Annotated in this window: 52 protein-coding genes and 1 other annotated feature (2 of these 53 cut by a window edge); of the genes, 7 read left to right on the top strand and 45 right to left on the bottom strand. The window is 27.1% G+C overall.

All coding sequences use genetic code 11. The features are described from left to right. The 4 genes from I4U66_RS03510 to deoC all read right to left on the bottom strand — a co-directional run. A protein-coding gene (locus I4U66_RS03510; RefSeq protein WP_092924100.1) for a fructose-1,6-bisphosphatase crosses the window boundary here: on the bottom strand, nucleotides 1–1,052 show its 5' portion. It extends 910 nt beyond the left edge of the window; only the first 1,052 of its 1,962 coding nucleotides appear in the window; its start codon is at nucleotides 1,050–1,052; its stop codon lies off the left edge, out of view. Nucleotides 1,053–1,154: 102 nt separating this feature from the next. After that, on the bottom strand, nucleotides 1,155–1,490 hold the full coding sequence (locus I4U66_RS03505; protein ID WP_195237189.1) for a hypothetical protein: 336 nt from the start codon (nucleotides 1,488–1,490) through the stop codon (nucleotides 1,155–1,157). A gap of 365 nt (nucleotides 1,491–1,855) precedes the next feature. Continuing rightward, nucleotides 1,856–5,398: a pyruvate:ferredoxin (flavodoxin) oxidoreductase gene (gene nifJ / locus I4U66_RS03500; RefSeq protein ID WP_092924094.1), complete on the bottom strand. Its 3,543-nt coding sequence runs from the start codon at nucleotides 5,396–5,398 to the stop codon at nucleotides 1,856–1,858. 306 nt (nucleotides 5,399–5,704) lie between these two features. Continuing rightward, on the bottom strand, nucleotides 5,705–6,376 hold the full coding sequence (gene deoC, locus I4U66_RS03495) for a deoxyribose-phosphate aldolase (protein WP_195237188.1): 672 nt from the start codon (nucleotides 6,374–6,376) through the stop codon (nucleotides 5,705–5,707). A gap of 515 nt (nucleotides 6,377–6,891) precedes the next feature. On the opposite strand from deoC, the gene I4U66_RS03490 reads away from it, so the two are divergent. Continuing rightward, the gene (locus I4U66_RS03490; RefSeq protein ID WP_330405527.1) at nucleotides 6,892–7,257 is read left to right on the top strand and encodes a winged helix-turn-helix transcriptional regulator; all 366 of its coding nucleotides are present in this window, start codon (nucleotides 6,892–6,894) and stop codon (nucleotides 7,255–7,257) included. A gap of 90 nt (nucleotides 7,258–7,347) precedes the next feature. On the opposite strand, the gene pduL is transcribed toward I4U66_RS03490, so the two are convergent. The 7 genes from pduL to I4U66_RS03455 all read right to left on the bottom strand — a co-directional run bounded on the left by pduL (nucleotide 7,348) and on the right by I4U66_RS03455 (nucleotide 14,821). Further along, a complete protein-coding gene (pduL, locus tag I4U66_RS03485) occupies nucleotides 7,348–7,917 on the bottom strand; it encodes a phosphate propanoyltransferase (RefSeq protein ID WP_092924088.1) in 570 nt (189 codons plus the stop codon). 239 nt (nucleotides 7,918–8,156) lie between these two features. Then, the gene (gene aroA / locus I4U66_RS03480) at nucleotides 8,157–9,416 is read right to left on the bottom strand and encodes a 3-phosphoshikimate 1-carboxyvinyltransferase (protein WP_195928495.1); all 1,260 of its coding nucleotides are present in this window, start codon (nucleotides 9,414–9,416) and stop codon (nucleotides 8,157–8,159) included. Then, nucleotides 9,409–10,539 (bottom strand): 3-dehydroquinate synthase, encoded by a 1,131-nt coding sequence (gene aroB / locus I4U66_RS03475; RefSeq protein WP_092924082.1) that lies wholly within the window; start codon nucleotides 10,537–10,539, stop codon nucleotides 9,409–9,411. The genes aroA and aroB overlap by 8 nt, the downstream gene beginning before the upstream one ends. Further along, nucleotides 10,527–11,696 (bottom strand): chorismate synthase, encoded by a 1,170-nt coding sequence (aroC, locus tag I4U66_RS03470; RefSeq protein ID WP_195928494.1) that lies wholly within the window; start codon nucleotides 11,694–11,696, stop codon nucleotides 10,527–10,529. The genes aroB and aroC overlap by 13 nt, the downstream gene beginning before the upstream one ends. Nucleotides 11,697–11,887: 191 nt before the next feature. After that, nucleotides 11,888–12,481 carry a flavodoxin family protein gene (locus tag I4U66_RS03465; RefSeq protein WP_092924077.1) on the bottom strand — a complete coding sequence of 198 codons (594 nt, stop codon included), beginning with the start codon at nucleotides 12,479–12,481 and terminating at the stop codon, nucleotides 11,888–11,890. A 36-nt stretch (nucleotides 12,482–12,517) separates the two neighbouring features. Then, nucleotides 12,518–14,317, bottom strand: a complete 1,800-nt coding sequence (locus I4U66_RS03460) for a GAF domain-containing SpoIIE family protein phosphatase (RefSeq protein ID WP_092924074.1) — start codon at nucleotides 14,315–14,317, stop codon at nucleotides 12,518–12,520. Nucleotides 14,318–14,347: 30 nt separating this feature from the next. Continuing rightward, complete coding sequence (locus I4U66_RS03455) at nucleotides 14,348–14,821, bottom strand: hypothetical protein (RefSeq protein ID WP_092924071.1); 474 nt, start codon at nucleotides 14,819–14,821, stop codon at nucleotides 14,348–14,350. A gap of 143 nt (nucleotides 14,822–14,964) precedes the next feature. On the opposite strand from I4U66_RS03455, the gene I4U66_RS03450 reads away from it, so the two are divergent. After that, nucleotides 14,965–15,441, top strand: a complete 477-nt coding sequence (locus I4U66_RS03450; protein ID WP_092924068.1) for a hypothetical protein — start codon at nucleotides 14,965–14,967, stop codon at nucleotides 15,439–15,441. Between the two features lie 84 nt (nucleotides 15,442–15,525). Here the strand turns inward: I4U66_RS03450 and I4U66_RS03445 are convergent, their stop codons facing one another. The 5 genes from I4U66_RS03445 to hpt form a co-directional block, all read right to left on the bottom strand. Beyond that, entirely contained in the window at nucleotides 15,526–15,696 is a 171-nt protein-coding gene (locus I4U66_RS03445) for a hypothetical protein (RefSeq protein WP_092924065.1), read from the bottom strand. 146 nt (nucleotides 15,697–15,842) lie between these two features. Further along, complete coding sequence (locus tag I4U66_RS03440) at nucleotides 15,843–16,064, bottom strand: alpha/beta-type small acid-soluble spore protein (protein ID WP_166505919.1); 222 nt, start codon at nucleotides 16,062–16,064, stop codon at nucleotides 15,843–15,845. A 102-nt stretch (nucleotides 16,065–16,166) separates the two neighbouring features. After that, entirely contained in the window at nucleotides 16,167–17,393 is a 1,227-nt protein-coding gene (locus I4U66_RS03435; protein WP_166505920.1) for an NAD(P)/FAD-dependent oxidoreductase, read from the bottom strand. Between the two features lie 127 nt (nucleotides 17,394–17,520). Beyond that, a complete protein-coding gene (locus I4U66_RS03430) occupies nucleotides 17,521–18,405 on the bottom strand; it encodes a phosphatase PAP2 family protein (protein WP_092924056.1) in 885 nt (294 codons plus the stop codon). Between the two features lie 111 nt (nucleotides 18,406–18,516). Continuing rightward, nucleotides 18,517–19,041, bottom strand: coding sequence for a hypoxanthine phosphoribosyltransferase (gene hpt, locus I4U66_RS03425; RefSeq protein WP_166505921.1), 525 nt, complete (start codon nucleotides 19,039–19,041; stop codon nucleotides 18,517–18,519). Nucleotides 19,042–19,325: 284 nt separating this feature from the next. On the opposite strand from hpt, the gene I4U66_RS03420 reads away from it, so the two are divergent. Then, on the top strand, nucleotides 19,326–20,399 hold the full coding sequence (locus tag I4U66_RS03420; protein ID WP_195928493.1) for a pyridoxal phosphate-dependent aminotransferase: 1,074 nt from the start codon (nucleotides 19,326–19,328) through the stop codon (nucleotides 20,397–20,399). Nucleotides 20,400–20,447: 48 nt separating this feature from the next. Here I4U66_RS03420 and I4U66_RS03415 read toward each other — a convergent pair whose 3' ends face one another. The 16 genes from I4U66_RS03415 to I4U66_RS03345 all read right to left on the bottom strand — a co-directional run bounded on the left by I4U66_RS03415 (nucleotide 20,448) and on the right by I4U66_RS03345 (nucleotide 40,272). Next, nucleotides 20,448–22,388, bottom strand: coding sequence for a KUP/HAK/KT family potassium transporter (locus I4U66_RS03415; protein WP_243278784.1), 1,941 nt, complete (start codon nucleotides 22,386–22,388; stop codon nucleotides 20,448–20,450). A 523-nt stretch (nucleotides 22,389–22,911) separates the two neighbouring features. After that, nucleotides 22,912–24,108, bottom strand: a complete 1,197-nt coding sequence (locus I4U66_RS03410) for a dicarboxylate/amino acid:cation symporter (protein WP_092924044.1) — start codon at nucleotides 24,106–24,108, stop codon at nucleotides 22,912–22,914. A gap of 338 nt (nucleotides 24,109–24,446) precedes the next feature. Beyond that, nucleotides 24,447–26,393 carry a sensor histidine kinase gene (locus I4U66_RS03405; protein WP_207743613.1) on the bottom strand — a complete coding sequence of 649 codons (1,947 nt, stop codon included), beginning with the start codon at nucleotides 26,391–26,393 and terminating at the stop codon, nucleotides 24,447–24,449. Between the two features lie 201 nt (nucleotides 26,394–26,594). After that, entirely contained in the window at nucleotides 26,595–26,963 is a 369-nt protein-coding gene (locus I4U66_RS03400) for a YkvA family protein (RefSeq protein ID WP_166505925.1), read from the bottom strand. Between the two features lie 102 nt (nucleotides 26,964–27,065). Next, on the bottom strand, nucleotides 27,066–28,070 hold the full coding sequence (gene asnA, locus I4U66_RS03395) for an aspartate--ammonia ligase (protein ID WP_195928490.1): 1,005 nt from the start codon (nucleotides 28,068–28,070) through the stop codon (nucleotides 27,066–27,068). A 171-nt stretch (nucleotides 28,071–28,241) separates the two neighbouring features. Beyond that, nucleotides 28,242–28,490 (bottom strand) — a binding site (T-box leader). A 309-nt stretch (nucleotides 28,491–28,799) separates the two neighbouring features. Beyond that, nucleotides 28,800–29,837, bottom strand: a complete 1,038-nt coding sequence (locus tag I4U66_RS03390) for a PTS sugar transporter subunit IIC (RefSeq protein ID WP_330617293.1) — start codon at nucleotides 29,835–29,837, stop codon at nucleotides 28,800–28,802. Nucleotides 29,838–29,955: 118 nt separating this feature from the next. After that, the gene (locus tag I4U66_RS14815) at nucleotides 29,956–30,090 is read right to left on the bottom strand and encodes a hypothetical protein (RefSeq protein WP_271892550.1); all 135 of its coding nucleotides are present in this window, start codon (nucleotides 30,088–30,090) and stop codon (nucleotides 29,956–29,958) included. Nucleotides 30,091–30,160: 70 nt separating this feature from the next. Then, on the bottom strand, nucleotides 30,161–31,873 hold the full coding sequence (ptsP, locus tag I4U66_RS03385; protein ID WP_092924029.1) for a phosphoenolpyruvate--protein phosphotransferase: 1,713 nt from the start codon (nucleotides 31,871–31,873) through the stop codon (nucleotides 30,161–30,163). Between the two features lie 92 nt (nucleotides 31,874–31,965). Continuing rightward, nucleotides 31,966–32,226, bottom strand: a complete 261-nt coding sequence (locus tag I4U66_RS03380; protein ID WP_092924026.1) for an HPr family phosphocarrier protein — start codon at nucleotides 32,224–32,226, stop codon at nucleotides 31,966–31,968. Between the two features lie 261 nt (nucleotides 32,227–32,487). Continuing rightward, a complete protein-coding gene (locus I4U66_RS03375) occupies nucleotides 32,488–33,699 on the bottom strand; it encodes a patatin-like phospholipase family protein (protein WP_092924022.1) in 1,212 nt (403 codons plus the stop codon). Between the two features lie 91 nt (nucleotides 33,700–33,790). Further along, nucleotides 33,791–34,135 (bottom strand): hypothetical protein, encoded by a 345-nt coding sequence (locus tag I4U66_RS03370; RefSeq protein ID WP_166505927.1) that lies wholly within the window; start codon nucleotides 34,133–34,135, stop codon nucleotides 33,791–33,793. A 48-nt stretch (nucleotides 34,136–34,183) separates the two neighbouring features. Further along, entirely contained in the window at nucleotides 34,184–35,908 is a 1,725-nt protein-coding gene (locus I4U66_RS03365; RefSeq protein ID WP_242977254.1) for an Eco57I restriction-modification methylase domain-containing protein, read from the bottom strand. A 41-nt stretch (nucleotides 35,909–35,949) separates the two neighbouring features. Next, nucleotides 35,950–36,852, bottom strand: coding sequence for a patatin-like phospholipase family protein (locus tag I4U66_RS03360; protein ID WP_195237182.1), 903 nt, complete (start codon nucleotides 36,850–36,852; stop codon nucleotides 35,950–35,952). A gap of 63 nt (nucleotides 36,853–36,915) precedes the next feature. Then, complete coding sequence (locus tag I4U66_RS03355; protein WP_166505929.1) at nucleotides 36,916–38,544, bottom strand: putative bifunctional diguanylate cyclase/phosphodiesterase; 1,629 nt, start codon at nucleotides 38,542–38,544, stop codon at nucleotides 36,916–36,918. A 149-nt stretch (nucleotides 38,545–38,693) separates the two neighbouring features. Further along, nucleotides 38,694–39,530, bottom strand: coding sequence for an N-acetylmuramoyl-L-alanine amidase family protein (locus I4U66_RS03350; protein WP_092924008.1), 837 nt, complete (start codon nucleotides 39,528–39,530; stop codon nucleotides 38,694–38,696). A gap of 97 nt (nucleotides 39,531–39,627) precedes the next feature. Continuing rightward, complete coding sequence (locus I4U66_RS03345) at nucleotides 39,628–40,272, bottom strand: undecaprenyl diphosphate synthase family protein (RefSeq protein ID WP_092924005.1); 645 nt, start codon at nucleotides 40,270–40,272, stop codon at nucleotides 39,628–39,630. Nucleotides 40,273–40,481: 209 nt separating this feature from the next. Between I4U66_RS03345 and I4U66_RS03340 the strand changes: the two genes are divergently transcribed. From I4U66_RS03340 to I4U66_RS03330, 3 genes are all read left to right on the top strand, one after another. Beyond that, on the top strand, nucleotides 40,482–40,952 hold the full coding sequence (locus tag I4U66_RS03340) for a DUF4358 domain-containing protein (protein ID WP_092924002.1): 471 nt from the start codon (nucleotides 40,482–40,484) through the stop codon (nucleotides 40,950–40,952). Between the two features lie 69 nt (nucleotides 40,953–41,021). Beyond that, on the top strand, nucleotides 41,022–42,398 hold the full coding sequence (locus I4U66_RS03335) for an MBOAT family O-acyltransferase (RefSeq protein WP_195928489.1): 1,377 nt from the start codon (nucleotides 41,022–41,024) through the stop codon (nucleotides 42,396–42,398). A gap of 10 nt (nucleotides 42,399–42,408) precedes the next feature. Then, a complete protein-coding gene (locus tag I4U66_RS03330) occupies nucleotides 42,409–43,563 on the top strand; it encodes a DHHW family protein (RefSeq protein ID WP_195928488.1) in 1,155 nt (384 codons plus the stop codon). 167 nt (nucleotides 43,564–43,730) lie between these two features. Here I4U66_RS03330 and I4U66_RS03325 read toward each other — a convergent pair whose 3' ends face one another. From I4U66_RS03325 to I4U66_RS03300, 6 genes are all read right to left on the bottom strand, one after another. Next, nucleotides 43,731–44,990, bottom strand: a complete 1,260-nt coding sequence (locus I4U66_RS03325; protein ID WP_166505933.1) for a sensor histidine kinase — start codon at nucleotides 44,988–44,990, stop codon at nucleotides 43,731–43,733. Nucleotide 44,991: 1 nt separating this feature from the next. Beyond that, entirely contained in the window at nucleotides 44,992–45,114 is a 123-nt protein-coding gene (locus I4U66_RS03320) for a cyclic lactone autoinducer peptide (RefSeq protein ID WP_195928487.1), read from the bottom strand. Nucleotides 45,115–45,210: 96 nt separating this feature from the next. After that, complete coding sequence (locus tag I4U66_RS03315; protein WP_195581402.1) at nucleotides 45,211–45,333, bottom strand: cyclic lactone autoinducer peptide; 123 nt, start codon at nucleotides 45,331–45,333, stop codon at nucleotides 45,211–45,213. Nucleotides 45,334–45,337: 4 nt separating this feature from the next. After that, entirely contained in the window at nucleotides 45,338–45,913 is a 576-nt protein-coding gene (locus tag I4U66_RS03310) for an accessory gene regulator B family protein (protein WP_092923990.1), read from the bottom strand. A 114-nt stretch (nucleotides 45,914–46,027) separates the two neighbouring features. Then, nucleotides 46,028–46,540 (bottom strand): amidase domain-containing protein, encoded by a 513-nt coding sequence (locus tag I4U66_RS03305; RefSeq protein ID WP_092923986.1) that lies wholly within the window; start codon nucleotides 46,538–46,540, stop codon nucleotides 46,028–46,030. 16 nt (nucleotides 46,541–46,556) lie between these two features. Then, nucleotides 46,557–47,192, bottom strand: coding sequence for an RsiV family protein (locus tag I4U66_RS03300; protein WP_092923981.1), 636 nt, complete (start codon nucleotides 47,190–47,192; stop codon nucleotides 46,557–46,559). 182 nt (nucleotides 47,193–47,374) lie between these two features. Between I4U66_RS03300 and I4U66_RS03295 the strand changes: the two genes are divergently transcribed. After that, entirely contained in the window at nucleotides 47,375–48,385 is a 1,011-nt protein-coding gene (locus I4U66_RS03295) for an LCP family protein (RefSeq protein WP_240275591.1), read from the top strand. 114 nt (nucleotides 48,386–48,499) lie between these two features. Here the strand turns inward: I4U66_RS03295 and I4U66_RS03290 are convergent, their stop codons facing one another. The 7 genes from I4U66_RS03290 to I4U66_RS03260 form a co-directional block, all read right to left on the bottom strand. Continuing rightward, nucleotides 48,500–50,587, bottom strand: coding sequence for a family 10 glycosylhydrolase (locus I4U66_RS03290; RefSeq protein ID WP_195928486.1), 2,088 nt, complete (start codon nucleotides 50,585–50,587; stop codon nucleotides 48,500–48,502). 278 nt (nucleotides 50,588–50,865) lie between these two features. After that, nucleotides 50,866–51,963: an acyltransferase gene (locus I4U66_RS03285; protein WP_195928485.1), complete on the bottom strand. Its 1,098-nt coding sequence runs from the start codon at nucleotides 51,961–51,963 to the stop codon at nucleotides 50,866–50,868. Between the two features lie 242 nt (nucleotides 51,964–52,205). Further along, on the bottom strand, nucleotides 52,206–53,213 hold the full coding sequence (locus tag I4U66_RS03280) for a C40 family peptidase (protein ID WP_195928484.1): 1,008 nt from the start codon (nucleotides 53,211–53,213) through the stop codon (nucleotides 52,206–52,208). 86 nt (nucleotides 53,214–53,299) lie between these two features. Next, entirely contained in the window at nucleotides 53,300–54,751 is a 1,452-nt protein-coding gene (locus I4U66_RS03275) for a polysaccharide biosynthesis protein (RefSeq protein WP_243278788.1), read from the bottom strand. 141 nt (nucleotides 54,752–54,892) lie between these two features. Then, the gene (locus tag I4U66_RS03270) at nucleotides 54,893–55,981 is read right to left on the bottom strand and encodes a glycosyltransferase family 4 protein (protein ID WP_195928482.1); all 1,089 of its coding nucleotides are present in this window, start codon (nucleotides 55,979–55,981) and stop codon (nucleotides 54,893–54,895) included. A gap of 45 nt (nucleotides 55,982–56,026) precedes the next feature. Beyond that, entirely contained in the window at nucleotides 56,027–57,322 is a 1,296-nt protein-coding gene (locus I4U66_RS03265; RefSeq protein ID WP_166505939.1) for a UDP-glucose dehydrogenase family protein, read from the bottom strand. Nucleotides 57,323–57,420: 98 nt separating this feature from the next. Then, nucleotides 57,421–57,671 carry the final stretch of a glycosyltransferase family 2 protein gene (locus I4U66_RS03260; protein ID WP_195928481.1) on the bottom strand. Its footprint extends 502 nt past the window's final position, so the window shows 251 of its 753 coding nt (coding positions 503–753); its start codon lies off the right edge, out of view; the stop codon is at nucleotides 57,421–57,423.

Here is a 57,671-nt window from a genome sequence, read left to right as displayed (position 1 = left end):
TTACCCTTTAATTTAATAGTATTTTCTTCATAGTTTATATTATTAAGTAAAAGTCTATGCTGCATCTCAAACTCAGGCCTTCTATTTATAACTTCTCCTTCTAACTTAAACTGTATAATACTTATTGCCTTGTGCATTTTAGCTATTAATGATTTTTCTTTTGTTGATACATTTTGATCACTAATTTTTGGAATAAAACAATGGCAAGGGTCATCCTTATAAGTTTCCATAGCAAAAGTAGCAAGAGGAAGTAAATTTATTCCATATATATCTTCTATTATATCTAGATTTGCATATCTAGCTGATATCCTAAGAGCATTTGCTATACAAGTTTTTTCTCCACTTGCAGCACCCATCCAAAGTATATCATGATTTCCCCATTGTATATCCACTGAATGATAATCCATTAAAGTATCTATTACTACGTCTGGTCTTGGTCCTCTATCGTATATATCTCCTAATATATGAAGTCTATCTACTACTAGTTTTTGTATAACTTTAGATATAGCTATTATAAATTCTTTTGCTCTATCAGTCTCTATTATTGTATCTACAATACTTTGGTAATAACATTGTTTATGCTTTATATCTATAGATTCATGAAGTAATTCTTCTATTATATACTTAAAATCTTCTGGTAATAATTTCCTTACTTTTGATCTAGTGTATTTACTAGATGCATATTTACAAAGTTCAACTAATCTATATATATTTATTCTATAAAAATCTTCTAGATTTTCTTCTTTCTTTATTATCAAATCTAGTTTTTGCTCTGGATAGTATACTAAAGTAGCTAATGCTTTTTTCTCATTTTCTCTCATAGTATTTGAAAATAGTTCTTCTATCTTTCTTTTTATGACTCCAGAGCCATTTTTTAAAACATGAACAAAAGGCTCATATTCTCCATGTATATCTGTTATAAAGTGTTCCGTTCCTTTAGGCAAGTTAAGTATTGCCTCTAGGTTTATTATTTCAGTACTTGCTTTTGATATGCTTGGATATTGTTTTGATAGTAGTTTTAAATATTTTAACTCATTTTCTAATGGTCTCAACTTCTAATCCTCCAAACTTAAATAATTATATATTTATTGTATCACATTTATAATTAGTATACACTATTTAAGTTTATTATTATCACATAATAAGTCAAATACTTAATTAACTATCTTCATATCTCCTGTATAAATATCTATTTCATGAACTCCTATACTTTTTTTATGACTGTGTTCTTCATCATTTATAGTTATAAAAAGTTCAACCTTGTACTTGTCTCCAACTTTTTTTATATCATCTTTATTTACAGTTACAAGATCTCCATATTCTGCTTTTATTATATTCACAGCAGTTTCCTTTGATATTGGGTTAATCTCTTTATTGTAAGTTTTATCTGTAAAATAAACTCCGTCTTTTTCATCTTTTTTACTTGCTATAATTATTGATATTATTATAGCTATTATTAATAGCATTCCTATAATTATTTTCTTTTTCATTAAACTCTCACTTTCTTGAATTATTAGCTTACACATTATATCGCAAATCTTATTTATAATCTATATTTTAATATACGTATTAATTTAGTAAAGCTTAATAAAAAGATAGGACAAGCTCTCAACAAAACTTATCCTATCTTTTTATATATTTCAATCTATTTTATGGAGTATGTTCATTTACATTTACTATAGCCTAACTTTATGAATATTTTATGAATGTTTTATGTTTTTATGCTTTTTTGTATTTAATAAGCTATAAATATATATTTAAACTAAAAAATTCACTTAAGTTATGTATAATAAAACACTATTATATAAAAAAGGATGTACTCTAAAAGTACATCCTTTATATTAAACTATATTTATTAGCATTGTTCAGCTAATCTCTTATAGTTGTTGTATCTTTCATTAGCATTTTCTTCAGCCATAGTGAATAATTCATCAGCTACGTCTGGGAATTGCTTAGCTATTGCAGCGTATCTTACTTGACCCATTAAGAACTCTCTGAAGCTTTCAGTTGGCTCTTTAGAATCTAATGTGAATGGATTCTTACCTTGAGCTTTTAATGTTGGGTTGAATCTGTATAAGTGCCAGTAACCAGCTTTAACAGCTTTTTCTATGTTAGCTTGAGCTCTACCCATACCTTCTTTTATACCATGAGATATACATGGAGAGTAAGCTATTATTAATGATGGTCCATCATAAGCTTCTGCTTCTATTACAGCCTTCATTAATTGGTTCTTATCTGCACCCATACCAACTTGTGCAACATATACGTTTCCGTAACTCATTGCCATCATACCTAAGTCTTTCTTCTTAGATCTCTTACCAGCTGCAGCGAACTTAGCCATTGCAGATATTGGAGTAGATTTAGAAGCTTGACCTCCTGTATTTGAATATATTTCTGTATCAAATACTAGTACGTTTACATTTTCACCTGAAGCAAGTACGTGGTCAAGTCCACCGTAACCGATGTCATAAGCCCATCCGTCTCCTCCAAGTATCCATTGAGATCTCTTAACTAGGTAATCTTTTCTTTCTTCTATTTCATTAACTAAAGCTTTTATTTCAGCATTTTCTATATTGTGAGCATTAGCTAATACATCTAATACTTTTTGGCTTGCTACTTTTGAAGCTTCTCCATCTTCTTTAGCATCTAACCAAGCAGTAAATGCTTCTCTAGCTGCATCACATATATCCATTGTTAATAATGTTTCCATGTTTTCAGCTATTTTGTTTCTCATTTGTTTAACTGCTAACATCATTCCATATCCGAATTCAGCATTGTCTTCGAATAATGAGTTTGCCCAAGATGGACCTTTACCTTCATGGTTAACAGTGTATGGAGTTGATGGAGCTGATCCTCCCCAGATTGATGAACATCCAGTAGCATTTGCTATCATCATTCTATCTCCGAATAATTGAGTAACTAACTTGATGTATGGAGTTTCTCCACATCCAGCACAAGCACCTGAGAATTCCATTAATGGTTGTCTGAATTGACTTCCTTTAACAGTGTTAGGAGCCATTACATCATCTTTAGGAGCAACCTTTGTAGTATCTACAGCGAATGCCCAGTTTTCTATTTCAACTTCTTGAGTATCAAGAGGTTTCATGAATAATGCTTTACCTTTAGCTGGACATATGTCAGCACAGTTTCCACATCCTGTACAGTCAAGTGGACTTACTTGCATTCTGTATTGTAATCCTTCAAATCCTTTACCAATTGCTTTTTTAGTATTGAAGTTTTCTGGAGCATTAGCCATTTCTTCTTCAGTTACTAATACTGGTCTTATACATGCATGAGGACATACATAAGCACATTGGTTACATTGTATACAGTTGTTTACATCCCACTCAGGAACATTTACTGCTACTCCACGTTTTTCGTAAGCTGCAGTACCACATGGGAATGTACCATCTTCTATTCCATCAAATGCACTTATTGGTAAACTATCACCTTCTTGAGCATTCATTGGTCTTACTATATTTTTTATGAATTCTGGTTCGTCGCAGTTTGTTGTTTCTGCACTTTCAACAGCTTGATTCCAAGCAGCTGGAACTTCTATTTTAACTAATGCATTCATACCAGCTTCAACAGCTTCAAAGTTCATGTTAACGACTTTTTCACCTTTTTTACCGTAAGCTTTCTTTATAGAATCTTTTAGGTATTGGCTAGCTTCTTCTTGAGGTATTATCTCAGCTAACTTGAAGAATGCTGATTGCATTATCATGTTTATTCTATTTCCAAGACCTATTTCTTGAGCTATCTTAGTAGCATTTACAGTGTAGAAGTTTATTTCATTTTCAGCTATGAATCTCTTCATTTTTGCTGGTAAATGAGTTTCTAACTCTTCTGGTGACCATATTGTATTTAATACGAATGTTCCACCTTTTTTAAGTCCTTTTAATAAATCATATTGGTTAACATATGATTGGTTGTGACAAGCTATGTAGTCAGCTTCATCTATTAAATAAGTAGATCTTATTGGAGCATCTCCAAATCTTAAGTGAGACATTGTTATACCACCAGACTTCTTAGAGTCATAAGCAAAGTAAGCTTGAGCATACTTTTCAGTGTTGTCTCCTATTATTTTTATAGCTTGTTTGTTAGCCCCAACTGTACCGTCAGATCCTAATCCCCAGAACTTACATCTTATAGTTCCTGGTGTAGCTATTTTGATAGGTTCAGATGGCTCTAATGAAGTATTAGTAACGTCATCTACTATACCTACAGTGAAGTTGTTCTTAGGATTTTCAGAAGTTAAGTTATCAAATATAGTTTTTATATCTGATGGAGTAACATCTTTTGATCCTAATCCGTATCTTCCTCCTATTATCATTGGAGCATTTTCAGCTCCGTAGAATGCACTACGTACGTCTAAGTATAATGGCTCTCCTATAGCACCTGGCTCTTTAGTTCTATCCATTACACATATTCTTTCAGCAGTTGCTGGTATTTTTTCTAATAAATGCTTAGTAGAGAATGGTCTGAATAAGTGAACCTTAACTAAACCGTATTTTCCACCTTGAGCATTTAAGTAATCTATTGTTTCTTCTATAGCCTCTGTAGCAGATCCCATAGCTATTAATACATACTTAGCATCTTGTGCTCCGTAGTAATCAAATAGTCCATGTTCTCTTCCAGTTAATTCGCTCATTTGCTTCATGTATTTTTCAACTATTCCAACTATGTTGTTGTAATATTTATTTGAAGCTTCTCTTGTTTGGAAGTATATATCAGGGTTTTGAGCAGTACCACGAGTAACAGGATGATTTGGAGATAAAGCTCTGTTTCTGAACTCTTCTACTGCTTCTTTGTTTATTAATTTTTCATAATCTTCAGTGTCTAATAACTCAACTTTTTGTATTTCGTGAGATGTTCTGAATCCATCGAAGAAATGTATGAAAGGTAATCTTCCTTCTATTGCAGCTAAGTGTGCAACTGGTGCTATATCAGCAACTTCTTGAACAGAACCTGATGCTAACATTACACATCCAGTTTGTCTAGCTGACATAACGTCTTGATGATCCCCAAATATAGATAATGCTTGAGCTGCTAATGCACGAGCACTTACGTGGAATACCCCTGGAAGTAATTCCCCAGCAACTTTATACATATTAGGTATCATTAATAATAAACCTTGAGATGCAGTGAAAGTTGTTGTTAATGCACCAGCTTGTAATGAACCGTGGAATGCTCCAGCAGCTCCTGCTTCTGATTGCATTTCTACAACACTTACTTTTTGTCCGAACATATTCTTTCTGCCTTGTGCCGACCATTCGTCAACTACTTCAGCCATGTTTGAAGACGGAGTTATTGGATATATAGCAGCAACATCAGTGAATGCATAAGCAACATGAGCAGCAGCTGTATTTCCGTCAACTGTTTTCATAAATTTAGCCATAATTGTATCCTCCTCGTATATTACTCTTATGTACTTACATTTTATAAGTATTTTGTATTGTAGAAACAATGTACAAGGTTATACAACATTGCACATTGTTTCCCCCCAATACTATATTATTACATAATTCTAAATATTACATAATAAACAAAATATTCTTTATGTTTTGTAAAATTCCTTTATTTTGCTTAAAGGAAAAATCTATATGTTTATTAAAATAATATCCATATGTTTAATTATAAGTTTCTTTTACTCTTTCATTTATACCCACGATTTTGTAGATTAAACAAGAAATTTGTATTTTTTCTAATAATCGCTTTTTATAGAATTTTCCCCAGTAACTATGGCTATTGATGCACTTGCACCTATTCTTGATGCCCCAGCTTCTATTACAGCTTTTGCATCTTCAGCAGTTCTAACACCACCTGATGCTTTAACTCCTATATTTTCTCCAACAGTTTCTCTCATAAGTTTTATGTCAGCTGGAGTTGATCCACCTGTTCCAAATCCTGTTGAAGTTTTTACATAGTCAGTTCCTGCTTTAACTGCAAGTTCACAAGCTTTAACTTTTTCTTCATCTGTTAAGTAACAAGTTTCTATTATTACTTTAACTAAAGCTTCTTTATTAGCTGCATCTACTACTGCTTTTATATCTTCATATACTAAGTCGTAGTTTTTATCTTTTAATGCACCTATATTTATAACCATATCTACTTCGTCTGCACCTTTAGCTATAGCATCTCTTGTTTCAAACGCTTTAACTTCTTTAGTGTTAGCTCCTAAAGGGAAACCTATTACTGTACAAACTTTTACATCGCTTCCTTCTAATTCTTTTTTAGCAAGCTCTATGTTAGTTGGATTTATACAAACTGAAAAGAATCCATATTCTTTTGCTTCATTACAAACCTTTATTACTTCTTCTTTTGTAGTTACAGCTTTTAATACTGTATGGTCTATCATTTTTGCTATTTTACTCATTTCAAATTCTCCTTTTTTCTACACAAATATTTATATTATTCCATATTATGTTAGCATATTATGAGCATCATATAAACTTATTTTTTCCTTAGAACAATTTAAAATTCATAACTCTTTAATTTCAATCTGTATTTTGTATCCAGCTCACATATATAATCATATCTATATAGTTTTTGTTTAACAAGTAGGCACTTTATTTATATATAGTTTCAAAAAATATATACAGTACCTAAAAATATATATGGTATCAAAAAATATACTGTAAGGTTTTTACAATAATCTATTTATGATATAATAAATAGGTCTTCATTTTTAGAATTTTGAAACAGTACTTTTTTAATCTCATATATAGAAATTATATCTCCCCCATTTAAAATGAATGTAATTTCTTATTTTGATATAAAAAGTCTTAAGTTAGATATTTCATAGAAATACTTTATGATAAGTCTATATGACTATATTTTAATATTTTTTAGAAGTTTTTCTATGCTATTTATATAGAAAGAGGTGTATATATGATTCATACTCAATGTCACATGAGTCATAGATGTGCAAAATTTGAAACTTGCCCTATGACTTTATTTCATAAATTAGTTTCCGGTAAATGGAAAATTTTAATACTTTGGTATCTAAGTAGTGGTCCCCTTAGATTTAGTGAGATAAAAAGAAAGCTTCCTGATGTTACTCAAAAAATGCTTACAAACCAACTTAGAAGTTTAGAAGATGATGGACTAGTTCATAGAGAGGTGTATCCTGTTATACCTCCTAAAGTCGAGTATAGTTTGACAGATCTTGGAGAAAAATTACTTCCCCTTCTTGAGCAGATGTACGAATATGGAGTGGAATATTCAAAAGCTATGAAAATATCTGCTACTAAGTAGATTTTTAATAAATACATAAATAATAAACTATATAACTAAAAAGGTAATCTCAATTTTGAGATTACCTTTTATTTATAATATAAACTAAAATTATTCAGCTATTAATTCTACCATATCTCCGTTTCTAACTGCTGCAGCGTTTCCTTCTTCAACGTCTACGTGCATTTCTAAAGCGAAGTTTGCATTAGCTCTTACTAATACATTTTCAAATACAACAGCTCTTGGTCCGAAAGTTCTAACTTTTACTATTTGCTTATCTTCTACACCGAAGTTTTTAGCATCTTCTAAGCTCATATGTATATGTCTAGATGCTACTATAACACCTTCTTGTAATTCAACTTCTCCAGCTGGTCCTACTAATTTAACACCAGGAGTTCCTGCTATATCTCCAGATTCTTTTATTGGAGCTTTTACACCTAAAGCAAATCCATCTGCTAAAGATATTTCAACTTGAGTGCTAGGTCTAGCTGGTCCTAAAACTCTAACTCCTTTTATAGTTCCTTTTGGTCCTACTAAATCAACCTTTTCTTCACATGCATATTGTCCTGGCTGAGATAATGGCTTGAAATGAGTTAACTCATGTCCTGCTCCGAATAATGTTTCTATATCAGCTTGACTTAAATGAACGTGTCTGTTTGATAAAGCTATTGGTAATTTCATAAAAAACCCTCCTACATAAATTTTGTATACAACATCCAATTATACATAAATTTTTTAATTAAATCAAATTCTTTTCTCAAAATTTGATAATTTTCTTAATATTATTTCTACTGAAATATTAGAAAACCCTTTTATTTTCATTCATAATTAGTATTTCAACTTTTACTTATCTTATTATAATTTTTTATTTATTTTAACCATATTAATATTAACTTTAAATATTAGTTTATATAAAAATTTTATATTGATAGTTTTTTTAATAAGTCAAAGTAACCAGGGAAAGATATATCTATACACTCTTTGTCATCTAATACTATATCTGTATCACAGATTAAATTAGCTATTGAAAATGCCATGGCTATTCTATGGTCTTTAAAAGTAGTTATACTAGCTCCATTTAGCTTAGTTTTTCCTTTTATAACCATTCCATCTTCTAGTTCTTCTATATCTGCACCCATTAATTTTAAGTTATCTACTACAGATTTTATTCTGTTACTCTCTTTTACTTTTAATTCTTTTGCATCTTTTATTATAGTTGTTCCTTCTGCTTGCGTTGCAAGTACTGCTATAACTGGTATTTCATCTATAAGCCTTGGTATTATAGTTTTATCTATTGTTGTAGCATTTAAATCTTTGCTGTACTTTACTAATAAATCTCCAACTAGCTCTCCTCCAACGAATCTTTGATTTATTATTTCTATATTTCCATTCATATTTTTAACAACATCTATTATTCCAGTTCTAGTTTTGTTTAGTCCAACATTTTTAATTAAAACCTCTGAGCCTTTAGTTATTAAAGCTCCTACTATTATAAATGCTGCTGAAGATATATCTCCTGGTACATATATATCTTGATTAAATAACTCTTTAACTGGATTTATAGTTATATCTAAATCATTTACATTTATGTCAGCTCCAAATGATTTAAGCATTATTTCTGTATGGTTTCTACTTTTAACTTTTTCTCTTATTATACTTTGTGAATCTGCATATAAGCTTGCAAGTATCAAAGCTGATTTAACTTGTGCTGATGCTACTGGCATATTATAGTCAATTCCTTTTAAGTTCCCTCCATATATTTTTATAGGAGTATAGTTTGCATCGTCTTTTCCTTCTATTTTGCATCCCATCATTCTTAAAGGATCTGTAACTCTTTTCATAGGTCTTTTTCCTATTGATTCATCTCCAATAAGTGTTGCATCAAAGTTATTTCCTGCTAGTATTCCACTTAATAGTCTTATTGTAGTTCCAGAGTTTCCTACGTCTAGTAAATCTTTAGGTGCCTTTAGACCATATAGACCATTTCCTTTTACAAAAACTTCATTTCCTTTTATGTCTATGTCTACTCCCATTTTCTTAAAGCAAGATATTGTGCTTAAGCAGTCTTGCCCCATTAAAAAGTTGCTTATTTTATTATGTCCTTTTGATATTGATGAAAACATTATGGCTCTATGGGATATAGATTTATCCCCTATAAGTTCAAAACTTCCTCTAAGCATTCTGACTCTCCCTTATTATATTAAGTATTTTTTCTTCATCTATATTATCCATTAAACTTACTTTTCCTAGTTCTGTTGGAAGTATTAAGTTTATTTTACCAAAGCTATTTTTCTTATCACTCTTCATTATGTATAGTATCTCTTTTGCAATATGATCTTTATCCATATTTTCATTTAAATCATATTTTAAAGGTAGTTTGTATAAATTTATAACTCTTATAAATTTATCATAATACTCTTTGGATATTAATTTTTCATCTAATGAAAGTTTAAATGCCATAGCCATACCTATACTTACAGCCTTACCATGGCTAATTTTTAATAGTTTTTCTACTCCATGTCCAAAGGTATGTCCAAAATTTAGTATTTTTCTAAGTCCACCTTCTTTTTCATCATTAGATACTACTTCTACCTTTATACCTGCGCATTTTTTTACTATATAGTATAAGTATTTTTCTTCCTTATTTAATATAGATTCACTATTTTCTATTAGATAATCTAGAAATTCATAATCATATATTGCACTATACTTTATAACCTCTGCCATACCACTTATAAATTCTTCTTCACTTAAACTTTTTAAAGAATTCACATTTATATAAGTAAGTTTTGGTTGATAAAAACTTCCCATTATATTTTTAAAATTGCCTAGATTTATACCTGTTTTTCCACCTATAGAAGAGTCGACTTGAGCAAGTAAACTTGTAGGAACTTGTATAATGTCAATTCCTCTCATATAAGTAGATGCTATAAACCCTGCAAGGTCTCCTACTACTCCACCTCCTAAGGCTAATATTAAAGATTTTCTAGATAAATTTATTCTTATACAGTAGTTCATTATTTCCTCATAAACATCTAAAGATTTAGATTGTTCTCCTGGTGACACTATATATTCATATATGTACTTAGCTTTTATAGAACTTGTAAATTCTTTCATCATATGTTTATATACATTATCATCACTTATTATAAGTACTTTGTCGTATATATCATTTAAATCTATATCAGCTTTTATTAAACCTTTATTTATATCATTTGAGTTTACTAATTTTACAGCTTCATTAAAGGATTTATAATCTTTATCTATTACTACACTACAAATAGCAGTTTCTATCTTTTCCATCCTCTTTCACCTAACCTTTTTATGTATGAATTATAATTTGATTTTAAGTCATTTAAGTTGTCTCCACCTATTTTTTCTAGGAAGTGATTACATATAACAAAAGCTACTACATTTTCACAAACTACACTGCAAGCAGGAACAGCACAATTATCTGAACGTTCAATACTTGCACTATAACTTTCCAGTGTATTTATATTTATAGAATTTAATGGTTTATATAATGTAGGTATTGGCTTCATTGCACATCTTATTATAATCTCTTCTCCTGTAGTCATTCCACCTTCTATTCCACCTAGTCTATTTGTAGCTCTTTTTATACCTTCATTTTTGTCATAGCTTATTTCATCCATAACACAAGACCCTGCTAAAGAGCTAACATCAAATCCAATTCCTATTTCTACTCCTTTTATGGCTTGAATAGCCATTAAATGCATAGCAAGTTGTCCATCTATTTTCTTATCAAACTGAGTATATGAACCTAGCCCAGGAATAATATTTTTTACTCTTATTTCTACAACTCCACCTAATGTATCACCTTCTGATTTCGCTTTATCTATTCTTTCTATGATTTTTTCTTCTAGGTTTTTATTTACACATCTTATTTGACTAGTATCTACATTTTCCTTTATATAATCAAATTCATATAAATTTTTATCTTCTACACCACCAATATTTACTACATGAGATGTAAATTCTACATTAAAATTTTTAAGTATTTGCTTGCATATAGCACCTACAGCTACTCTACTTGCAGTTTCTCTGGCACTAGACCTTTCAAGTACATTTCTAGCATCTTTAAAGTCGTATTTTAAGCAACCTACCAGGTCTGCATGTCCTGGTCTTACATTACTTACTTTTCTAGTCTCTAAATCAACTTCCTCCATTGGATTCATGTACTTTGTCCAATTTTCATAATCTTTATTTTTTATTTCTATAGATATAGGTCCACCTAGGGTTTTTTTACCTCTAACTCCACCTAATATATTTATTTTATCTCTTTCTATTTGCATTCTGCCGCCACGACCGTAGCCACCTTGTCTTTTTTTAAGCTCCTTGTTTATTTCTTCAAAATCAAGTTCTATATTAGCTGGTACTCCATCTAGTATAGATATTAAGCTTTGCCCATGAGATTCTCCACTTGTTAAATACCTTAGCATATCATTCTCCTTGTTAAACTTCATTTATTATATATATTGTATAATATTATTTAAGTAAAATACTCTAATTTAAATATTTTTTTATATTATGTTTTATTCTAACTTTTTTGGGTATACATATAATTAGATTTCTAATTTTATATTTTTATTATTTGATTTTCTAAATATATTTACAATCAAAAGAAGCTTGATTAATCAAGCTTCTTTACATCACATATATAATTTTTTATTGCCTTATCTAGTTCATTTTTAAAGTGTTGATTTTCACTATACCCTAATTTATCTGTACTATTTAAGTAAATATTATATTTTAATTTATTGTTTACACTTTTAAAGAAAAAATCCATGACTATTTGGCCACCCATAAATTGAGTTTCATATGGTGTTGAACCTCCAACAGCTATGTACATTCCTATACGAGTCTTATCTCTATCTATTGATGGCTTATTAAGAATATACTTACTTGCATATATAGCCTGAGTTCTATCTACTACTGTTTTTAATTTAGCAGATACGCAATCAAAATGTACAGGGCTTATTACTATAACTCCTTTGGCTTTATCAAACATTTTATACATAGGGGTCATATCATCATTAAATTTGCAATAACCTGTTTTTTCGCAAAATCCACAAGCAGTACAATACTCAATATTCATATCATATATGTTAAATATTTCGTAAGTTATATTATTTTCTTCTAGTTTAGAACTTATTTCCTTAGATATCGAAAAACAATTTTTATTTTTTCTTGGGCTTCCATTTATTATTAATATTTCTTTAAACATTAATTATCCCCCTTTATCTTTTAGTTATAATAAATACTATTTATCCTTTAACATAACTACTAATATATCATCATCAAAGTTATCTTTACCTGCAAAGTCTATTAACTCTTCTTCTAGCTTTCCTTGTAAAACTTCATGACCTATTTGGTAATTATCTTGAAGGAATTTCTCTAATCTAGATACCCCATATTCTTCTTTTGACTCATTTTTTATTTCTAAAATTCCATCTGTGTACATGCATAATAGTGAATAGTTTGATATATCAAAAGAGTTGTTTGCATATTCAGCTTCATCCATTATCCCTATTGGTATACCTTTTTTACAGTTTAAATTTCCTTCTATTTCTCCATTATTCTTTATTATTATAGGACTATAATGTCCTGCGTTGGATATTGTTATTTTATTTTCTTTTGAATTTATAACACTTACTAAACATGTAGCAAATACGTCCATTTTATCAAATTCATCATATAACATTTTATTTAACTTTGTAAGTATTTCTCCAGGTGTTTTATAATGATTTGCTAATACTTTAAAGGCACCTTTTATCATAGCAACCATATAGTTTGAAATCATACCATGACCCATAACATCTGCCAAAATATAAACTGTATTATCATCATCTACCTTCATAGCATAGTAGAAGTCCCCTCCAACTACTCTTGCTGGTCTATGATAGTAATCTAACTCTTTATTGTTACTTAATTCTAATTTAGCATCATCCATTATTAACTTTTGCTGTTTATTTAAAAGGTTTAATTCATTATCAAGTACTTTATGCTTTACTTCTTCTAAATTATATTTATACAGTTGCATACCTACTGATACTTGTTTTGCTAATATACTTAATATATTCAAATCATCTTTTGTATAGTTTTGACTATTAGCGCATACTATACATCCGATAACTTTATTTCTATATCTTAACTTATAATATATATAACTTTTTATAGTATCTTCTGACTCAGATTTTATATTTACATTATTGTGATATTCCCCAATTGATTTTCTCGCTTGGATACTTTCTAACATTGGATATAAGTTTATTTTATTTTTATCTTCAACATTGTAATAGTTAAATGCTCTATCTTTATAATCATTATCATCTACTAATATCAAAGCTTCTTTGCTGTTTGTCATATTACAAGCTTGTTTACTTAATTGCTCTAAGAATACTGTTATATTATTACTTGAATAAAGCTTTTTAGTTGCAGCATTTATTGAATTTATAGCACCTCTTAATTTATGTACTAAAAATTGCATATTATTGTTTTTAGTAGTTATTTCTATTGATAAACTAAGCAATGATGCAACAGATGATATAAAGTCTATATCTTGTTCACAGATACTATCATTTTTTGATAAAAAGCAAGTCATAAATCCAACTACTTTATCGTTTATTATGAAAGGAAATACTATTCTTCCCGTATAACCTTCTTTTATAGCTAAATCCCTTTCGTCTTTTGCTCTTTCCTCTTCAAAGACATTTTCTATATATATTATTTTCTTTTCTTCTACAGCTTCATGAACATATTTAGGATATTCATTAAAATCTATTTTAATACCTATTGGATTACTCATAGATTTTACTGGTGGTACATGATCCATAGGGAATACTTGTGGTATATACTCTAAAGTCTGAGAACACACCAAGTATGCGTATTTATAGTCATTTCGATAAAATAAATTAACACAAGCCTTAGTTGGATGAACAACTTCTAACATCTTGTCTACTATCTTATCTTTTATAGAATAAAAATCTGTTGAACTAGTTACCATAGCTGATATGTCTACTAAGTTTTTCATTCTATGGCTATCAGTATTAAAATTTTGCATATCACTACTTACCCCCTAATTTTATATAGTCTACTTTATATTACTATATATGTTATTTATAGTAAATATAAAAACTATTATAAAAGTTGCTATTATAATGGCATTAAACCCTGTTAATAATCCAATTATAAGCAAAGTAACTAACACATTTAATCCTGATTTTCCTCTCTCATCTATAGTTGGTATTTTAGGCATTTCTATATTATTTTTTATATTTTCAATACTTTCTCTCACTTGAGCTTCTAACTTTATCTTATATATTAAATAAGTCAATTCTACTAACAACATCCCCATTCCAAATAAAATCTCTATATTAAAAGATATATATAAAATAATTATTGCTAATAGTAGCTTTGTAATCTTTAAAAATACACTATCTAACTTTAATGTCATATTTCTTATTTCTCTACACTCTTCTCTGTAAGTATAGTCTGATGAAGGCATAGATTTCATCTTAGTTTTTACTATTTCAGAATAAAATAGCTTTATTATTCCATTTATCATATAAATTCTCCTTATCAAGTTACTTATTTTTATATAATCTATATTTCATCCATATATTTGTAATTTTTACAATTATAATATTTTTTATACTTGTCAATAATAAAATATATAGACTAATATACACTTTAAAAGGAGTGGTTTTAATGCAAATGGCTAATCTTGATTTAGAAACACGTAGTAAAATCTATAGCCACACAAAAAAAGTCCTCAGAAAATATCAAAAAGGTATTATAACTGGTAAGCTTACAGCTGATAAGTTTGCTGAAAATATACTATCTAATGAATCTATTAATGACATTTTAGATGAAAATCTTTTATCAGATGAAACCTTCAAACTATCTTATATAGACTATATAGATAAATTAATAAGTATGCAAAATGCTAATTTATCAAAAGGCAAAAAACATAAAAATAAATCTATCCCTGAAAAACCAAGTATTTCTCAAAAACTAAAATTAAAGAATTTGCTAAGCTCTAGTGAATATACATTGTCAATTCCTATAGAATACCTAAATGCTTGTGATGTTGATAATTTAATAAAATTCATAAGCACTGGTATTATAGATTTAGGTAATGAAAGAATTTATAATTATGTACATAAACCAGAGAAAGTAAATTAATCTAATATCATATATAAATTATTTTGATATTTTTTAAATAATAAAAAGTCTTCACCTAAATATTAAGTGAAGACTTTTTATTATTTATCCTAATGCTTTTTCTAGCTTAGATAAATGCTGTATTGGATAATATCTAAGAAGCTCTCTAAACTGTTCTACTGTAAGACCTTCTGTTGTTGTATAAATACGTATTTTTTCATCTAAATCTGCATTTATAAATTTAGTTTTTATTTCTTCAAAATTAACAGTCGACATTTATATTTCTCCTTATGTAATGTATTTTATTGTTATTTTATCCATTCAAAAATTTTTTATCCAATATATAAGTCATGTATTTTTTAATTTTATATAAAACTAAAGGAGCATCTAAAAGATGCTCCTTAATATATTAAAATAATATATTATTGTTGTTGTTGTCCTGACATTTGTTGTTCTGCCATTTCAACTAACTTTTTAGTCATGTATCCACCTACATAACCATTTTCTCTTGCAGTAAGATTTCCTTTGTCCATTTGTTGGTAATTTGTCATTCCAAGCTCATTAGCTATTTCTAATTTCATTTGATTTAATGCTTGTTTAGCTCCTGGAACTACTGTTTTGTTGTTATTGTTGTTGTTTGACATTGTTGACTACCTTCTTTCTTTTGATTTTGTTTCTTGGTAGTATTATATGAATTTATAGTTTTTTAATTCTAGGTAATATTTGTAACAATATCTAAATTCTTGCTAACAATAATATCCGGCTAAATAACCTGTTGAAAATGCTATTTGAAGATTAAATCCCCCAGTATAAGCATCAACATCAATTACTTCTCCTGCAAAAAATAATCCATCTATTAGCTTTGATTCCATTGTACTTGCATTTATCTCCCCAACTTTAACTCCACCTGAAGTTATTATAGCCTCTTCTATTGGTCTATATCTTTTTACTGTTAAATTAATATTTTTTAATAAATGTACTAATGCTTTTCTTTGTTCTCTAGATATTTGATGAACTACAGTATTTTCATCTATGCCACTTAACTTTATTATTACTGGTATTAATTTTTTTGGCAATAAGTCATCTAAAGAGTTTTTAAAGGCCTTGTTAGTATACTTTTGGAAATCTCTTTGTATTCTTTTATCTAATTTTTCTTCATCTAGTGCTGGTTTTAAATCTAGAACTATCTTATAAGTATTTTTTGATAAATCTTTCATCATACAACTAGCTGACTTTACAACTGGTCCATCTATACCATACTTTGTAAATTCTAATTCTCCAAAGTCATCGTATATTTTCTTATTTTTTCCGTTATATAACTCTATTTTTATATTTCTAAGAGATAATTTTTCTAATTCACTTACAAAACTTTCACATATTTCAAGCCCTATTAAAGAAGGTTTAGGATCTATTATAGTATGTCCATATTTTTTAGCAAATTTATATCCATCTCCAGTAGAACCCGTTAGAGGATAACTAACTCCTCCAGTAGCAACTATTACAGCATCGCATTGTATTTCTTTTTTGTTGTCTAATATTACTTTTTCTATTTTTTTATCTTTTGCTATTATTTCTTCTACTTTAGTATTTAATAACAATTTTACTTTTTTATCTATTACTTGTTTATGAAGTGCATTAGCTATATCATGTGCCTTATCACTTTCTGGAAATACTCTATTTCCTCTTTCTGTCTTAGTTTTTACACCTAAACTTTCAAACATATTTATAACATCTTCGTTTGTAAATGTATAAAATGCACTATATAAAAATTTACCATTTGTAGGTACATTTTCTATTAATTCTTCTATATCACAGTTATTAGTTATATTACATCTACCTTTTCCTGTTATTAATATTTTTCGCCCTACTCTATGATTTTTCTCTACTAATGTTACGTCTAATCCTCTATCTGCTGCAGTTGCCGCTGCCATCATACCAGCTGCTCCAGCTCCTATTACTACTACTTTTTTCAAATTTACACCTCTTCTATTTTAAGTAAGCTTAACTTTTTAATAGCTTTAAGTAACTTACTTTGCATCTAATTAATATATACTCATATTCATGTTTTAATTAATCTTATTCAATAAATAATAAAACTTACTATAGCTTAAATATCTTAAACAGAAATGGCACTCCACAAACTCCATAAAATACTACTATTGTATATCTTATATAATCAAATAAGTTGTTACTTGGCATAGTATATTTTAAGCCTAAGTAAACTAATCCTAAAGTTATTATTCCAAGTAAAAATCTACATATATTTTTAGCTATTTTATTATCTTTTTTGTTACTAAAGTTTATTTTATTTTTATTTTTTGATACTGTTTCAAACTGTATATATCTATCTTCTACTATATACCCTAGTACAAATCCAGTTAATAATCCAAATGATTTTATATAAGACGAACTATTTACTAAAAATGCAACTAATGCAAATGGTATTAACATTAAAATAAGACTTAGATATTTTTTTTCATTATCTACATAATCAAAAAATTTACTAAATATTACAGTAAATATTATCCCAAATCCCCATCCAAATATTACATCTATAGGCCAATGAACTCCTAGGTATAGTCTAGATATGCCTACTCCTAAAATTATAATAGCTCCTATTATACTAATCCATGTATTTTTGAATATAATTATTATACTTGTCCAAAATGAAGTTGCAGTTTGAGTATGTCCACTTGGAAATGAATATCCTGTTGCTGTTGATACTCTTTGAGACGTTATCCCTTCTATTCCTATTGGCCTTTTAGCCTTTATTACATCTTTTATTCCTGAATTTATGGCCACGTTTCCTACTAATGAAAATAATATCTTTTGACCATACTTTTTATTTATACACCAATACATTATTGTTGTTAATAAAACTATTACAGGTATTTCTGTACTTATAGTAAGTATTAAAAATAAAGTATCTAATACGCCAGATCTTAAAGACTGAAAAAATTGTAGTATACTTAATTGAATATCCATTTTATTTCCCCCTCCTAAGTACTTATCTTTTATGTAATTATACCTAACTTTCTTATTTATTTATACCCTTTACACAAAAATAGACTTAGCAACATTGCTAAGTCTTCTATATTATTCTTCTCCAACTATTCCTATATAAGGTAAGTTTCTGTATTTTTCTGCCCAGTCTATTCCATATCCTACTATAAAATTGTCTTCTATAGTAAACCCTACATAGTCTACTGGTATATTAGCTTTTCTTCTTTCAGGCTTATCTAATAGTGTACATAATTTTAATGTTTTTGGATTTCTAGTTTGTAGTACATCAACTAATTTGCTTAATGTTAATCCTGAATCTATTATATCTTCTACTACTAATACATTTTTTCCTTCTATATTAACATCTAAGTCCTTTAGTATTTTTACAACACCTGAACTTTCAGTTGATTTTCCATAACTTGATACACTCATAAAATCTATATTAACATCTAAGTCTATTTTTCTTATTAAGTCAGAAACAAACACACTAGCACCCTTTAGTATCCCTACTACTAATAATTCTTCACCTTTGAAGTCTTTTTCTATTTGTTTTGCTATCTCTTCTACTTTTTTAGCTATTTGTTCTTCTGTTAATAATACTTCTGTAATTTTGAACATTTCAGTCCTCCTGTTGTTTACGTATATTATAATAAAAACATTATACCATATAAGCACAAATATTAGAACATTTTTATAATTTTTTTAGTAATTGTTCAATATTTTTTTATTATTTAAATTTTTAAGTATATTTTTATTATTTTCTTAAAATTTCTTGCTATACATATTTTTCTATATATAGCTTTATCATTCGGTATTATTGTTTAATATTTTTATAAAAGCTACTAATAATTGATTTTTATATTATAATTAAATTGTAACTATTAACTACGGAGGTGTTTTACTTGAGTTTAAACCATGGTGCTAATTTATATGACTTATCAAAAAAATATGGATTTTCAAAAGAAGAATTTCTAGATTTTAGTTCTAATATAAATCCTTTAGGTGCATCTAATGCTGCTAAAGACGTTGTGATTAAAAATATAGATCAGGTTTCTATATATCCAGACCCTGATTACACAAATTTAAAAAATTCTATTTCTTCTTATTGTCATTGTAATAAAGAAAACATAGTATTAGGAAGTGGTGCAACAGAGCTTATTTCTTCATTTATAAAAACTATAAATCCTACTAAAGCTTTACTTTTATCACCTGCTTATTCTGAGTATGAAAAAGAATTAAAAAAGATAAACTGTAATATAGACAAATATTACTCAAAATATGAAAATGACTTTAAGATTGATATTGATAAATTAATAAATCACATAAATAGTAATAAATATAATTTGATTATTATCTGTAACCCTAATAATCCAACTGGTTTTACTTTCTCAAAAGCTGAGATAAAAACTTTACTTGAAAGTACTAATACTTTCTTTATGATTGATGAAACTTACATAGAATTTACAGATACTAAAGCTTTTTCTTCAACATCTTTAGTTGATGATTATAATAATATATTTGTTATAAGAGGTACTTCTAAGTTCTTCTCAACCCCTGGTATTAGACTAGGATATGGGCTTATATCTAATACTAGTGTAAAAGATAGTATATCATCTCATCTTGATTTATGGAATATAAATATATTTGCTACATTAATGGGTGAGGTTATGTTTAAAGATACACACTTCATAGAAAATACTATTAATGTTATGACTAAAGAAAGAGATTATTTATTTGATAATTTAAGAAATATAGATGATTTAAATGTTTATGATAGCCAAGGTAATTTTATATTATGTGAAATAAAATCAAAAAAATTAACTGCAAGTGAATTAAGAGATAAGCTTATTCCACATAAAATAATTATAAGAGATTGTGCTTCTTTTGATGGACTTAACGAGTATTTCTTTAGAGTTTGTATTTTAAAACCTGAAGATAATAGACTTTTAATAAATTCTTTAAATAATATATTTTAATAAAAAAACAAAAGTTATCTCAAAGTAAGAGATAACTTTTATTTTATTTTATTTTATTCTAGTTAATTTTACCTTTTTCCTTTTTCCTATTATAATAGGAACTTTCTCAACTTCAACAATACTAGTATCTATACCAAACCTCTTAGCTGGAGATACTGTTATTTTTTTTATAAGTATCTTAAAACCTATTATAAAACTATCCCATTTTGAAAGGTTACTTTCATTAGATAAATTTTCTTCTAACAATACAAATTTAAAATCTCCAACATTTTTCTCTAAATTGTTATCTATCATATATTCCTTTAGTGTAATTTTTAATTCTTCTGTAGATATTAATTCTTCTATTACTTCTCTTAAAAATATATTTACTGTTTGATTTACTTTAAATCCTAGTTCAAATTCTATCTTAAATATTTGATTAGGTATTATAGTATGAACCTTATAACTCATAGTATATGGCTCGTCAGTTACTCTTACGTTAACAAACCAATAGTATTTAGCACGTTTTGGTGATTTATTAAATATAGAATATAATATATTATCTTCTATATACCCCCTAGTGCTAGTTTGAGTTAAATACACTAGATGTGTTGAATATAGGGGCAATGTTGTATCTTCTATTATAGATTTAAATCTATCTTTATATTTAGATAGCTTGGTAAAATGATTGTATCTTTCCTTTATCTTTAATCCATATACCCATGAATACATAACAAACATTATAATAAATCCTATTAATACAGTTATATATCCTCCTCTAAAAAACTTAGATAAATTTGCATATAAAAAACTTAATTCGATTATTCCAAAAACAATTAAAACTAATACAGATCTTGTAGCTTTTCTATTGTTATATTTTTCATACTGAGATAATAATATGGTTGTCATAAGCATAGTAACTGTGATAGCAAGTCCATATGCAGCTTCCATATTCTCAGATTTTTTAAAGTATAAAACTAACAATATACAGCCTATTCCTAATGTAAAATTAATTACTGGTATATATATTTGACCTTTTTCCTCATTTGGATATTTAATTAATAATCTAGGAAAAAGATTTAATTTTATTGCCTCTGATATTAATGAAAATGCCCCAGAAATAAGTGCCTGACTTGCGATAATTGCTGCTATTGTCGCTATTATGACCCCTGGTACAATAAACCACTTTGGCATTATTAAGAAAAATGGATTATTTATTACTACATCTCCTTCTCTTAACATAAGCCATGCTCCTTGTCCTAAGTAATTAAGTATTAAACATACCTTTACAAAAAACCATGTATAGTATATATTTTTTCTTCCACAATGTCCAAGATCAGAATATAACGCTTCTGCACCTGTTGTACAAAGAAATACTGCTCCTAAAATATAAGTACTTTTGGGATTTTCAATTAATAATTTTATTCCATAATAAGGATTTATAGCTTTTATTATTTGTGGATTATTAATTATTTGAGATATACCAAGTATAGCTAACATAGAAAACCATAAAAACATAATAGGACCAAAAAGCTTTCCTATCTTCATAGTTCCACAGTTTTGAAAAGAAAATAATAATATTAATATTGATACTACTATAATTAATATCATATTAAGACTTAGTGGAAATATCATTTGTAACCCTTCAACAGATGATGTAACAGTTACTGGAGGTGTTATTATCCCATCTGCTAAAAGTGATGCTCCGCCTATAACCGCTGGTACAATTGCCCATTTAGCTCTTTTTCTTACTAAAGTATATAATGAAAATATTCCACCTTCTCCGTTATTATCCGCTTTAAGAGTTAATATTACATATTTTATAGTTGTTTGAAGTGTTAATGTCCAAATAACAAGTGATATTCCTCCTAATACTAAATCCGTAGAAACCTGTCCTTTATTAGTTGATAATATTGAATTCATAACATATAAAGGTGATGTACCTATATCTCCATATACGATACCTAATGCTACTAATAACGATGCTATACTTACTTTTTTGCTTTTCATAATTGATTTACCTTCTTTCATAATCACAATCCGCTAGTTTCGTCTATTACAAGTTATTAAAAATAACCTATAATAAGGCTCTCATATCTTTGTTATTAATTTAATATGTTATGACTATACCTTGATAATGGACTTAGTCTAGCAAAGTAGTCTTCTTCTGTCAAATGTCTCTTTTGTTAAGCATTTCATAATTTTTAATTATAAGAATATAGACAAATAATTTTTTTAGTTTTTTTAATATTTTTCAAATTTAAATTTAAGTTTAACATTGCAAAAGCTAAGTTTAGCTTGTTTTAAACAAATAAATATTTAAATTGATGATTTTTAATATTTTCAATATGTAAATTAAAGAATTTTTAATTATAAGGTTTATTTTTATAATATAATTAGTTTAAATATAAAAATATTTATGACTTTTCATACAATATTAATTTGTTAGGTTTATATTTTATGATTTTTAAGTGAAATGTTTTATTAAATAAAAAAGGCTACCTCATAAGAGGTAGCTATTTTTTTTAATTGCTTAAGCAACTTTATTTGCTTTTTTAGACATTTTAGTGTTTATATGATCAACAACTGCTGCTATAGCGTTATCTCCAGATACGTTTGCAGCTGTTCCGAAACTATCTTGAGTTAAGTATAAAGCTATCATTAAACTTGCAAGTCCACCATCTGATGGTATACCTATCATTGGTAAGAAAGGTAATGCACTCATTATAGCTCCACCTGGTGCTCCTGGTGCTGCAACCATTGCTATTCCTAACATTAATATGAATGGGAATAAAGTAGTAAAGCTATGATCCATATTGTTCATCATAAGTACTGCAACAGCAAATGATGTAACTGATATTATACTTCCTGATAAGTGAATTGTTGCACATAAAGGTACACAGAATTCTCTTATTTCTTTGCTTACTCCATTGTTTTTAGCACATTCTACATTTACTGGTATAGTAGCTGCTGAAGATTGAGTTCCTACTGCTGTTAAGTAACCAGGTATTTGGTTTTTTAACATTTTGAAAGGATTCTTCCCTGTAACTATTCCTGCTGCTGTAAATTGTATTGTTAAGTATATTAAATGTAGAGGTATTACTATTAAGTAAACTCTCCAGAATACTCCTAATATAGACCAAACTTGTCCAGCAAAAGTTATATTAGCAAATGTTCCTGCTATATATATTGGTAATAAAGGTATTATTATTGTTGATAATACTTTCGTTACAATTTCTTGGAACTCTTGGAATATATTATGTAAAGTTTGCCCTTTACCATTGTTTCTAAGAGCAGATATACCTAGACCCATTGTAAATGCAAATACTATTGCAGCAGTTACATCTACCATTGGTGATAAAGGTATACTAAAGAATGGTGATAACATACCTGCTTCAGGATCACCTATTTGTGAAGCAACACTTGCATCTATAAAAGATGGGAATATTAACGATGCTACAGCAAATGCTAATGTTCCGGCTACTATTGTAGACCCATATGCTATTCCTGTTGTTATCCCTAATAATTTTCCTGCACCTGTTGCTAAATCTGCTATACCTGCTGTAACAAATCCTATTATTATAAATGGTATAACGAATTTTAAGAATGCAGAGAATAAACTACTTGCAGTTACCAGAGTTTTAACTATAACTTCTGGTGCGAATTGTCCGATTAATATACCGGCTATGATACCCATAATAAGTTTAGGAACTAATCCTATTTTTTTCATACGATCTTTCTCCCCCTGTCATTTTTTTCCCCTTGCAAACTTATAATAAAACATTTTTCTATTCTAGTCAACGTTTTCCTAGATATTTTTTTGTTTTTTTTGATTTTTTCTTTATTTTATTTTATTTCTAACTTTTTATACTTTTTTTATTAAATCGCTTTTCTTTATAATTGAAATTTTCTTAATTTTCTTTCTATATAGTGTTAATTTCAATATTATTTTTTTAAATTTACTTTTAAATTTTTTATAATAAAAAAAGATAATTTCATAAAATAGAAACTATCTTTTTTATTCTTTTCACTTATTCTTTATAATTTTAAATAATTTTTATTTTATATCTACATATATATATCTGATAACTCTAATTTTACCTTTTCTTTTAATTCATCTTCTATTATATATTTATCACATCTATTTTCACTTATTTTAATTATAGGTATTTTTATTTTAAAGGTTGTGCCTTCATTTAATTTTGATTTTATATCAATTTTTCCTCCATGTGCTTCTACAAATAGCTTAACAATAGATAATCCTACCCCACTTCCTTCATTCTTTCTAGTCATGGTATTATCTATTTGATAAAATATATCAAATATATGCTCTAACTCTTCCTCATTCATACCTATTCCTTTATCTTTTATTTCAATCTCAACATTATCTTCTAACGTTGATACATTGACATTTAAAGTTCCACCATTGTATGAAAATTTAATTGCATTTGACAATAAATTAAGTATTGCCCTTTCCATTTTATCAATATCAACAGCTGTTATAATTTCCTCGTCAGTAGTATCAAATATAATATCTAAATTTTTAGATTTTGTATATGGTATTACAGATAAAGTTATATCTTCGATTAACTCAACTATATTTACATTTTGTAAATATGGTTTTGTATCTACACATTTAAATTTTTGAATATCAATTAAATTATTTATCAACCTTAGCAATCTATTACAATTACTTTCTATAATTTCATAATTATTATTACTTATTATGAATTCATTGTTTTTAGATTTTGATTTTGAAAGCTGCATTACTGATGAGATAACAGTAATTGGCGTTCTTAGTTCATGACTAATATTAGATGTAAAGTGTGCCTTTAATCTGCTTAATTCCTCGCCTTCATCAATTAATCTTAAAAGTTCTTTTTCATATTTCATTTTATAGTTAGTATAAGATATTAAGGCTATTACCATAGCTACTAGAACTAAAATAATAGAAATTACTACTAGTATATAATTTTCATGTTTTTTATAAATTTCTATTGGATCATTTACTATTACAGATCCGTCTGGTAAATCATGCTTTTTTATACCAAATTCTTTCATTACCTCATAATCAAATATATACTTATTTGCATTGTCATCACCTATATAAATTTTTTTATCACTTTTCCCAGATAAAATTGAATTTACTATTTCCCCAGCTTTTTTAGCCTGATTATATGGACTTACAACCTTACCACCTATAGTACCTTTCCCTATACTATGTTCAAATGAACTATATATAGGAACATCTTTAGTTAATGATTTTATAAGCCCAATTGTATCTTCGTGTCCTAAATTAATATTTTCAAAATACCCTGGATAAAAAGTTATAATTGCATCACTACTTTCTAGTTTTTTTAACTTTTTCTTAAAATCATTAACATCTATATTGCGAGTAACTACCTCATGTAAATTAATATTATTTTTTTTATATTTATTTTCATAATAAGATATATCTTCTTTTGTTAATTCACTTTTATATCCAGACATAAAGTAAATATTTTTTACACCTTTGTGAAATTTAGATATTAGCTCTATATTTTTATCTATTGATGATACTTCCTTTACCCCTGAAACCATATCATAAGACAAAGCCTTTTTTATAAGTTCTTCATTTTCTATTGCAAAGAATACAATAGGAATATCCTTAAATAAATCTTCTCTATATTTTATAGCAAATTCTAATGCATCATCATTTTCTACAATAATACCATCAAAATTTTTATAATTTCTTAGTCTATGGCTTAGTAACTCATAAAATTCTAATTCATGCTTTGGGCTATAATTATATTCTGAATTCATATACTCAGTTTGTAAATTTATATCATGGCCTAACCCACTTACAATTCCACTCATATATTCATCAAAGTTTAAAAAATTAGGATTTCCTGAACTAATAAATAAAATATTTCTTTTTCCTTCTGAATATATATCTTTTGTATATATTCCCAATATCAAAATAGTAATAAACAAAATAGTAATAAAAATGAAACTTAGGTATTTACACTTCCTCATGATTATCACCTACTTTTGCCAAAATTTTAATTTATATATATTAACTATATGTTTTGTTAATTTATATTTTTTCGACTTATGATACTTTATTATATCATCTGCATTTATATTTTTTTGTCGAAACTTGTATTCAAAAATATATATAATACTATTTTCACAAGTTTTTGTATAAATTAAAAGAAACGGCATAATAGCCGTTTCTTAATCTTTTATATTAAAATTGACATCTTCTATGATATTTGAATTCTTATCTGTTTTGATGATAACTTTATATTTTTCTATTTCTTCATTTATTATTCCCAAACTCCATATTAAAATAAATAAATCATCAATAAAACCAAATAACCCAAGTATAATCTCTGGTATAAAATCTATACCTAATATTAAGTAAAGTAGTCCTACTATTAATGCAAATATTACCTTTGCTTTACTCATTATACTAACTCTACTTTCTTTTAATAAATCTGGTAATTTAAATATATTTATAAAAAACATAAAACCAAATTTAGCTTTTCTAAATCTTACTAATGTTACCTTTAAAAAATTTAATATTTTATCTATAATATTCATAATATTATCACTCCTAAGTTATAAAAAATATTTATTATCTATATATTAGCATTATTATAACTTATATGATATTTTATATAAATATATTAGACTCAATTTGTACTATAGTAAACTTATTCCAGCTTCGTAACATTCTTCTATCATTTCTTTTGGCCAAACTCCAACTTGTACTTCTCCTATATGAGCTTTGTTTAAGAAATACATGCATATTCTAGATTGACCAATTCCTCCACCTATAGTATATGGTAGTTCTCCTTTTAGTAATGCTTGATGATAATCTAAGCTTCTTCTATCATCGCATCCACTTTCTCTTAATTGTCTATCTAAACTTTCTTCATCTACTCTTATTCCCATAGACGATAATTCTAATGCTCTACCTAATACAGGGTTATAGAATAATATATCTCCGTTTAATTCCCAATCATCATAATCAGGACTTCTTCCATCATGTTTTTCACCATTTGAAAGTACTTTTCCTATTTGCATTAAAAATACTGCCCCTTTATCTTTTACTATTTTATCTTCTCTTTCTTTTGGAGTTAACTCTGGATATAAATCTAATAATTCTTGAGATGTTATAAATGTTATCTCCTCAGGAAGTATTTTTTGTATTTCTGGATATATACTTTGTACATGTTCTTCAGTTTCTTTAAATACTTTGTAAATCTTTTTAACTACTTCTTCTAATGTTTCTCTATTTCTTTGTTTTTTATCTATTATAAGTTCCCAATCCCATTGGTCTACATATATAGAATGTATGTTATCTAATTCTTCATCTTTTCTAATAGCATTCATATCTGTATAGATTCCTCTTCCTGTAGGTAATCCATACTTTTTAAGAGCCATTCTTTTCCATTTAGCTAATGATTGAACTATTTCTGCCTTTTTACCTATATCAGGTACCTCAAAGCTTACAGCCTTTTCTATTCCATTTAAGTTATCATTTGTACCAGTTTCAGGTAATACAAATAATGGCGATGATACTCTAGTTAACCTTAGCTCTTCACCTAATCTATGTTCAAAAAAGTCCTTTAAATCTTTTATAGCTTCTTGCGTTTGTATTATACTTAGTTTTGTTTTATATTGTGTTGGTATTATTAAACTCATTTTTATTATCTCCTTTTATTTTTTTATTTAAGGAGTATGACGTCATACTTACTTTAAAACTTAATTAACTATACTTAAGTTTAGTTATTTTTATCCATAGCCTGGCCTTGGCTACATACAAATCTATGAAATTCGGCATATAAAAAAGCCCTTCATCCACTATATATAAAATATAGGGACGAAAGGCATATCTTCCGCGGTACCACCCTGATTAGCTTAATAATAAGCTCACCTTAATAATGTAGCAAGAATAATCTTAGTACATTCCAATTCGATAACGGGTTGGTTCCGTCTAAGCCTACTTTTGTTTCGGTTAGCAACTCCAGGATGTTCTTCAATATAGCCTTCGTGTTGGACTCTCACCGCCACCAACTCGCTTTGACTACGTACTATATCTACTCTTCCTTTCATAGTCTTTGTTATGTTATTGTTAATGATATATTATTATAAATTTTCTGTCAAATCTTTTTTTTATATATATTTTTTTACTACTTTTTATTTTTAAGTATTATATTAATAATAGCTTTATTTTTATAGTAATTATTTATTTAACCTTATATTTAATTAGAAAACTAATATAAAATGTAAATTAATGATTTTTTTAATTAATATTTTTATACTAATTTATATACTAATAAACACAAAAGTTTAAATTATTTCTTATTATATACTATGATAATATTGTAAAAAGTTTCATACTTTATTTAATAAATTTATTATTAACTTAATTTAATCATTATCATTTATGACATCTCCTCTTATTTTGTCAGCTCTTACTATCTTGTAGTTTTTGAATAAAGCATATCCTATATATCCACCTAAAACACTCACTACTATACATCCTGCTGCTGCTATTAAAACTTGTATTGGTGGATTGTAAGCAAACATTATAGCAAACCCAGCTATTGGTGTTGCTGTACCTGGAGTATTATTTACTAGTTGCATTAAAGCTACTATAACACCAGACATTGCCCCTCCTATAAAGTTTGTCGTATATACTGGTATTGGATTTGCAGATATTATATCTGACTGTGTAAGTGGCTCTATTGCTACTGATATTGTATCTTTTTTAGAACCAAATTTCATCTTTGAGAAGAAAATAAAATTCATAAATGAAGAACCAAATACTGCTAATGCACCTATGGCCATTGGAAGTCCTGTAAGACCTATTATAGATGTAAGTGCCATAGAACTAAGTGGTGCTGTTGCAACAACTGTTATAAGTCCACCAAGTATAATACCCATTATTATTGGTGATGTATCTGCTGCCTTTATTAAAACTTGACCTATTTGAAGTAAAGTATTATTTACTATAGGGTCCATTCCCATAGCTATAGCTCTACAAAGTGGTGCTCCTATAACTATGATTACTATTAAATCAAGTCCTGCTGGTACTTTTTTCTCAAAGAATCTAACCACAAAAGATGTTAAGTAACCTGCTATAAACCCTGGAAGTATACCAAATCCTGATACAGATAAACCTACAAGTACAGAATATACTGGTGATACTCCTAAAGCTAGAGGAACAAGTATTGCAGCTGCTACTCCTCCCATAGAACCATTTGCAGATCCTACACTTTCTAAAAACTTAAATCCTAATACTTCTCCAAAAAATGAGAAGTGGAATGCTTCAACTAAGAAACTTGCGCAAGCAGCACTAGCTAATGCTCCCATGGCTTTCATACCATATGGTGCTTTGTAGCTAAATAGAGTAAATAGTGCAAGGACTACTAAAAGTAATCCAGTACCCATTAATATTTCCATCATATTATTTGCCTCCTAAGCTGTCTTTTTTCTTAGTTTAGTTTTTACATTATTTTATTACTTATTCCTCTTTCTAGTAATTAATTTTAAAGTAAATAAAAACAACCCATATATGAGTTGCTTAAGAATTTTTCTTTATATATATTTTTAATAATTTTATAAGTAATATAAGTGCGTATAATACTAATCCTAAAATACCTATGATTATAGCAAAGCAAATTAAAACTATAGGAACAGCTACCATTTGTATATCCATTTTATTTTCACATGTAAAAGGATATCTCTTAAATTGAGATATCCTTTAAATTTTAGCTTTAATATTAAAATTAGAAATTAAAAGTCTTATCTACATGATTTTTTATTTCTTCTGCTGTTGATAATGATAATACTTCATCAGCAAATTTTTTCATATCTTCATATTTAACTGAAGTTATGAATTTTCTAGCAGGAAGTATTGATATTGGACTCATTGAGAATTCATCAAGTCCCATACCTAAAAGTATTGGTATCATTCTTTTATCTCCTGCAGATTCTCCGCACATTCCAACCCATTTTCCTTCTTTGTGTGCATTATCTATAACCATTTTTATAAGTCTAAGTACAGCTGGGTTGAATTGGTTGTATAAGTGACTTATCTTTTGGTTCATTCTATCTACTGCACAAGTGTATTGTATAAGGTCATTAGTTCCTATTGAGAAGAAGTCTACATGCTTAGCTAATATATCAGATATAACAGCAGCTGATGGTATTTCTATCATCATACCTACTTCTACATCTTTAGAATAAGCTATACCTTCTTTATCTAATTCAGCTAGTACTTCTTTTATAATTTCTTTAGCTGATAATAATTCTCCTAATGAAGATATCATAGGGAACATTATTCTTAATCTTCCGTGTACACTTGCTCTATATAATGCTCTTAATTGAGTCTTAAATATTTCAGTTTTATCTAAACATATTCTTATAGCTCTATATCCTAAGAATGGATTCATTTCTTCATCCATTTTAAAGTATGGAAGTTCTTTATCTCCACCTATATCTAATGTTCTTATAACTATAGGCTTATTATCCATTCCTTCTAAAACTGCTTTATAAGCTTCGTATTGCTCTTCTTCAGTTGGGAAAGCATCTTCCTTGTCCATATATAAGAACTCTGTTCTGTATAGTCCAACACCTTCAGCATCGTTATTTATAAGACCTTCAACATCCTTAGGGCTTCCTATATTTCCAGCAAGCTCTACATGCCTTTCATCTAAAGTTATAGATGCTTTTCCTTTTAATTGTTGTAACTCTCTTTTATAATCTTCAAATTCTTTTTTAAGTTTAGTATATTTTTCTATAGTTTCTTCATCTGGATTAACTATAACTTCACCAGTATCTCCATTAAATACTACAAAATCTCCATCTTTTATAGTTTGTGTTGCATCATTAAGTCCTACAACTGCTGCTATTTCTAATGTTCTAGCCATTATAGCAGTATGAGAAGTTCTTCCTCCAATATCTGTTAAAAAACCTAATACCATTTTTTTGTTCATAGTGGCAGTATCTGAAGGTGTTAAATCGTGAGCTATTAATATAACTTCTTCTTCAAGACCTGCTAAATCAACTACTTTTACACCTAATATATGTCTAAGTACTCTATTTGTAACGTCTTTTATGTCTGCTGCTCTTTCTCTCATGTACTCATTGTCCATAGATTCAAACATAGCTACAAACATTTCTTTTATTTCATTTAATGCAAAATCAGCATTTACTTTTTCATCTCTTATTTTATTAGCTGCAGAATCTACTAATTCTGGATCTTCTAAAACTAATAAATGAGATTCAAATATTTGGGCTTCATGCTCCCCTAATTCCTCAAAAGCCTTTTCCTTGACCTTAGTTAATTCCTCTTTTGAAATTTCTACAGCCTTTTGTAACTTTAGTACTTCCTCTTCTACATTATCTATCGACTTTTTTTCTATAACTAATTCACTATGTTCTACTATTAGTGCTTTTCCTAGAGCGATTCCAGGAGATGCTCCTGTTCCTTTATACATAGGTAATCCTCCTAACGATGCATTTTGAAATTTATATATTATTTATTTTCTATACCAAAGAAAACCTCGGCAAGTTCCCGAGGTTTATTTAACTACTCCCCAAATCCACTTTCTATTAATTCAGCTAATGCATTTACTGCAGCTTCTTGATCTTCACCATTAGCAACGATTGTTAACTCGTCTCCTTGAGCTAATCCTAAACTCATTATACCCATTATTGACTTAGCGTTAACTGTCTTTCCTTTAGCGTTAACTTCTACTGTAGATTTGAACTCAGCAGCTTTCTTTACAAACATTCCTGCTGGTCTAGCGTGTAATCCACTTGCATTTGTTATAGTTACTAATTTTTCCATTGTGAAACCTCCAATAAATTTCTTCTTTAAATATTGTTTATAGCTAATTTTTGCTATAATCCTTAATAATTATTTGTTATGCATATAATTATTTTATATGCCCTAAAAGCCTACCTACTAAAATTTTTAATAAAGACTTTTTAGTTTTTTAATTAATAGTATATTTATTAAAAATTCTCTTTAATGGTACTTTATTATTTTACAACAATGGAACGATTTTGTCCAATGGTACTTTTTATGTCCCACCCTGAGAAAATTTAACTAACCTTGTGTTTTAAAATCTTTCAAGAAATAATTGGTAATTATTTTTGCCAATTTATTTTTTTGTAAAGAAATTATAGCTAATGTTTCTGCATTTAATTTATGGCTATTATTATCTGTTATATTTTTATTAACAGTTTCTACTAATTTATTAAAATCATATAATTTTACTCTGCTTATATTATTTTCTTCAAGTTTCTTTTCATATATAGCATAAAATAAATCTTGATATGAGAATTCTTTTTCTAAATTAAGTAGCTCCCCAACTCTAGGTATAACACTTTCTAATAGGCATCTAGTACTTGCCTCTCTTTTTATACCTAGTACTGTACAAAGGTTTTCTATAGTTTCTTTATCTATATGTTTTAATTTATAAAAACAATATTCTTCATCATACTTATAATCTGCATTAAAATAGTATTTAATACCTTCATATCTATTGTAGGCTTTCATAGTGTCTAAATATCCTAAATCTATATTTCTCTTTACACTATCCTTGTCTTTATTTAAAGAGCCTCCTAAATACTCTGATGGTATTATTGTTTTTATATTTATATCTTGATGCTTGTTTAAATTTTTCTTACCCAAAAAGTCATCTAATAATCTTATTACAACTAAATCTTCATATCCTTTATCTACTAAAAGGCTTATTGGCATATTATCAAAAAACATACCATCTAAATAAAGCTTATCATCTATTTTATCTAATTTAAATATAGGTAAACTTGCACTTGCTATTAAGTAATCTACTAATCTACCTTTTGGTATTTGTTCTAAGTACATAGGATGAGGATTTATTTTTTTATCCCAAGTAACTGTAACTAATCCAAAGTCACGTTTAGAGTTTCTAATTGCATCTTCGTTTAAGGTATCTTGGAGTAGTTTTTTAAGTGGACTTATATCAATACCTTCATTTTTTCTAGCTTTATTCATAAGCTCAATTACAGTATTAAAACTTTTGGTTGTAAAATCTACATTTTTATATTTTTCATATGTTTCTTCGTCTATATTCATAAAATGAGTATAGTCGTATTTCAACCAAATTTCCTCCATTACTTCTATGTCATTTTGAAGTATATAGGCTCCATTTAAAGCTCCTATTGATGTACCTGCTACACCATTAAATTCAATACCTAAGTCTATTAAAGCTTTGTAAGCTCCTATTTGGTAGGCACCTTTGGTACCTCCACCTTCTAAAATTAAACCCTTCATTATATCACCTATTTTATAAAGAAAGATATATACTTTTAGTAATTACATTTTATCATAAAAATAATAGAAAAGTATATATCTTTCAAATATTTTATCTTACTTCACTTATTGAACCTATTGTCTTTACATGCTTGTTAAACATTCGCTCTTCTATTTTAGATAAACTTACTTTATCCATTATATAATTATTTGAATCTATTAAATATATTCTCTTATAACCACTCTTAAAAAACGACATACATATTTTTTTTATATCATCATCTTCTTCACATTCAAATATATATGGCTCAACAACTAAGCTATATTTACTTCCCCTTAATTCTCTTGTCATTTGTTTATAATTATTTAAAAAATCTTTAGCTTCACGGCTACTTATATACCCACTAACTTCTATATGAACAATTTGCCTCGTCTCATCTATATTAGCTTTTATCATATAGTCCCCTCCTTAAAATTAAGTTTTATACACTATATGAATTTCAAACTACATTAGTGATTTTATGTCTAATGAGTCTTTTATAAGATTATCTATTTCTAGTTGTAAGCTATCTATTTCCTTATTGTTATTTATATTATGTATTATTAATTTTGATAAATTTTCTATTTTATGATAATTATCATCTTTAAATATTTTTATTTTCATTACTTTATTTGGATAATAATCATAAATATTTTTACTTATCTTTTTAGCATTTATTTTATAATATCTATCATATATATTTGAGTTTAATATGCCAACTATATACTCTTCTGAAAACTCCTTTTTATATTCTTCTTTTATAAAAAATGAGTATACATCTGCACTACAAAAACTATTATTGTAATCTATTGCAAATTTATTTTGAGAAGATTTATAAGGATACATTATTTTTATTTGTTCAAATAAATTTTTATCTCTTCCCCATTGAAGTTTATACCACTTTCTTGTGTTGTTTACACATTCTCTTCTTTTGCATAGTTTATCTTTATATTTTCCTATTATTTCCCCTATTTCTAACTTATAATCATTTTCGTCTTTTATATCATCTGAATATATTAGTTTATAGTTGCTACTTGAAATTGTGTATTTATTTATATTTTTATTTTTTATCCAGTTTCTTAATAATTTCTTATCTACCTTGTTTATTTTTTCATCTTTTATATCTAGTACAAAAGCTTTGTCACATCCTGTGATTATCCCTTGAAAGCTTGTAACTATATCTTCTAGAATATAATTACAATTATTTTGTATTTTATTATATAGTTTTTTATCATTTTCATTTAATATAATCCAATTTTCATCTAGGTTTTCTTGGTCTATGTAAAATTTTTCGAATTTATTATTTTTTAGTAGATATCTTAAATCTTCTATTTGCATATTTTCATTTACTGGTTTTAATATATCTATTTTGCTATTTTTATTTAAATCTTTAACTAAAGTTAGTATACAACTACAAATTCCTATATTTTTAAATACAGAAACTCCTAAAAAATCTATAATTTCTTTTATGTATGTATTTTTTGATATATATTTTCTTAAGTGTTTTCCTGACGGGCTTTCTATAAAGTACCTAGGAGTTATTAAGCTACATACTCCACCTTTTTCTAGTAAATTTATGCACTTTTCATAAAAACAAAAATATAAATCAGATTTATCTCTATATGTATTTTTATATTCTTTAAGTAGGAATTTTTTATATTCTTTATCTAACTTTTTATGACCTATATATGGAGGATTTCCTATTATGTAATCAAATTTTTCATTAAAGTTATGCTTTAAGCTATCAGTACAGTATATATTTAAATTTTTAACCAATATGCTATCGCTCTTTTTATTTAGAGACTCTATTAGTATATCTATTGCATCTTTATCTATATCGTATCCATATATACAATTACTTAATATATGACTATGAATATTTTCCAATATAAATTTATCTCCATATAGTTCATTTAATTTTTCTATGTTATTTTCTATTAATTCATATAGTACATCATAAGCTTTTAACAAAAAATTACCGCATCCACAAGATATATCTAATACCTTTGGACACGGGTTATCTATTATATCATGTTTTTTTAATGTATTTTCAAGTATATAATCTACTATTTCTCTTGGTGTATAGTAAATTCCCTTTTCTTGTTTTTTTAATGTATCTAAGCTATTTTCATAGTTTTTAGATACTACAAAATTATCCCCCTTAGTGTGTTTTTCCATCTTCCCCTCCAAATTTTAATATCCCCCTTTTTATTGTAGCACATATAATTTATTTACTTCCATTTTGTGTTTAGCCAGTTAATAATATCTTTTACATCGTAATCTTTAGAAACTTTATTTAAATAATCTAGAGCATTATAATTATCCATGCCTATATCTATATCTGTCTTAGGGTTTACTCTAAAATAATTATCTTCTAATAGCTTTTTGCAAAACTCGTTGCTAGTACTTAAACTACTTTCTAGTACTACAGATATTATTGGAAAATCAGGTTCATTGCTTAATATCCAATCTAGTGCTCCCCATTCACTAGTATCTTCTATTATTTTATCAAATTTATATCCTGTACCTATTGATAGTATCCTCATATCGTTTATACTTTTATCAATCTCTTTTGACATTGCATATATCAAACAAGCTAAACTTGGGTTATTTGCCATTATCCCGCCATCTATATGATTTTTATAGGTTGGGAAAAAAATTAAAGCTGCACAGCTTGACATAGCAACATCTACAACTCTTGCATTTTCTGTTTCTGAATTTGGTAGATTGTTGTAATATATAGCTCTCCAAGAATTATTGTCATCCCCTATATAAAAAGTAGGAATTACAACGAGTTTTTTTAAGTCCTTCAATCTTAAATCCTCTGGAAATATACTAAGTAGTACTTTTTTTAAATTATCATTATTATATTTTGGTCTAAATATTTCTTGTTGAGGATTTTTAAATATATATTTAGCATATTCTAATGAATATAGTTTTTTTATACTTTCACAACTTAATCCATAAGAAAGACCTAGAGCTATTAAGCTACCTGTTGAAGTTCCCCCTAATAAATTAGTTTCTTTTAATATATTTGGGTACTCTTTTTGTATTTTGTCAAATAGTCTTATACTTAAAGATCCCCTAAGACCACCACCATCAAATGTAAGCATATTAAAAGTAGATTTGTTCATATTTTCCCCCATTAAAATTTACTTTAATGTAAATTATGCAAAAATAAATAGGATGGTACCATCCTATTTATCTTTATATAATGATTTATCTTTAATCAACCTATTAAACTTTTCTTCTTCTAATGGCTTTGAATATACATAGCCTTGCACGACCTCTGCATTTATATTTTTTAATATCTCTACTTGACTTGTATTTTCTACACCTTCGCATATAGTCATTAATTCTAAATCCTTTGATAAATTTAATATAGACTTTACCATAACTTGAGTTTTTAAATCTTTTTCTATATCATTTAAAAGTGATTTATCTAATTTTAAAACATCTATACATATATCTTTAAGGCCACTTAAGTTTGAATTTCCAGTACCAAAGTCATCCATAGCTATCTTTATACCTAAAGACTTTATATCACTTAATTTCTTGTTTATAAACTTTAAATCCTTTAAAGCTGTAGTTTCTGTTACTTCTATCTCTATTAAATTTGGATTTATTTTATATTTTTTTAACATTTCTTCAATAAAATCTACTAAATCCTTTTGGTATAACTCTACCCTAGATAAATTTATTGCTATTGGAACTACATCTAATCCTTCATTTTCTTGTTTCTTTATAATTTTACAAGCTTCTTCTAATACCCAACGACCTATTTTATTTATAAATCTAGTTTTTTCTGCTAAAGGTATAAATACCATCGGACTTATCATACCTCTTGTTGGGTGTTCCCATCTTATTAGAGCTTCTGCCCCTACTATATCTTTTGTGTGTATATTAAACTTTGGCTGATAATATAATCTAAGTTGATTATTATCTATAGATTTAAATAAATCCCTTTCTAACTCTATCAACTTTTTCTTTTCTTGTTTTAACTTTTCATCAAAGATTACATGACTTATATTATTTATCTCCTTAGATTTAATTCTAGCCATATCTGCATTACTTATAATTTTTTCTATATCATCTTCACCTTGTTCTACTTCACATAACCCAATAGAGACATTTACACTTATATTAAAATCTTTAAGATTTACATTTATAATTTTAGTTTTTATTAGTTCTAATATATCCTTTATATCTTCTTTTGATTTTATCTTAGTAATTATTATAAATATATCTCCTGTAATTCGACCGTAGATTCCTCTATCTTTGAAGTATTTATCTATGTTAATAGCAATGGAGTTTAATACTTCATCGCCGGCTTTATATCCATATACATCATTTATTATTTTAAATTTATCTATATCAAAATTTATAGCTATTAGATTTTCATTTTTATTATCTGATAAATATTTTTTACCTTCAATTAAAATTTCATTATATCTTACGAACTCATGCATTTTCTTATAAGATTTTTTACCTAAAAATGTTTTTATTTTCTTATTTATGATTATAATTATGTAAATTATTATTAAAAAAATAATTATTCTTATTATTCCTATTTTTATAATATTACTTTTATCTAAGTAACTATATTTTATATAATTTCCATCTACATCATTTATTTTTAAAGAGAATATATGATTATTATCTCTAACGGCTTCGTCTAATTTTTCTATTGCCAATTCTTTTTTAATACTGTTTTCTATACCTTTTTCTGAGTGCAATATCCAAGAAAATCCAATTAGTAAAGCAATCAATATAAACAATATAATATTACTACAAATATACCTTTTATAATTCCCTCTTATTTTCATCTACTTTCCCCTATTTTTTTAATTCATTACTATAATATTGTAAATTAATTTTAAACTCAAATCAACCTAAATCGACATATACCTATCTAAATAGCTATAAAACTTAATTATAGTATCTTATAATAAAAAAGTAGCTAACTAATAGTTAACTACTTTTTACTATTTTTATCTAAAAATGATAGTATTCCTTGAGCAATTCCCTCTGATAATCTATTTTGATAAGTATTATCTAAAAGTTTATCTCTCTCTTCTTTATTACTTATAAATCCACATTCCACTACTACTGATGGCATATATGTTTGTTGTAATACTTGTATATGCTGTTGCTTTACGCCTCTATCTTTCATAGTTACATATGCTTTCATAGTGTTTTGTATAGTTTCTGCTAATTGCTTAGATTTATCGCTAGGGTCTGCATCTTGTCTATAATAAGTTTCTACCCCATTTGCAGTATTACCACCTGTTTCTGCATTCATTTGTATAGATATAAATGCATCTGCATTTTGAGAATTTGCAAGTATTGCTCTATCTGAAGTATTTAAAGTTTTATCATCAGTTCTTGTTAGTATTACTTGTATATCATTTTGATTTGATAAAACAGCAGCTACCTTCTTTGATATGTCTAGAGCTAGATCTTTTTCATATACTGCTTCATTGTCTCCTGGTGACTTAATTCCAACATTTCCTGTGTCATCTCCACCGTGACCTGGGTCTATTACCACAGTATGTTTTGCTTCTAGAGGTGTACTAGATTCTGACTCTAAATCAAATTGCTTATTTTCCTCTATTTCCTTTTGTTTTTGTATTTCTTGTGATTTAGCTTCTTTTATATTCCCTATAAGTTTAGAAGTAGATGCAGCAACTTTACTTATCCCAAATATTAGTGCTATGAATATACAAATTACAAAGATTAGCTTTTTCTTGTTGATTCTTCTTGTTTTAGTTTTTCTCACACTTTGCTTTCTTATATTCCTTCTTTTTGACATTGCTATCCCTTCCTGAAATCATTTTGAATTTCTCTAATGTATTTTAACATTTAAGAAGGTTAAATTGCAACTTAATGTCCTTATTTAATTGATGATTTTATCCTCCAAGGGTTATATCTTGTTGATCATACCAAGCTAATGCTTCATTTATATGATTTTTGTTAAAGTCAGGCCAATAATCATCTACTACATAAAAATCTGCATATATAGATTGTACTGGCAAAAATCCACTTAAACGTCTTCTACCACCCCATCTAATAATTAAATCTAACCTAGATACATCATTAGATTGTATATTGTTATGTATATTATTTTTATTTACTCCTTTTGCATTAGCTAGTGTATTTAAATCCCAATACCAACCATAATTAACTAATAAATTAGCTCTTATCTGACCTGGCTTTTCTTTAGTTCTTGTAGTGTATGGTAAAAGTTCTTTGGGAAACATTTTAGAGTCGGAATTTCCTATTACTAATAAAGATGCTCCTTCATCTAAAAGCCTATTAGCTGCCTCAATACACGCTTTAGTAAATGACTCTGTCTGATAACTAGGTCTTCTTGTATTATCTGTAGTAAATCCATAAAAGGTTACTTCTTCAACTCCTAAATCTCTTAACTGTCTATAACTTTCAATACCAGGATCTAATCCATTTTCATATCCTTTATCTTTTCCCATTCCTTTATCTTGTGCCCATCTTCTATTACCATCTGGTATTATCCCAACATGTTTTGGTATTCTCATATGCTTCACCTCTCTATTGGAATTATTTACAATTTTTCTAAAAATTACTCCTTATATATTAAATTTAATGTTCCTTACTTTTACATTTAATTGTGTATATTTTAAATTTAAATGGTAATATATACCAATAATTTTAATATTAAATTAATTGATTTTAACTATTACATATAGTAGACTATATTTAATATGGATAAATTTGGGAGGTTTTCATGAAAAAATTTTTAGCACTATTTACACTTATTTTTTCTTTAGGCTTAGTTGGATGTTCATCTAAAGCTGAAGTTAAAGATGTCCCTGTAAATGATATAAAAGATGCTATAAATAATGAAGCCACTTTACCTGTTCAACCAGTAGCTGATGTAGATGCAAAAAACTTCTATATATTTGAATCTGTAAAAGATAATATACAAGAGGGCTTTGTATTACAGTCTATGATGAATGTCAATCTTCAAGATGTTTTTGTGGTTAAGACTGACAATGTTGAAAAGATTAAAAGTGCTATTGATGAATATAAAAATGGCGATTCATTTAAAATGTTTGCAGATGGTTATGGTGGGGAAAATAATATAACTGCTGCAGCTAATTCAATATTAAAAAATAAAGGGAATTATGTTTACTTTATAGCTACTAATAATGCAGCAGATGTAGAATCTAAAATATTAAAAGTAATAGAAAAATAAAAATATAAAAGCTGTCTCAAAATAAATTGTGACAGCTCTTTTTATATAAACTTTAGGAGGTTTATTAATTTGGTTTTTAGCAGTATAACATTTTTATTTTATTTTTTACCATTAGTTTTATTTTTTTATTTTATATCTCCTAATAAGATAAAAAATTTAGTACTTTTGGTTTTTAGTTTAATATTTTATGCATGGGGAGAACCTGTATATATTTTTATAATGTTGTTTTCTTGTATAGTTGACTATGTACATGCTCTAATAATTGATAAATACAGAGGAACTCTTAAATCTAAGTTAGCTTTAATATCTTCTATTATTATTAATTTAAGCTTACTTGTTTTTTTTAAGTATAGTGATTTTTTTATATCTATACTAAATAGTTTAATCAATTTAAATATACCTTTATTAAATCTTAGTCTTCCTATTGGTATTAGTTTTTATACATTTCAAACTATGTCTTATAGTATAGATGTTTATAGAAATGATTCTCCTGTTCAAAAAAATATAATAAACTTAGGTACTTTTATAACACTATTTCCACAGCTAGTTGCAGGACCTATAGTTAGATATCACGATATATCACATCAACTTATTAATAGATGTATTAGTTTTGATAAAATTTATGAGGGCGTTTATAGATTTATAATAGGTATATTAAAAAAGGTAATAATTGCAAATAATCTAGGTGCTATATGGTTTAGTATTAAATCTATACCTTTTTTTGATTTATCTAATTTAACGGCTTGGCTTGGAATAATCTGCTTTACCCTTCAAATATACTTTGACTTTTCAGGTTATTCTGATATGGCAATAGGTCTTGGTAAAATATTTGGTTTTGACCTTTTAGAGAATTTTAATTTTCCTTACATTTCGAAATCTATAACTGAATTTTGGAGAAGATGGCATATAAGTCTTGGTATATGGTTTAGAGATTATTTATATATTCCTCTTGGCGGTAATAGATGTAGTAAGAGTAGATGGATTTTTAATATTTTTATAGTTTGGTTTTTAACTGGGCTTTGGCATGGGGCTAGCTTTAACTTTATATTGTGGGGACTTTACTTTGGTATTATTCTAATAATTGAAAAATTATTCTTATTAGAAATTCTAAAAAAACTACCTAAGTTTTTAAGTCATATATATGTTATGTTTTTAGTTATTATAGGATTTGTTATATTTGAGATAACAGATATTAATAGTATTTTAATCTATCTAGGCTCTATGTTTAACTTTAATAATACCTTTGTAGATAGTACTTTTTATTATTATTTTATACCTAATATAATTTTAATAGTTTTTTCTATAATAGCATCTACTCCTATTATAAAAATAATTCTAGATAAATATGAAATTTTAAGATTTATAACTTTAATTGTTGGATTTATAGTGGCGACTTCATTTTTATTAGACTCCTCTTTCAATCCATTTCTATATTTTAGGTTTTAGGAGGTAAGCTTTGAAAAAGAAATATAATATTTTAAAACTTATGACTTTAATTTTTTTCTTTGCTTTTATATTTATAGTACCTTTAAGTACATTGTTTACTGAAGATAAAAAAATTAGTGAAATAGAAAATAAAATACTTAATCAGTTTCCACAAATTTCTCTAGAAGATATCTATAGTAAAAGATTCTTTAAGGATTTTGATAAATATACTTCTGATCAATTTCCGCTTAGAGCTAATTTTTTAGAAATAAAAAATTCTTTTAGCTATTTAGTAGGGCAAAGAGAATTTAGAGAAATATATCTAGGAAAAAAACATAGACTTATGGAAAAGTTTGTATTTAATAAGGATATAATAGATAAAAATATTTCCCAGGTCATAAATATGTCAAAATATGTTTACGATAAATATAATATATCTTCTACCTTAATGATAGTACCTAATTCTATAGCCTTTTATAAAGATGAACTTCCTTCTTGGGCTATAACTGATAATCAATATGATACCCTAAATTATATAAATAATAATATAATCTCTATTTCTAAAGACATAGAGCTATCTAATGGTAATAGTTTTATTAATTTTTATACTCCTTATAGTGTTTTAAATAAATATAAACAATTACCAATATACTTTAATACAGACCACCATTGGACTCAGCTTGGGGCAAAAATAGCTTATGATGATATGAATAATACACTTAATATAGATAATATTTTAAAAGATTATAATAAAGTATCTAATAATTTTTATGGTACCTATTATTCAAAGGCAATGCTACCTATGATAAAAGGTGATGATATATACTCTTATGATAAATATAACAATTTTAATATAGCTATTGATTTTAATAAAAAATACAATACTTTGTATGATAAGGATAAGCTAAGTGGAAAAAATAAATATCAATACTTTCTTCATGGAGATCCTGGTATATGTCTTATAGATGGTAGTGGATATGGTGAAATTTTAATATTTAAAGATTCTTATGCTCATAACTTTATCCCCTTTTTAGCTTATGATTATGCTAAGATACATGTTATTGACCCTAGATATTATAAGGTAGATATAGATAAGTACTTAAGTGAAAATAATATTGATAAAATTCTTTATATACATAATCTACAAAGTATAAATACTTATAATCTCTATAGAAATATACTTTAAAATAAACATGATTAAAAAAGCTATGAAATGTATAGTTTAATCTATACAGTTCATAGCTTTTATACTATCTTAAATATTTATTTATATATTTAAAATATTCCCTTTATGTTTTGCTATAGTACCCCTGGTGATAAAATACTGTCTATAAAATTTATGACAACTATATTTTATACTGAAAATAATATTTTAAATTCTGTATAATCAACATTGCTATCTACATAAATCTTTCCTTTGTTCTTTTCCACTAATTCTTTTACTATTGCTAATCCAAATCCATTTTCTTTTTTATTCATATCTGTTTTCGTTGTAAAACCTTCATCAAAAATTTTATCAATTATTTTATCTTCTATTTTAGGTCCATTATTTTTAATACTTATGTATATATTATTAAATATTTTATATGTCTTTATAATGATTAAACCATTATTGCCTAATGCTGTTATAGAATTACTTATTATATTTGATAGTATTTTTTGCAGATCATACTCTGATATATTTAAGTTTTGGATGTCGCTTTCCTCTTCTACTATTATGTTTATATCTTTAAAATCGAAAGAATTAACTATACATGTAATTATAGAGTTTTCATTTGATATAATTTTTATATTACCTGATACTTGATTATTTCCATTTATTATATGTTTTAGAAGATCACCTAATCTTTCATATTGTTCCATTATATATAGTCCATTTATGTAAGAGATTTGTGAACCATAGTCATGCTTTATTTTTTTAAGTTCATTATTTTTATTACTTAATGCTATATTTAACTTTTCTATTTCATTAATTTTTTTATTTATACTTAAAACATACATAAATAGTGATATTAAAAATACAATACAACTAATTATTATTAAATTTTTAAAAACAACACTATCATTTCCATGTATGATTAATGATAAAGAAAGTATATAGTCAAAAGAAAGTACGAAAAATACTCCAACTTCAAAGCAATATTTATATCTACTAAAAATATTATATATTGAATATATTTTATTTTTAAATACCAATATAAGTATTTCTATTGTATACATTGGTAAATACATAGTCAATATTGTAGATAATTCAGGATTATTTAATAGATCTTGTGTATATGACCAATGTATATTCCCAGCTATTATCACAGACATTTGCATTATAATGTATATTATAAAATATGAAGTTATTGCTTTACTATAATGGTTAAAATAAGAACATGCTATTATAACCATGTTAAGTATATTCATTATAATTATAGATAAAGATGTTCCTCCTATTAATTTAGTTACTATAATTATATTTGCAAATATAACTATAGCTGTAAGTATAAATTTAATAGTTCCATCCTTTTTGCTAATTAGTCCTTCTTTTTTCAAACAGTAGTACGGAAAATAACTTATTAATATAGACTGTATTATAGAATTTGTTATGTCTGCTATATTTAACATATTACCTCTTGTTTTTCATTGATTCAGGCATTTTCTCAGTCCCTACTAATAAAAGAGAAGCTGCTCCTGTATTCATAACAACTATTGATAATAAACACATTAACCCACCTATTATTTTTTTCATTTTGCTAGTCCCCCTTAATTTTGATTTTATATTTTTTGTTAAACATAAGACATGAGTCTATAACTAATGTCCATGTTATCTGCTATAGTTAGCATATTACCTCTTGTTTTTCATCGATTCAGGCATTTTTTCAGTTCCTACTAATAAAAGAGAAGCTGCTCCTGTATTCATAACAACCACTGATAATAAACACATTAATCCACCCATTATTTTTTTCATTTTGCTAGTCCCCCTTAATTTTGATTTTATATTTTTTATTAAACATAAGACATGAGTCTATAACTAATGTCCATGTTATAATACTACTATAAATTCCTTTTGAGCTTAATATTAAAGCTATTATAAAGAATATAGTACAACTTATTGTTGCAATAATTCTATTTTTTCTTATTAAATCTTCCCTAGTAAGTGGCATATCTTCATTAATTATTGGTGCTTGATGATATACACTAAATATATTTATTAAATTTAATAGTATAATACTAATAAAATTTAAATTATTATTTATAGATAAAATAATAATAATCCCTGATAGAATAATTGTTGCTACTAGGCATTTAATTTGTGTACTTTCATGATATCCACCTGTAAATGGTTTTGTAAGTCCCATGACAATCATTACTAAAGATATCTCTTTAAAAAGACCTAATAAAGAAAATAATAATATAACAATAAATATTTTTGTTATTTCAAATAAAAATATACTTAATGTATACTCAATTTCCTCTTTTACTTCGTTTGTGTATCCATTATGATCACAAACATCTTCTGTAAAACTTCTTATTTTTTCTCTAATCATTTATATTCCCTTTTTATATATTTTAATTTTTTTATAAATTAATATTTTAAAATAAAAATGTTCTCTGTAATATTATAGCTAGAGAACACTTTTATTTCAACAATATATTTCATATTATTGGTAATATCCTAATATTTTTATATATCTTCTCTCTCCCTCTTTTAAACTAAGGGGATAATCTAGTAAATCATAAGTATGTTGACATATAAGGTAATCTAATAAATATTCACCTTCTAATATTATGTCTGTAACTATCATTGCATGATATGCTACATTATCATATACAAGTTGCACTATATCTCCTAGCTCTAATTCATTATATACTGCATCTCTTGCATATACTCCATAGTTTTCAGTTGAGATGCTATTATTACCTACTACATATTTATAAAAAGGCTCTGCTGCTGTCCAAGTTGGAGTTCTTGAATATTCACTATACCAATACCATTTTTTAAGTACATGTTCTCCAATATTATCAAAAGGAATATTCCCAGCCCTTAGGCACTGTGATATATAATTTGTGCAGTCACCTCCATAAAGTTCATAGTTTGCATAAGTAGGATTATGATCTAGTGCCCATTTTCTAGCATAAGCTACTGCTTTTTCTCTATCATATTCTTTTAGCATATTATCCCCCTAAAAATTATTTTCTGCATATTTTTTTCTTTGCATAATCACTTAAATAATCTTCAAATTCATAAAAACTAATCTTAAATTCTATCGGTGTAGATATTAATTTATCAAACTCATAACTAGAAAAACATATGACCACTGCATTTTCTTCTATATAAAAAGATTGGTCTTTTGTTATTCCTAAAAAACCTTCAATATCTTCTTCATCATAACAATACCTCTCTAGTATAGAGTCTATATTATCTATTATCTTTTCATTTATCCTTTTTATATAGTAGCTGTCTTTTTTAAATAAATCATCTAATGTTATATATTTACCTTCTTTTAAATCATAGTTATATGAATTTATATAACTTATTCCATATAGTCCAGCTATTTGAGAAAACTCTATAACTATACTTATCATATCTTCAGTATTTAAATGTACACTATACTCTGACATTATGTTTTTGTTTATGTTTATATAGTCAAATTCATTTTGTAATTCTATAACTTCTTTAAATGTTTCTACATCTTCATACATATCTTTGTTAAGTTTATTTACTTTATTATGGTTTATACCTTCAGTTTGTATAATTGGATAGTTCAAGTTATAAGATATTCCTTTATGCACTTCGTTGATTTGGTTTTTATCAACATATAACATTTACTTCCACCTCTTTATTTTTACCTTTATTACTTTATATGAATAGGTTCTTTATTTTGATATATATTATATATAAAGTTATATTTGTATATTTTTTGTTACATATATACTATTGAATATATTGCTATACTTTAATATAATAAGTATATTATTGGAAAATGATAAAGAAAGAAGGGATTATTTTGTCGAGAAAGAAGAATAAAAAAAGGCTTTCACCTTTGGCAAAGTTCGTTATATTCTTGGCTGTACTAGTTGTTGCTTTTCCTTTAGCAGCCTTTGGATATCTATACTTTAAACTAAATAGTATTCATGATTCTAGTGTAAACTCAGATATATTGAACAACAATCAATATAAAAATGAAAAAGGAATTACTAATATACTATTAATCGGTACTGATGAAAGACCTGGTGAAAAAACATCAAGATCTGATACGATGATGATACTTACTATTGATAACAAGAATAAGAGTTTAAAACTTACATCACTAGCTCGTGACGCATATGTTGATATTCCTGGACATGGAAAACAAAAACTTACACATGCTTATGCATATGGAAAAGAAAGCTTACTTATAGAAACTATCGAGAAAAACTTCGAAGTTGATATTCAAGACTATGCTACTGTTAACTTCTATTCATTTATGGATATAGTTGATGCATTAGGTGGCGTTGAAGTAGATGTTAAAGAAAATGAAATAAAAGAAATGAATAAGTTTATACCAGAAACTTATAAGTGGGATAATGACCCTAATAAAGGTGAAATTAAGTATATAGAACATGCTGGTAACCAAAAACTTAATGGATACCAATTACTTTCTTACTCTCGTATAAGAAAGAATGACTCTGCTTTTGAAAGAGATAGAAGACAAAGAAATGTTATACAAGGTCTAATAAACGGAGTTAAGAATTTACCTGTAACTAAATACCCTGAGTTATTAAATACTATACTTCCTTATGTTAGAACTAACATGAGTCCTACTGAAATAATAGGATTAGGTACTAAAGTTTTAAGTATGGGTAATTTAGAGTTAAAGCAAATGGAATTCCCTATAGATGATGGTGTTCACAGTACAGGTCATATTATAAGTCATCAAACTGGATGGGTACTTGAATTTACTCCAGATAGTTTAGATATACTACATGACTTTATCTTCAAGGATATAATGCCTAAAGATAATCCTAATATGAAATAGATTTTTAATTAAAAACACCCTATAAACTTTTATAGGGTGTTTTTATTATAATTATATAAATAAAAGAGTTATTCTAGTTAAATAGAATAACTCTTTTTTATTAACAATCTACTATTATTTAACTAAATTTACTACATTATTAAAGGCAGTATCATTTATTCCCCCACCTATTTTGTGTATGCTTTGTGTATTTTTTACACCTAATACAGTCTTTTGAGTTTCACTAATAGTATCTCCTAAGATAACAATAGGAGAATTAAGTTTTGCAGCTAATGGTCCTGCTGTTAGTGCATCTACTAGTGGGTTACTTTTTGTTACTAGTAATGTGTTGTATTTATTTTGAGGATAAAACTTTCCTATTATCTTTGCATTAGTTTCTTGTCTATCATCACCAGATATTCTATTATTTAATACATTATTTAAAGTTATTTTATTTACTTGTTTTATAACTTCATCAGATAATACAGTTTTTCCTCCTACAAAATAAGCCTCTTGTATACCTTGTGATTTTAACCAATTATATATATTTTCGCTTAAACTATCTTTTCCAGATAATATTATAGGTTGTTTATCTATACCAGCTTGTGATGCTATAGATAGTGCATCTACTTCACCATATCCACCTGCTAAATATACCTTATTTATATCAACTTTTTCTGATATTTTTTTAGCTATTTGAAGAGATGTTTCATATCTATCTATACCACCTATTCTAGTTAATGACACACTTCGTAATATAGATTTTAATTCATCCATTATTTTATTATTTACAGAACCTTCTCCACCTATAACTATTATATTACTTGGATTTAATCTTTTGATTTCATCTTTTGTAGAAGTTGGTATACCGTCTTTTTGAACTAGTAATATTGGAGCATCATTTACTGATGCAAGTGGTGTAGCTGTTACTCCATCTACTACTGAATTACCATTTGTAAGTATTACAGTTTTTGCTCCTTCTTTCCATCCTTCTTTGCTTATTTTACACGCTGTTTCGTATCTATCTTCTCCTTTAAGCTCTGTTATTTTTATATTATTTACATAAAGGTCTTTCATGTCACTTTGAAGTTTAGAATTTTTTACTATATCACGTGCTGAGAAATACATACTTCCTTTTATATCACTGTATTGTCTATTTAAGTTTATTTGTTCTTTAATTTCTCCTGCTACATCTTGACCTGGGTAATCTCCTGTCCCATTTTTGTATACACCTTGTCCTATATATAAATCTACATCGTATCCTCTTACTTCATTTGCCCACCAGCTAACTAATTTTGAATAATCAGCTGCAGAGTATCCTATTGGCCAATAAAGCTGAGGAACTACATAATCTACTAGGCCTTGTCTTATCCAAGTTCTAGTATCTGCAAAGTCCTCTGAATAACTCTCTGCTCCTCTTGTATCTGAACCTGTTGGATCACTATCTTTATTTCTCCATATACCTTTTGGGCTTACTCCAAACTCTACATTTGGCTTTATTTCTTTTATGGAATTTTTAACTTCTTTTAATAAAGTATTTACATTTTCTCTTCTCCAGTCCTCTATACTTTGTCCTGGCTTTTTATATTTATTATAAGTGTCACTATCATCTATACCACTTCTATAGAAGTAGTCATCAAAGTGAACTCCATCTATATTGTAATTTTTAACAACCTCATTAACAGAATCCACTACATGCTTTCTAACTTCAGGAAGCCCTGGATTGTATATAAGCGCTTCATTGCTTCCATTTTTACACTTAAGTACCCAGTCTGGGTGTAATCTAGCTGGATTGTTACTTGCTAGTTTACTTAAGTCTGTTCCGCTAGTTGTTACTCTATATGGATTAAACCATGCATGAAACTCCATACCTCTTTTATGTGCCTCATCTATTAAAAATGGTAATGGGTCATAACCTGGGTCTTTTCCTTGAGTACCTGTTAAATATTCTGACCAAGGATTTATATTTGATTTATAAATAGCATCTGCCTTTGGCCTAACTTGAACTACTACTGTGTTTATTCCCACAGATTTTAGCTTATCTAATAATTCTATGTACTCTCTTTTTTGAGCAGTTTCATTATTTTTACTACTAGGCCAATCCATGTTGTAAACTGTTGATATCCAAGCTGCTCTCATCTCTTTATCACTTGCTGATGCATTGACAGTTGATGCTGATAGTATCATTAAAAAAGATACTATAAATGCTTTTAGTTTCTTCATTTCTTCCCCCTATTATATAAAATCCAAATTTTAAACTTAATTTATAGTATATAGAAACATATCTATACAGTCAATTAATAGTATTTATTGTATAAATTAACAATATATTATAATTCTAAGTAATTAATTTAGTACATACTTTAAAAATTTATACATAAATTATCTTTTCTATAACTTTTCTATAACTTTTCTATAAATATAATTATTAGTATCATAAAAGAGTATATAAAATGAAATTACCTATTTATATACTCTTTTATTGTTCATATTTACTTTTATTATAATTCAAATAGTTTTTTAACTAAAGGTATTTTTTTCATAGTTAATGTTATACTTAAACATACTAACACTATAAAAGTTGCAAATACTATATTCATAATTAAGTTAGAATTAAAAGGTATTTGCATATAAATTGGTTTGAAATAAGCTCCTACCATACCTTGTAATAAGTATATTCCAAGAGTATTAGTTCCTATTAATTTAATAATATTGCCTACTTTGGCTAATCTTTCTTCATATCTAAAAGAAAGTATAAATATCACAACACATATAAAAAAAGTCATAACTGTGTCATATCCATTCCATACAGTGTCATAAAGGTAACTATTACGTATAGTCATAATATAACCATATAAAAATAATATTAGCAAACTTATCAGCAGTATAAATATAAGCTTACTATTACTTAATTTAAACTTTTTTTCTTCAATAGCCTTAACTATCAAACCTCCACTAATAAAATATATTAATGAATATGCTCTAAATCCCTTAAATGGATTAAATGGATCTGTCAATAAATTTATAAAATTTCTATTTAAATTTTCTTTTCCTACAAAATATTGGATAACATTTATCCCCATATTAATAAGTACAACTCCAAAGGTAAAAAAGCCAACAATTATTAATGTATATTTAAGTAATGTCTTATCTTCTTGGTCATATATCAACTTAACCACAGGGAAAATTATATATAGACAAATTAAAGTTTGTAAAAACCATAAAGAGTCAATCCTTTCTCTTCTCCAATCTAAAAGAGCATATATAAATCCTTTTATTGTATAATTATCACCTTTTATAGTTGCATATATTAACAATTGAATTGATCCCCATAAGAAGATTAATATTACTAATGTTGTTAACTTTTTTAAATGTTTTTTTAAGTCAAAATCTCTATTCAATGTTAATGCACCATTAACCATAAAAAATAATGGAACGCAAACACTTCCTATTCCATATACATAATAATTAATATGAGCATTTATAGATTTATCTACCGCAAGATTACGACTTATAGTAGTAAAATGATAGAAGCATACTAAAAAAATAGCTATTATCTTTATAAAATCTAAGCTATAATATCTTTTTTTATTTATCATTTATTCACTCCTGTATTTAATTTCAAGCAAATTTTAGAATTTTAAATAAAAGCTGTCTTATACGCCAACGTTTAGTATATTAAAATAACATTTTTTTGTCAAGCAATTAAACTTAACCTTCTGGAAAAAATCATCTCTTATATATAAAAATGGATTTATCATAAATTAATTAACTAATAAGAATTTTTTCTTTATAAAAAAACACCTCAAAGTTAAACAACTAACTTTGAGGTGTTTTTATATTATAATACAGCTCTTGCTGTAAAATAGTTTTTCGCATAATATCCAGAACTTATACTATCTATTCTAACATTCTGACCTGGCTTAGGAGAATGTATCATTTTCGAATTTCCTATATATATACCAACATGATTTATAGTCTTTCCATTTGATGCAAAGAATACTAAATCACCTGGCTTTAAGTTAGCTTTACTAACATATCTTCCAACAGTACCTTGAGATTTAGATGTTCTAGGTAATTTTACACCTGCTGCATTTTTGTATACATATGATGTTAATCCTGAACAATCAAAGCTACTTGGGCCTTCTGCACCCCATACATATGGCTTTCCTAATTGCTTATGAGCTAAATCTACTATTTTCTTAGCTTTATTATTATTTGTTACTTGATTATTTTGATTGTTGTTTTGGTTATTATTTGATTCTTGTGTTTTTACATAAGATCCACTTACCCAACCTACTTGGCCGTTTGAAGTTTTTACTTTGTACCAACCATTACTGTGTTTTTCTTGTATATAAACACTATTTCCTGAGTATACCTTTGTTATAATCGAATTTGATGCTCCTGGTCCTGTTCTTACATTTAATGAACCACAGTTATATACCACTCCATTTTTATTTATAGCTTGAGTAGGTTGGCTGCTAGCTACACTACTACCTTGGTTATTATTTGATGCTAATCTTATATAAGCACCACTAACCCAACCTATTTGACCATTTGGAGTCTTTATTTTATACCATCCATTGCTATTTTTCTCTTGTATCTCAACAGTGTTTCCTGAGTATACCTTTGTTATAATAGAATTTGATGTTCCTGGTCCTTTTCTTACATTTAATGAACCACAGTTGTATACTGTTCCTTTTTGTATAGTACTTTTTATATATGATTGGCTTGATGCTGTATCAGCATAAGCTTCTTGATTATTAGCAGTTATAAGTAAGCTACCTGAAAGTATCATCATACTTGTAGCCTTTGTTATTAAATTTCTCTTCTCTTTTCTTATCCCCATAATTCACCCCTCATTATTTTTTATAAATTAATTGTATCACTATTTTACATTTTTTTCAAATAAACGGTAACAATTTTGTTACTTTTTTATAATACATTTACTTCTTCTGGATTTTTATATGTTGATACTAGCTCTTTCATAGCCTCTTCTAATCCATCTTCATCTTCTTCTTTAACTAAATGATAAAGCTTGTCCAATCCTTCAAATAGCTGCATTGTATCAAATTCTATTCTACTTCCTATGAATATTTTTTTATGTCTTGTATCACTTAATCCTTCTTCTTCTAGTAAAAGTTCTTCATATAACTTTTCACCTGGTCTTAATCCTGTAAACTTTATTTCAATATCTATATCTGGTTCTAATCCGCTAAGCTTTATTAAGTTTTTAGCAAGGTCTAATATTTTTACTTGTTCTCCCATATCAAGTACAAATATTTCTCCTCCTTTTGCCATACCACCTGCTTGTATAACAAGACCTACTGCTTCTTCTATTGTCATAAAGTATCTTATTATTTCTGGATGAGTTACAGTAACTGGTCCACCTTCTTCTATTTGTTTTTTGAATAATGGTATAACACTTCCATTACTTCCTAACACATTTCCAAATCTAACTGCAACAAACTCTGTATCACTTTTTTCATCTAGAGTTTGTATTATCATCTCGGCAGCTCTTTTTGTAGCCCCCATTATATTAGTTGGGTTTACTGCTTTATCTGTAGATATTAATAAGAATCTCTTAACATTATATTTACTAGCAAGCATAGCTACATTTAAAGTACCAAATATATTGTTTTTTATAGCTTCTCCTTTGCTAAATTCCATTAAAGGAACATGCTTATGTGCTGCTGCATGAAATACTACATTTGGTCTATACTTTTCAAATATTTTTTCCATTCTTTTTTCTTCTCTTACAGATGCCACTATTGCTTTTACTTTTAAAGTGTCTCCATAAGCTCTTAGTAGCTCTTGTTGGATATTGTATAGGTTATTTTCGTATATATCTACTATTATAAGTTCTTTAGGTCTTAAACGAGATATTTGTCTACAAAGCTCTGAACCTATTGAACCGCCCCCTCCTGTAACTAATACAGTACTATCTTGTATATATTGACCCATTATCTTAAAATCTACTTCTATAGGTGTTCTTCCTAGTAAATCCGTTATATCTACATCTCTAACTTGCTTTATATCAACTTTTCCATCTATTATCTCATAAATCCCCGGTATTGTTTTTATTTTACATTCTGTATTTTTACAGATGTTCATTATTTCTTTTTTCTCTTTTTTTGATATATTTGCTATTGAAAATATAATTTCTTCTATATTGTATTCTTCTATAACTTTATCTATATCATCCCTTGTTCCAACTATTTCTATATTATTAATCTTTTTGCCTATTTTAGATAAATCATCATCTATTATTGCTATAGCCTTTTTGTTTAATTGTGGATTTCTTTCTAGTTCATGTATTACCATCTCACCAGCACATCCTCCACCAATAATTAAGACTCTTGATATATTATCTTTTGATAAATTCATACTGCTCAAATAAATCCCCTCCATACTACAAATTTTGCAAAGAAATTACAAAATAAGGCTTAGCCCCCTATAAACAGCGTTTATTTAAGACTAAGCCACTAACTATGCTTATTATATCATTAATAATAAAAAATGTATAATTTATTTAGATTTATTTAATATATTCTCATATATCTTAGCTATATCTCCAAAGTTTAGATTTATTTCATAGTTATTTTTAACAAATTTGCGGCCTTCTTTTCCCATTTTTATTCTTAAATCTTCATCATTCATAAACTTTATTATAGCTTCTTTTATTTGTGTAGGGCTTTTAGGCTCAACTATAAATCCTGTTTTATTGTTGTCTAATGATTCAGGGTGTCCCCCTACATTAGTAACTATTACAGGAACTTCACAAGCTTGAGATTCTATAGCTGCAACTCCAAATCCTTCTCTTAATGATGGGAATACTGTAACATCAAAAGATGAGAAAGTCTTAGCAATATTATCAGGTGCTATTCTCCCTAAAAATTCAACACTGTCTTCTAACTTTAATTCTTTAGTTAAATTTCTTAGGTTTTCTTCATTTTTTCCTGAACCACCTATTTTTAATGCTAGTTTTTTATTTGGATATTCATCTTTTAATTCTTTAAATGCTTTTATAAGATATTCTATTCCATACTTTTTCTCAAGGCTTTTTATTATTCCTATTGTAAATGTGTCATCTTTTTTAACATCTATAGGCTTAAATCTATCCATGTCTACACCAAAGAAAGTTACATCTACATGTTTGTTTGTATATTTATTTGCTTCCTTTGCCATATCTCTACTATTTGAAAATATATAATCACATTTTCTAAAATTATGCTTTATAATTTGCTTTTGTATTATTCCATTGTTAGGGAAATCATATATATCTGTTCCCCATACAGATATTATGTATGGATGATATCCTAAAAAACTTCCTATAAATCCATAGCTACTTGCATATTGTGCATGTAGTATATCTGGCTTTATCTCATGTACAAGCTTTTTAATTTCACCTATATACTTTATATAGCCTGATTTTTTTAATATACTTTCATTTCTTAATTCTTCTACATTAGCGCTAAAGTCATGTACCTTAACCCCATCTATTTTTCCACCATTTAAGGATATAACATGTATATTATATCCTCTTGTTTTAAAGTAATCACACCATTTAATAGTGTGTGGATTTGACCCATCTGCTAAGTAACATATAGTTTTCATATTATTTACCTTTCTTGATTTATACTAATATTAAAATATCTCTACTTAACGACCTATAGAGTAGTATTCTATACCTAAGCTTTTCATATCTTCCATTTTGTAGCAATTTCTTCCATCAAGTATTAAAGGTTTATTCATTTTTTCTTTGTATTTAGATATATCATAATTTAGAATATCTTTCCATTCAGTCATTATGAAACAAACATCTGCTTCTTCTATTGCTTCATCTATACTTGTAGAATAAGATATATTATCTTTAAATATCTTCTTAGCATTTTCTATACCAACAGGGTCATAAGCTGTTATCTTGGCACCTCTTTCTAATAAATATTCAATATTTACTATAGATGGTGCTTCTCTTAAATCATCTGTTCCTGGCTTAAATGTAAGACCTAATACAGCTACCTTTAGATTTTCAAAGTTATCAATTAACTCTGCTGATTTTTTTACTAATCTAAGTTTTTGAGCTTCATTTACTTCTATTGCAGCTTTAACAGTTTTTAGCTCATATCCATTATGAGTAGACAGCCAGTGAAGCGCTTTTGTATCTTTTGGAAAACAAGAACCACCATATCCTATACCAGCTTTTAAGAATTTATCTCCTATTCTTTCATCTAGGCTCATTCCTTTAGCTACATCTTCTATGTTTGCTCCTACTATTTCACAAAGGTTTGCTATATCATTCATAAAAGATATTTTAAGCGCTAAAAAGTCATTAGATGCATATTTTATCATTTCTGCACTATTTCTATTAGTGACTACTATTGGTTGATTAAATGGACTATATACACTTTCTAATATGTCTTTAGCCCAGTCACTTTCTACACCTATTACTATTCTAGATGCATGTAAAGTATCTCTTACAGCAGTTCCTTGTGCTAAAAACTCAGGATTTGATGCTACTTCTACTTTTACATTATTTTTTAAGTTATTTTTTATAAACTTTTCTATTTTTTCATTAGTCCCTATTGGAACTGTAGATTTTATAACTACTAAAGTGTCTTTTTTTATTGAGTTTGCAATTTGTTTAGATACCTTCTTTATATAATCTAAATTTGCAGAGCCATCTCTTCTTTCTGGAGTTCCAACTGCTATCATTATTACATCGGCATCTTTATATGCTTCTTTGTAGTTAGTAGTATAATCTATTTTTCCTTCTTTATAATTTTTCTTCATTAAACCTTCTAAGTCTTTTTCATATATTGGTGCTATACCTGACTTCATAAGATTTACCTTTTTTTCATCAACATCAACACATACTACATTTTCATGTCCTACTTCAGCTAGACATACTCCTGTCACTAAACCAACATATCCTGTTCCAGCTATTGCAATTTTCATGACTTTCTCCTCCAAAATGTATATAAAATTTCCTTCACTTAAATTTGTTTAAGGGAGGAAAATTTCAAATTTCTTTATAAATATAATTTGTGTATATTTTATAATCTTTTCCTAATTGCATTAATTACATAAAAACAAAATACATAAGAACTTTTAAGTACACTTAATTTTTCTACGTTTCTATAAGTATTCCATGTTCTTTTAAGTGCTTTTATTTTATTACTTGATAAAGAATCTCCCACTAGCCTATAGTTTACTAAATCTTTTTCTATACCATAAGCATAATCTTGTGTTTTAAGTATTTGTAACCAAGTTGCCGTATCTTGACCTCTTCTTACTAATGGCATAC

It is taken from the genome of Romboutsia sp. D33t1_170424_H2 (assembly GCF_015669105.1).
GTDB classification, from domain to species: Bacteria; Bacillota; Clostridia; order Peptostreptococcales; family Peptostreptococcaceae; genus Romboutsia_C; species Romboutsia_C hominis.
This window is presented reverse-complemented; position numbering and strand designations above follow the sequence as displayed.

Bases quoted from the DNA above. Each gene is read 5' to 3' on its own strand.
- I4U66_RS03315 (WP_195581402.1), bottom strand. From the start codon at position 45,333: ATGAAAAAAATAATGGGTGGATTAATGTGTTTATTATCAGTGGTTGTT.
- I4U66_RS03320 (WP_195928487.1), bottom strand. From the start codon at position 45,114: ATGAAAAAAATAATAGGTGGGTTAATGTGTTTATTATCAATAGTTGTT.
- I4U66_RS03310 (WP_092923990.1), bottom strand. From the start codon at position 45,913: ATGATTAGAGAAAAAATAAGAAGTTTTACAGAAGATGTTTGTGATCAT.
- I4U66_RS03290 (WP_195928486.1), bottom strand. From the start codon at position 50,587: ATGAAGAAACTAAAAGCATTTATAGTATCTTTTTTAATGATACTATCA.
- I4U66_RS03340 (WP_092924002.1), top strand. From the start codon at position 40,482: ATGAAAAAATTTTTAGCACTATTTACACTTATTTTTTCTTTAGGCTTA.
- I4U66_RS03490 (WP_330405527.1), top strand. From the start codon at position 6,892: ATGATTCATACTCAATGTCACATGAGTCATAGATGTGCAAAATTTGAA.
- I4U66_RS03440 (WP_166505919.1), bottom strand. From the start codon at position 16,064: ATGTCAAACAACAACAATAACAACAAAACAGTAGTTCCAGGAGCTAAA.
- ptsP (WP_092924029.1), bottom strand. From the start codon at position 31,873: ATGTATAAAGGAACAGGAGCATCTCCTGGAATCGCTCTAGGAAAAGCA.
- I4U66_RS03305 (WP_092923986.1), bottom strand. From the start codon at position 46,540: ATGCTAAAAGAATATGATAGAGAAAAAGCAGTAGCTTATGCTAGAAAA.
- I4U66_RS03455 (WP_092924071.1), bottom strand. From the start codon at position 14,821: ATGATAAATGGAATAATAAAGCTATTTTATTCTGAAATAGTAAAAACT.
- I4U66_RS03355 (WP_166505929.1), bottom strand. From the start codon at position 38,544: ATGAAAATAAGAGGGAATTATAAAAGGTATATTTGTAGTAATATTATA.
- deoC (WP_195237188.1), bottom strand. From the start codon at position 6,376: ATGAGTAAAATAGCAAAAATGATAGACCATACAGTATTAAAAGCTGTA.
- I4U66_RS03390 (WP_330617293.1), bottom strand. From the start codon at position 29,837: ATGATGGAAATATTAATGGGTACTGGATTACTTTTAGTAGTCCTTGCA.
- asnA (WP_195928490.1), bottom strand. From the start codon at position 28,070: ATGAGTTTAATAATACCAACACAATATAAAACAAAACTAAGTATAATA.
- aroA (WP_195928495.1), bottom strand. From the start codon at position 9,416: ATGCTTAGAGGAAGTTTTGAACTTATAGGGGATAAATCTATATCCCAT.
- I4U66_RS03285 (WP_195928485.1), bottom strand. From the start codon at position 51,963: ATGATAAATAAAAAAAGATATTATAGCTTAGATTTTATAAAGATAATA.
- I4U66_RS03300 (WP_092923981.1), bottom strand. From the start codon at position 47,192: ATGTTATATGTTGATAAAAACCAAATCAACGAAGTGCATAAAGGAATA.
- I4U66_RS03370 (WP_166505927.1), bottom strand. From the start codon at position 34,135: ATGATAAAAGCTAATATAGATGAGACGAGGCAAATTGTTCATATAGAA.
- I4U66_RS03405 (WP_207743613.1), bottom strand. From the start codon at position 26,393: ATGAGGAAGTGTAAATACCTAAGTTTCATTTTTATTACTATTTTGTTT.
- aroC (WP_195928494.1), bottom strand. From the start codon at position 11,696: ATGCTAAGGTATTTAACAAGTGGAGAATCTCATGGGCAAAGCTTAATA.
- I4U66_RS03505 (WP_195237189.1), bottom strand. From the start codon at position 1,490: ATGAAAAAGAAAATAATTATAGGAATGCTATTAATAATAGCTATAATA.
- I4U66_RS03400 (WP_166505925.1), bottom strand. From the start codon at position 26,963: ATGAATATTATAGATAAAATATTAAATTTTTTAAAGGTAACATTAGTA.
- I4U66_RS03270 (WP_195928482.1), bottom strand. From the start codon at position 55,981: ATGAAAACTATATGTTACTTAGCAGATGGGTCAAATCCACACACTATT.
- I4U66_RS03265 (WP_166505939.1), bottom strand. From the start codon at position 57,322: ATGAAAATTGCAATAGCTGGAACAGGATATGTTGGTTTAGTGACAGGA.
- I4U66_RS03410 (WP_092924044.1), bottom strand. From the start codon at position 24,108: ATGAAAAAAATAGGATTAGTTCCTAAACTTATTATGGGTATCATAGCC.
- aroB (WP_092924082.1), bottom strand. From the start codon at position 10,539: ATGGAAAAGATAGAAACTGCTATTTGTAGTGTAGTAATAGATAAAGAT.
- I4U66_RS03430 (WP_092924056.1), bottom strand. From the start codon at position 18,405: ATGGATATTCAATTAAGTATACTACAATTTTTTCAGTCTTTAAGATCT.
- pduL (WP_092924088.1), bottom strand. From the start codon at position 7,917: ATGAAATTACCAATAGCTTTATCAAACAGACACGTTCATTTAAGTCAA.
- nifJ (WP_092924094.1), bottom strand. From the start codon at position 5,398: ATGGCTAAATTTATGAAAACAGTTGACGGAAATACAGCTGCTGCTCAT.
- I4U66_RS03415 (WP_243278784.1), bottom strand. From the start codon at position 22,388: ATGAAAAGCAAAAAAGTAAGTATAGCATCGTTATTAGTAGCATTAGGT.
- I4U66_RS03280 (WP_195928484.1), bottom strand. From the start codon at position 53,213: ATGGGGATAAGAAAAGAGAAGAGAAATTTAATAACAAAGGCTACAAGT.
- I4U66_RS03325 (WP_166505933.1), bottom strand. From the start codon at position 44,990: ATGTTAAATATAGCAGACATAACAAATTCTATAATACAGTCTATATTA.
- I4U66_RS14815 (WP_271892550.1), bottom strand. From the start codon at position 30,090: ATGGATATACAAATGGTAGCTGTTCCTATAGTTTTAATTTGCTTTGCT.
- hpt (WP_166505921.1), bottom strand. From the start codon at position 19,041: ATGTTCAAAATTACAGAAGTATTATTAACAGAAGAACAAATAGCTAAA.
- I4U66_RS03345 (WP_092924005.1), bottom strand. From the start codon at position 40,272: ATGAGAATACCAAAACATGTTGGGATAATACCAGATGGTAATAGAAGA.
- I4U66_RS03380 (WP_092924026.1), bottom strand. From the start codon at position 32,226: ATGGAAAAATTAGTAACTATAACAAATGCAAGTGGATTACACGCTAGA.
- I4U66_RS03445 (WP_092924065.1), bottom strand. From the start codon at position 15,696: ATGTCGACTGTTAATTTTGAAGAAATAAAAACTAAATTTATAAATGCA.
- I4U66_RS03450 (WP_092924068.1), top strand. From the start codon at position 14,965: ATGCAAATGGCTAATCTTGATTTAGAAACACGTAGTAAAATCTATAGC.
- I4U66_RS03375 (WP_092924022.1), bottom strand. From the start codon at position 33,699: ATGAAGGGTTTAATTTTAGAAGGTGGAGGTACCAAAGGTGCCTACCAA.
- I4U66_RS03360 (WP_195237182.1), bottom strand. From the start codon at position 36,852: ATGAACAAATCTACTTTTAATATGCTTACATTTGATGGTGGTGGTCTT.
- I4U66_RS03465 (WP_092924077.1), bottom strand. From the start codon at position 12,481: ATGTTTAAAGAAATATTAATAATAAATGGAAGCCCAAGAAAAAATAAA.
- I4U66_RS03460 (WP_092924074.1), bottom strand. From the start codon at position 14,317: ATGCAAAATTTTAATACTGATAGCCATAGAATGAAAAACTTAGTAGAC.
- I4U66_RS03350 (WP_092924008.1), bottom strand. From the start codon at position 39,530: ATGTCAAAAAGAAGGAATATAAGAAAGCAAAGTGTGAGAAAAACTAAA.
- I4U66_RS03275 (WP_243278788.1), bottom strand. From the start codon at position 54,751: ATGAATTTATCAAAAGATAATATATCAAGAGTCTTAATTATTGGTGGA.